Raw genomic sequence first — 57,671 nt, forward strand, 5'->3', positions numbered from 1 at the left:
AGCAGAGCAACCAGCGGACCCAGGCCACCCTGGAGATGGCCCGTGCCGCCGGCGTGGCCCTGGAGCAGATCACCCAATCCATCAACCTGATCAACGAACGCAACCTGGTGATCGCCAGCGCGTCGGAGGAGCAGGCCCAGGTCTCCCGTGAAGTGGACCGCAACCTGGTGAACATCCGCGACCTGGCTTCCCAGTCGACCACCGGTGCCAATCAGACCAGCGTCGCCAGTCAGGAACTGTCGCGCCTGGCGGTGGACCTGAATGCGATGGTGGCGCGGTTCGTGATCTGACGCACTGTTTGTAGGCGCAAGCCAGCGAACGTCGACTGGCGCTCCTACAATCCGTTCAGATAGCGCCGTAGTTGGGTCAGCAGTTTTTCGTAGAGCAGATCCACCTCCGGCGCCATGCCCCGGGCCCGCAGGCAGCCATGCACCAGGCCATGGCCGGGATGGAAATCCACGGCTACTCCCGCATTCCTCAGGCGTTCGCTGAACTCCACGCCGTCATCGCGCAAGGGATCGAACTGTGCCACGGCGATGAACGCCGGGGCCAGTCCCCGCAGATCCGTTGCCTGCAACGGCATTGCATAGGCCGGAGGCTTTGCCGAACCCGGCAGGTACAACGTGTGATAGCAGTGCACATCGCTGGCGCTGAGCAGCGGGGCGTCGGCGCATTCGGTGCGTGAGGGCAACTCGTCGTCGCCGCCCAGTCCCGGATAGATCAGGGCTTGCAGCACCGGTTGCGCTTGCCCGGCATCGCGCAGGGCCAGGCACACGGCGGCGGCGAGGTTGCCGCCGGCACTGTCGCCGGCAATCGCCATGCGTTGCGGGTCCAACTGCCGGCTCGGGGCGCTGGCCTGCACGCCGCGCCAGACCGCCAGGCAATCATCGAAGGCGGCGGGAAAGGGATGTTCCGGAGCGAGTCGATAGTCGACGGCGATGACCACGGCGTTGAGCCGGGACGCCAGTTCCGCGGTGATGAAATCGTGGGAGTCGAGGTCGCCCACCACCCAGCCGCCACCATGCAGGTAAACCACGCTGGGCCAGCCATTGGCCGGTGGTGTCGAAGTCGGACGGTATTGGCGCACGGGCACCTGTCCGACCAGTTCGTCGTTGACGCTGATGCCTGCCGGACGTGCCGGAGTGAAGGCCCGGCACATCGCGCTGTAGCCGATGCGCAGGCCATTGATCGTGCTGTCCGGAGAGTTGAAATCGAGGGTCCTGGCGACAAAGGCGCTGAGTTCGGGGGAAAGCGGGTAATCGGTCATGCGCAGTTTCAGCCATGTTCCAGAGGTCAGGAAAACCTGTGGGAGCGGTGCGGCGATCCGACAAGCACCGCTCCCACAATAATCAGCGCTATTTCAAACTGGCCTGCACGGTCGCGACACCGTCCTTGCCGTCAACACTGGTGACGCCGCTCAGCCACTTCTGCAGGTCTTCGGGGTGATCGCGCAGCCATTTCTTCGCCACGTCCTGGGGCGTCTGGCGCTCCATGATCGGCACCATCAGCTGGCTTTCCTGGGCGGCGCTGAACGTCAGGTTCTCCAGCAGCTTGTTGACGTTCGGGCAACGCTGGGCGTAGTCCGGGGCGGTGACGGTGGACACGGTGGCCGCGCCTTCGTTGGGCCCGTAGACATCCTCGCTGCCGGTCAGGTAGGCGATTTTCATATTGATGTTCATCGGGTGCGGGGTCCAGCCGACGAAGACCACGAACTCCTTGCGGTTGACCGCCCGCTGCACCGCCGCGAGCATCCCGGCTTCCCCGGATTCCACCAGGTTGAAGCCCTTGAGGCCGAAGTGGTCGGTGTCGATCATGGTCTTGATGGTGGTGTTGGCGCCGCTGCCGGGCTCGATGCCATAGATCTTGCCGCCGAGCTTGTCCTTGAACTTGGCGATGTCGGCGAAGGTCTTCAGGCCCGCGTCAGCCACGTATTGCGGCACGGCGAGGGTGGCCTGGGCGTCAGACAGGCTCGGCTGGGCCATGACCTTGACCTGGTTGGCGGCGACGAAAGGCGCGATGTTCTTGTCCATCGCCGGTTTCCAGTAGCCGAGGAAGATATCCAGGCGTTTGTCACGGATACCGGCAAAGATGATCTGCTGCACGGCGCTGGTCTGCTTGCTTTCATAGCCCAGTCCGTTGAGCAGCACGTCAGCCATGCCGCTGGTGGCGATCACGTCGGTCCAGTTGACCACGCCCATGCGCACGGTCTTGCAGGAAGCGTCTTCGGAAGCGAGCACGCCGGTGCTCAGGAGTGCGGTACCGCAGAGGAACAGACAGCTGTTGAACAGTCTTTTCATGATACGCAGATCTCGCGGCAGGTCGTTTATTGTGGAGGCCGGTGTCTTCATGCACCGTCCGGCCACGTTACGCAGCCGCCAAAGGGCGAAAGCGCACCAGGGCGACCGGCTTTTGCACTGCGGCGACGTCCGGGCTTCCCGTGCGCCATTTCAAGCGTCCGGAAGATTTGAGCAGCGCTTGCGGTAGGCGGCGGGTGTCAGCCCGTAGGCGCGCACGAACCAGCGGCCCAGATGACTCTGGTCGGCAAAGCCCAGGGCCATGGCGACGTTTGCCGGTGTCTCGCCCCGGGACAGCAGTTGCCGCGCCCGCGCCACGCGCAACTGCACCAGGTAGGCGTGGGGCGGCAGGCCGTAGGCGGCCTTGAACGCACGGGTCAGGCGGAAGCGGTCGACGCCGCAGGCTGCGGCGACTTCATCCAGGCTCAGGTCGTATTGCAGATGGGCGTGCAGGTACTCGCGGGCGATCTGCGCGACCCGCGGCAGACGCGGGTCTTCACGGTAGCGGGCGCGCCAGTGCAGATGGTCGGTGAGGCTGCCGAGCATCTGGTCCAGGGCGCTTTGCCGGACGATGCGCAATTCCCGGGTATGAATGGCCTGGAACGCGGCGCTGGTGGCCTGGGCCAGGCGCGTGTCGGTGGCCAGGGTGGTGGCAAAGCTCAGCTGGCTGCCCGCCGGGGCCTCCTCGAACAGCACGCTCAGTTCCCGTTCCAGCCACTGCGGGTCGAGATAGATCGTACGGTAGGTGAAGCCGCCTTCGGTGGGCGCGTCGCCGTCATGGATCTCGCCGGGTTCGAGCAGGAACACGTTGCCCGCCAGGCTCTGATAGCGGGTGCGACGGCAATTGAACTGCTGCACGCCTTGTTCGGTAACTCCCACCAGGTAGCTGTCGTGCCAGTGGGCATCGTAGGCATGGGTATGGCCCTGGAAACGCGCGCGCAGGGTTTCGATGCCGGTGTCCCGGTCCTGGGTCAGGTCGATCCAGTGGTTGGCGGTGCTGGACATGGGATTTCCGGAGTGGTCAGTCATGCAGAGGGTCAGTTGACGCCCGCGGCCGGGTGTCAGTCTAGAAGATCCGTGCAATGGACGGGAGGGCGCATGCGCTGCTTGATCGTGACCAGGGGCGCTGCGTTAAAGGGCGAAGTTGTGCTGGATACAGTTAGAATGAGTGGTCGAAAATAAAACTTATAAGTAAAGAAATGACCTGTTGGTCATTTAATGATGCACTTCACATATGCGTTCATATGGCTTGAAGTATTCCGGAAGTCTGCTTGCGGGAATCAGTCGTTACTGTCGGAAAAAACTTTCACGACCTGGGCCAATGTTTGTAGGTGTTTTGGTTGTTTTTGGGATTCGATCTCAAAAAAGCGCTGGACGTTTGATTTCAAATTGTGTCAGTTTCTCGCTGCCTTCAAAAAGGGCGAGTGATAGGATGATCTCGCCAAGGGATTGTCGCTATCGGACAAAAACTGTTTCACTTGCAAACAAGGAAGTGTGTTTATGTCGAAAGTCAAAACGAAAGCTATTGTTTCCACGGATGCGGCACTGGCGGACAACGGTACAAGTTTCGCCTTTAACCAGATCGATAGCTTCAGCCATCAATACGACCGTGGTGGCGACCTCACGGTCAATGGCAAACCCTCCTACTCCGTCGATCAAGCCGCCACGCAACTGCTGCGTGACGGTGCCAGTTGGCATGATCTGAACGGCAGCGGCAAGATCGAGCTGACCTATACCTTCCTGACGGCCCCGACCTCGAATTTCAGCGGTCTGGGTGTCACCGGGTTCAGTCAGTTCAGTGCGCTGCAGAAGTCGCAAGCCGTGCTCTCCATGCAATCCTGGGCGGACGTGGCCAATGTGACGTTCACGGAGGCGGCGAAGGGCGGCGACGGTCATATGACCTTCGGCAACTACAGTGGCGGACAGGAGGGGGCGGCAGCGTTTGCCTTCCTGCCGGGCACCGAACCTGGCTTCGATGGCCAGTCCTGGTACCTGACCGGCAGCGGCTACAACGTCAACAAGACGCCGGGCCTGAACAACTACGGTCGCCAGACCCTGACCCATGAGATCGGCCATACCCTCGGCCTGGCTCATCCCGGCGACTACAACGCCGGCGAAGGCAACCCGACCTACAACGACGCGTCCTATGGGCAGGACACCCGCGGTTACAGCGTCATGAGTTACTGGAGCGAAAGCAACACCAGCCAGAACTTCAGCAAAGGCGGTGTCGAGGCTTATTCCTCGGGCCCGCTGATGGACGACATCGCGGCGATCCAGAAACTCTACGGCGCCAACTACAGCACCCGTTCCGGTGATACCACCTATGGGTTCAACTCCAATGCCGGTCGCGACTACATGAGCGCCACCTCGTCTTCGGACAAGCTGGTGTTCTCGGTCTGGGACGGTGGCGGCAACGATACCCTGGACTTCTCCGGGTTCACCCAGAACCAGAAGATCAATCTTCATGCCGGTTCGTTCTCCGACGTTGGCGGCATGGTGGGCAATATCTCCATCGCCCAGGGCGTCACCATCGAGAACGCCATCGGTGGTTCGGGCAACGACCTGCTGATCGGCAATGATGTGGCCAACGAACTGCGTGGCGGTGCCGGCAACGACATCATCTATGGCGCTGGCGGGGCCGACAAGCTCTGGGGCGGTTCGGGCAACGATACCTTCGTGTACGCTGCCGTTTCCGACTCCGCGCCGAATGCCGCCGACCGGATCATGGATTTTACCAGTGGCCAGGACAAGATCGATCTGTCCGGGATCACCCATGGTTCGGGCCTGAACTTCGTCAATGCGTTCACCGGCCATTCCGGCGATGCGGTGTTGACGTATGCCTCGGGCACCAACCTGGGCACACTGGCGGTGGACTTCTCCGGGCACGGCGTAGCCGACTTCCTGGTGACCACCGTGGGTCAGGCAGCGGTCACGGATATCGTGGCTTGAGTTGATGCGGTACGGGCAGCGCCGCGGCGCTGCCCTCTGGCCCGGTAGTCCATGCCCATGATCAAGACGTTTGTCCGCAGTAGCTGTTCGACGTGGCTGATGGCCGCGTTCCTGGCGTTTTTTGGAGAAATCACCATGGCGAGAAGCCTGATCCTGACCCCTCCCGAGGCCCTTGCCGGCCAGTGGCGGATGTACCCCGAAGGCGCCAACCCGCAGGTTTGCGAGCTTGAACTCCTGCTCCAGTCGCCACGCCTGAGCGGCGATCTTGCCTGTATCGCCGGCTGGTTGGGCGAGCGTCCGGCCAACTGGGAACCGACTCCCGACGGCCTGTGGCTTTATGGTGCCGAAGGGACTGGCATCGTGCACTTCAATCGGCAGAAAGCCGACCGCTATGAAGTTCGCTTGAAGAATGGAAAGGTTCTGGTACTGGTGCGCGATATGCCCTGAGTATTCAGGTGCAAAGCGATTAAACAGCAACTTTATACCTTGTATCCGCGCACCTTTGTTAGTTGCTTTTCCGTTCAGTCTTTATGAGTCGAGAAAGAACGACTCGTGTCGATAGTGCCTCTATTTTCGAGCGGCTCGCCGGCCATCGAATAAAGGTGCGTATCCGGCTGTCCGTAACATCAAGGAAGATAGATGAAACCGCCGAAAATGATGTCCGGGACACCGTTGATTCGTGTGCTCGGCGATTATAAGAGTGTCTTGATCAGCGTCGGTTGTTTCACCGCACTGATCAACTTGCTGATGCTGGTGCCTTCCATTTACATGCTTCAGGTCTATGACCGGGTATTGACCTCGCAGAACGAAACCACCCTGGTGATGCTGACCCTGATGGTGGTGGGGTTCTTTGCCTTTATCGGGCTGTTGGAAGTGGTCCGCAGTTTTATCGTGATCCGCATCGGCAGCGCCCTGGAGCGTCGCCTGAACCTGCGGGTCTACCAGGCGGCGTTCGAACGCAACCTGTTGCGCGGCGAGGGGCAGGCCGGCCAGGCCCTTGGCGACCTGACCCATATTCGCCAGTTCCTCACCGGGCCGGCCTTGTTCGCCTTTTTCGATGCACCATGGTTTCCCATCTACCTGCTGGTGATCTTCCTGTTCAATCCCTGGCTGGGCGTCTTCGCCAGTGTCGGTGCCGTGCTCCTGATCGCCCTGGCGTACCTCAACGAGGCCATGACCAGGAAGCCCCTGAGCGAAGCCAGCGGTTATTCGCAACAGTCGAGCCGATTGGCCACCAGCCATCTGCACAATGCCGAGACCATCCAGGCCATGGGCATGCTCGCGGCCCTGCGCAAGCGCTGGTTCCAGCTGCACTCGGGATTCCTGGCGCGGCAGAACCGGGCCAGTGACACGGGGGCGGTGATCACCTCCCTGAGCAAGATGCTGCGCCTGTGCCTGCAATCGCTGGTGTTGGGCCTGGGGGCGCTGTTGGTGATCAAGGGCGAGATGACCGCCGGCATGATGATCGCCGGCTCGATCCTGATGGGACGGGTACTCAGTCCCATCGACCAGTTGATCGCGGTCTGGAAACAGTGGAGTTCGGCCAAACTCGCCTACCGGCGGCTGGACGACCTGTTGCGCGAGTTCCCCGAAACAGAAGGGCAGATGAGCCTGCCTGCGCCCCAGGGGCAGCTGGCCTTTGAACAGGTCAGCGCCGGACCGCCCGGCAAGCGTATCGCGACCCTGCACCCGATGAGTTTCAGCCTGGCGCCCGGCGAGGTGCTGGGGGTGCTCGGTTCCTCGGGCTCGGGCAAGTCGACCCTGGCCCGGGTGCTGGTGGGTGTCTGGCCGACCCTCGGCGGCACCGTGCGCCTGGATGGTGCCGATCTGCATCGCTGGGATCGCAACGACCTGGGCGCGCATATCGGTTACTTGCCCCAGGACATCGAGTTGTTCAGCGGCACCATTGCCGAAAACATCGCCCGCTTTGCCGAGGTCGACTCGCTGAAGGTGGTCGAGGCGGCGCGCCAGGCCGGTGTGCATGATTTGATCCTGCACCTGCCCCAGGGCTACGACACGTTGCTGGGGGAGGACGGCAGCGGCCTGTCCGGCGGACAGAAACAACGGGTGGCGCTGGCGCGGGCGCTGTATGGCGGCCCGCGCCTGGTGGTGCTGGATGAGCCCAACTCCAACCTCGACGTGCTCGGGGAAACCGCGTTGACCCAGGCGATTGCCCTACTCAAGGCCCGGGGCAGCACGGTGGTCCTGGTGACCCACCGTTCCACCTCCCTGACCCAGGCGGACAAGCTGCTGGTGCTCAGCGAGGGCCGCCTGCAAGCCTTTGGCAGCAGTGCCGACGTGCTCAAGGCGCTGTCGAGCGGCGCGCCACCGACACCCCAACCGACCCGCGAGACCGTGACACCGGCCGGCGTCAGCCTGAGCCGACAGTATCCCGCGCCGACGCGCAGCAGCGGCACATGAGCAAGGACAGCACGATGCAGATCAGTAGCAGCGTTGAACGACCGGAGCGTGACGCCCGGTACTTTGCCCGCCTGGGCTGGTTGCTGGCGCTGCTGGGTGCCGGCAGCTTTTTCCTCTGGGCCGCCCTGGCGCCGCTGGACGAGGGGATTGCCGTGCAAGGCACCGTGGTGGTGTCCGGTAAACGCAAGGCCGTGCAGTCCCTGGGGGGCGGGGTGGTCAGCCGGATCCTGGTCCATGAAGGGCAAGTGGTCCATCAGGGCCAAGCGCTGTTTCGTCTCGACCAGACGCAGTTGTCCGCCGACGTGCAATCCCTGCAGGCCCAGTACCGCGTGGCCTGGGCCAGCCAGGCGCGCTGGCAGAGCGAGCGTGACAACCTGCCCCGGGTGATCTTTCCGAGCGAGCTGAGCACGGACCCCGATCCCCACCTGGCGCTGGTGCTCGAAGGGCAGCGGCAATTGTTCAGCAGTCGCCGCGAAGCCTTTTCCCGCGAGCAGGCCGGTATGCGCGCCAGCATCGACGGTGCCGGCGCGCAACTGGCCGGCATGCGCCGTGCCCGCAGCGACATGCTGGAGCGCGCCGACTCCCTGCGCAGCCAGTTGGACAACCTCAAGCCCCTGGCAGAAAACGGCTATATCCCGCGCAACCGCCTGCTGGACTACCAGCGCCAGCTGTCCCAGGTGCAGCAGGACCTGGCGCAGAACAGCGGCGAAAGCGGGCGGGTGGAGCAGGGGATTGTCGAGTCGCGCCTGAAACTCTCCCAGCACGGCGAGGAGTACCAGAAGGAGGTGCGCAGCCAACTGGCCGAGGCCCAGCTCAAGAGCCTGACCCTGGAGCAGCAGTTGCGTTCGGCGGAGTTCGATCTGCAGCACAGCGAGATCAGCGCGCCGGCCGAGGGGATCGCGGTCAACCTGAGCGTGCACACCGAAGGCGCGGTGATCCGCGCCGGTGAAACCCTGCTGGAGATCGTGCCCCAGGGCGAGCGTCTGGAAGTCGAGGGACACCTGCCGGTCAACCTGGTGGACAAGGTCGGCAGCCAGCTGCCGGTGGACATCCTGTTCACCGCCTTCAACCAGAGCCGCACACCGCGGGTTCCCGGTGAAGTCAGCCTGGTGTCCGCCGACCAGTTGCTCGATGAAAAGACCGGTGTGCCGTATTACGTGCTGCGCAGTTCGGTGAGCGATAGCGCCCTGGAAAAGCTCAACGGGCTGGTGATCAAGCCGGGCATGCCCGCCGAGATGTTCGTGCGCACCGGCGAACGCTCGCTGCTCAACTACCTGTTCAAACCGCTGCTGGACCGCGCGGGTTCCGCGTTGACCGAGCAATAGGATGTTCCACCGAATGAAGAAACTGTCGATGATCGCCGCAATGCTGTCCCTGTTGGTCAGCACCGGCAGCCAGGCCATGGGGCCGTTCGAAGTCTATGAGCAGGCGCTGCGCAATGACCCGGTGTTCCTCGGCGCGCTCAAGGAGCGCGATGCCGGCCAGGAAAACCGCGCCATTGGCCGGGCCGGCCTGCTGCCGCGGATTTCCTACAACTACAACCAGGGCCGCAACGACTCGAAGGCCACTTACCTCAACGAGCGCGGCAACCTCCACGAGGACCGGCACTACACCAGTTCCGGCTCCACGCTGATGCTGCAACAACCGCTGATCGACTACGAGGCCTACGCCAATTACCGCAAGGGCGTGGCGCAGGCGTTGTTCGCCGATGAAACCTTTCGCGGCAAGAGCCAGGAACTGCTGGTGCGGGTCCTGACCTATTACACCCAGGCGTTGTTTGCCCAGGACCAGATCGAGATCGCCCAGGCCAGCAAGAAAGCCTATGAGGAACAGTTCCAGCAGAACGAGCAACTGTTCCGCCAGGGCGAGGGCACGCGCACCGATATTCTGGAGGCCGAGTCGCGTTTCGAACTGGCCACCGCCGAGGAAATCGAGGCGCGCAACGAACAGGACGCCGCCTTGCGCGAGCTCGGCGCGCTGATCGGCGTGCCGTCGGTGGCGGTTTCCGAACTGGCGCCGTTGGCCCAGGCTTTCCAGTCGTTTCCCCTGGAACCGGCCAATTTCGATACCTGGCACGCGCTCGCCCTGGCCAACAACCCGATCCTGGCCTCCCAGCGCCAGGCCCTGGAAGTGGCGCGCTATGAAGTGGAGCGCAATCGCGCCGGGCATCTGCCCAAGCTCAATGCCTACGCCAGCGTGCGCAAGAGCGAGTCCGACAGCGGCAACACCTACAACCAGCGCTACGACACCAACACCATCGGTCTGGAGGTGAACGTGCCGTTGTTCGCCGGCGGTGGGGTCTCGGCGTCGGTGCGCCAGGCCAGCGCCAATCTGGAACAGGCCGAATACGAGCTGGACGGCAAGACCCGGGAAACCCTGATCGAGCTACGCCGCCAGTTCAGTGCCTGCCTGTCGGGGGTGAGCAAGCTGCGGGCCTATCAGAAGGCCCTGAATTCGGCCGAAGCCCTGGTGGTCTCGACGAAGCAGAGCATCCTCGGCGGCGAGCGGGTCAACCTCGATGCGCTGAACGCCGAGCAGCAGCTCTACAGCACCCGGCGCGACCTGGCCCAGGCGCGCTACGACTACCTGATGGCCTGGACCAAATTGCATTACTACGCGGGGACCCTGCGCGAAACCGATCTGGCCAGGGTCGACGAGGCTTTTGTACGTCGATAATTTCAACCAGCAAGGAGGCAATACCATGGGTGTGTTTGACTATAAAAACGTAGGGACCGAGGCTTCGAAAACGCTGTATTCCGATGCGTTGGCGATCACCTTGTACTCCTACCACAACCTCGACAACGGTTTTGCCGTGGGCTACCAGCAGAACGGCTTCGGCCTCGGTCTGCCGGCCACCCTGGTCAAGGCCCTGATCGGCGGTACGGATGCCCAGGGGGTCATCCCCGGGGTGCCCTGGAACCCGGACTCGGAGAAAGCCGCGCTGGTGGCGGTGAAGGCCGCCGGCTGGACGCCCATCAGCGCCGCGCAACTGGGCTACGGCGGCAAGACCGACGCCCTCGGCACCTACTATGGCGAAAAGGCCGGCTACACCACGGCGCAGGCGGAAATCCTCGGCAAGTACGACGCCGGCGGGCACCTGACGGAGATCGGTGTGTCCTTCCGCGGTACCAGCGGACCCCGGGAAAGCGAGATCAGCGACACGATCGGCGATGCGATCAACGATTTGCTGGCGGCCATCGGGCCCAAGGATTACGCGAAGAACTACAGCGCCAATGCCTTTGAAGGCCTGCTCAAGAGCGTGGCGAGCTTTGCTGCGGCCAACGGCCTTTCCGGCAAGGACGTGCTGGTCAGTGGCCACAGCCTGGGCGGGCTGGCGGTCAACAGCGTGGCCGACCTGAGCCAGGACCATTGGGGCGGTTTCTACAAGGACGCCAACTACATTGCCTTCGCCTCGCCGACCCAGAGCGGCCCGGGTACCCAGGTGCTGAACATCGGTTATGAAAACGACCCGGTGTTCCGTGCCCTCGACGGCTCCAGCCTGACCCTGGCGACCCTGGGCGTACACGATGCGAACAAGGCTTCGGCGACCAACAACATCGTCAGTTTCAACGACCATTACGCTTCCGATGCCTGGAACCTGTTGCCGTTCTCCATCGGCAACGTCGCCACCTGGATTTCCCACCTGCCGACGGCCTACGGCGATGGCCTGAACCGCGTGCTGGGATCGCAGTTCTACGAGCTGACCAGCAAGGACTCGACCATCATCGTCGCCAACCTGTCGGATCCGGCCCGGGACAAGACCTGGGTGCAGGACCTCAATCGCAACGCCGAAACCCATACCGGCACCACCTTCATCATCGGCAGCGATGCCAGCGACCTGCTCAAGGGCGGCCGTGGCAACGATTACATCGAAGGTCGTGGCGGCAACGACACCTTCCGCGACGACGGCGGCTACAACATCATCCTGGGCGGCAAGGGCAACAACACCTTCGATCTGCAGAAGTCCTTGAGCAGCTTCGATATTGCCAATGACGGTCACGGCACCTTGTACATCCGCGATGCCGAGGGCGGGATCACCATCGCCCAGAACATCAGTACCCTGGTCAGCAAGGAGTCGAGCCTGGTGTTCTTCAGCAAGGAGGTGGCCCATGCGGTGGGCAACCAGAGCCTGTCCGAGGGGCATTACGTCAACTCACAGGTCGCCACCGACGGTGCCGATACCCTGACCGCGAAGTCCTCGGGCGAGTGGCTGCTGGGCAATGGTGGCGACGATCACCTGATCGGCTCGGCGAACGGCGGCAACCTGTTTATCGGTGGGGGCGGCAATGACCTGATGGACGCCAAGGGCGGAGGCAATACCTTCCTGTTCAACGGCTTCCACACATCCTTCGGCCAGGACCGGATCACCGGCTTCCAGGCTTCCGACAAGCTGGTGTTCATGGGTTATGCCGATACCCAGGGGCACGATATCCAGGAGCATGCCAAGGTGGTGGGGCACGATACCGTGCTGAGCTTCGGGGCGGATTCGGTGACGTTGGTGGGGGTAGGGCTGGATGTGCTGAAAGGGGCGAGCGTGGTGATCGCCTGACGGCCTTGCTGTAGGGGCAATAACGGCGGTGAATGTGTTATCGCAATCGCCAGCAAGCCGGCTCCTACAGTTCGGCGTCGAACACCGACGTCATGTACGACGAAATCCTGTAGGAGCCGGCTTGCTGGCGATTGGGTCTCAAGACCGCCAAAAGCTTCGCTGGCAAACCAGGCTCCTACAGGTTTTACGGCAGTTTCAGCAGCACATAATCGTTCTTGTCGAACTTCTGGCTGAGCACCGGCGCCAGTTCGCCGATAGTCGAGCCTTTCAGTGCCTCGTAAGTGCTCTTGTCCATCATCACCCAGGCCGGTCGCGCCACGGCCTGAAGCTGCTCCGTGGTGTCCGTGAAGAGCGGTCGCAGATCGCCCTCGGCGTTGACCATGAACTTGATCGCCCGCCCGTCCTTGCCCATCGCATGCATGACCAGTGGCGCCGGATCCTGCCGGATCAACTGCTGGGTGGCACGGGTAAAGGTACGGGTGTCGTAGGTCACACGTTCGGTCGGCTCGACGATCAGGATATAGCTGCTCCACAGCGCCAGTACCGCACAACCGGCCAGCCCGAGTGCGCGCCAGCGGGCGTTGAACAGCGCCAGCACGGCGATCGCCTGCAAGGCGCCGACCAGGTAGGGCGCGACTCCCAGGGTCGGCAGTTCCTCGGGGAAGCGCCGATGCAACATGAACATCCCGGCAACCAGCAGGCCCGGGAGGATCAACCAGAGGCCTTGCATCAGCCCGCGCAGCCAGGCGAACAGGCGGCCCTGGGCGACCTGGAACGGATAGGCCGCGACAATGGCCGCCATCGGCACCATCGGCAGGATATAGCGGGCTTTTTTCGCCTGGGGCACGGACAGTCCGAGCATCACGATCAGGCCGGCCGCGACCGCGTAGAGGGTCAGTTGCAGCGCCGGTCCGCGATGCTGGCGACCGCTTGCCAGGATGGCGACCAGCACCAGTACGGCCAACGGATAGGCCAGGGCGTAATTGCCAAAGGCACTGCTGAAGTAATACAGCGTCCCGCTGGAGCCCGCCGTGCCGTCCATGCGGCCGGTGAACTGCATGTGGATCACTTCCTGGAGAAAGGCCGGGCCGCCGTCCAGCGAGGCCAGCCACAACAACAGGCCGATGCAGGCCGCCAGCAGGAACAGGGCCTGGAAGCCGAACACGAACAGTCGGCGCCATTGCCCGCTGAGCAGGTAGAAGCTGCACAGCATGCCGGTGGGGATCACCAGGCCCATCGGCCCGCGAATGGCAAAGCCCAGCACCAGCAGCGCCAAGAGCAGCACGCTGCGCTTCGGGGCACCCTGGTATCGGGCGACATAACCCAGGTAGAACACCGTCAGCGACACGGCGGCGAGCATCTGGTCCAGGGAAACGGCGCGGGTTTCGATCAGGAAATTGTTGGTCAACAACAGCAAGGCGATGCTCAGCAGCGCCCAGCGTGGCGAATGAGGGGCCACCAGCCGGTACATCAGCACCACGATCCAGGCCGACGCCAGGGCGCTCGGCAGCCAGGCCGCGAAGGCATTGACCGTGCCAAACGGCAGCGCCAGCAGCCAGATCAGCAGGGTGGAAAAGGCCGAATAGTCCGGGTACGGCTCGCCATAGGTGGTGGGGAAGAAACTCGGACCGTGGCGCAGCATTTCCTCGGCGAACAGCACGAAGCGCGAGTCGAAGCCGATGGCGGCTTGCTGATAGACGCCGGCGATGAACAGCAGCAGGGCCAGCAGGCCCAGGCCGAGGGATTGGCGATTCAGGGTATTTCGGGATGAGGACGTCAATGTCACGGCCGTGGACCTAAATACGCGAGCAGGCTCGCTAGGAACGAAAACGCGGTCATTTGGCAATGACCGCGTCGCTTGTTTACCCGGATAGACCCGCTGTACGGGTCAGGGCATCACTCCTGGCCGTAACGGGTCACCGGCAGGTCCAGCGAGGCGCCGCGACCGATCGCAAAGTAGGTGAAACCTTTGCGCTGCATGCGATTGGCGTCGTACAGGTTGCGGCCGTCGAAGATCACCGGCGCCTTGAGGCGCTGCTTGATCAGTTCGAAGTCCGGGGCCTTGAACTGTTGCCATTCGGTGCAGACGATCAGCGCGTCGGCGCCGACCAGTGCCGATTCCGGCGTGCCCATCAGCGACAGGCCCGGCTCATCCGGGTAGATGCGCTGGGTTTCCTGCATGGCTTCCGGGTCGAACGCACGAACCTGGGCGCCGGCTGCCCACAGGGCTTCCATCAGCACGCGGCTTGGCGCGTCACGCATGTCGTCGGTGTTGGGCTTGAACGCCAGGCCCCAGAGGGCGAAGGTCTTGCCTTTCAGGTCGCCCTTGTAGAAGGCGTTGAGGCGGTCGAACAGCTTGTGCTTCTGCCGCTCGTTGATCGCCTCGACCGCTTGCAGCAGGTCGCTGGAGCAGTTGGCGGCCTGGGCGCTGTGGATCAGGGCGCGCATGTCCTTGGGGAAGCACGAGCCGCCGTAGCCGCAGCCCGGGTAGATGAAGTGGTAACCGATGCGCTGGTCGGCGCCGATGCCCATGCGCACGGCTTCGATGTCCGCGCCCAGGTGTTCGGCCAGTTCGGCGATCTGGTTGATGAAGCTGATCTTGGTCGCCAGCATGCAGTTGGCGGCGTACTTGGTCAGTTCGGCGCTGCGCAGGTCCATGAACATGATGCGGTCATGGTTGCGGTTGAACGGGGCGTAGAGGTCGCGCATCACTTCGCGGACTTCTTCGCGCTCGCAACCGATGACGATACGGTCCGGGCGACGGCAGTCTTCCACCGCCGAACCTTCCTTGAGGAATTCCGGGTTGGAGACGATATCGAATTCCAGGGTGCGGCCGACCTTGCCCAGGGCGGCTTCGATGTGCGCGCGCAGGGTGTCGCCGGTGCCGACCGGCACGGTGGATTTTTCCACCAGGATCAGCGGCTCGACGCGGTGACGAACCACGGCATCGCCCACCGAGAGGACGTACTTGAGGTCAGCCGAACCGTCTTCGTCCGACGGCGTGCCGACGGCGATGAACAGCACCTGGCCATGCTCGATCGCCAGCTTTTCGTCGCTGGTGAAGTGCAGGCGGCCGCTTTCCAGGTTGGTCTTGACCATGGTCTCCAGCCCTGGCTCGAAGATGGGGATATGGCCTTTGCGCAGCAAGTCGATCTTGTTCTGGTCGACGTCCATGCACACGACATCATGACCGACTTCGGCCAGCACAGTCGCCTGCACCAGACCGACATAACCGCTACCAATTACGCTGATTTTCATACGGAGTCCCTAGGACGGGGTATACGTGGAGAGTTGATCGTTAGCACGCCGAGAATGACCAGGGCCACTCCCAGCGATTTTGAAAGACTGAAGCTTTCATTGAAAAACGGCAGGCCGGCGGCCAACAGGTAGACCAGCGCGTAACTCACGCTGAGCAACGAGTAGGCCCGGCCCAGCGGCAGGTCGCGCAAGGCGGCCAGCCAGCACAGCATGGACAGGGCATAGGCGAGGATCGACGCGGCCACCACTCCCAATGCCAGCAACGATACGTCCTGAGTCATCAGCGCGTCCAGCCATTGGGCCGGTTCCGGCAGGCGGGTCATGCTCCAGCGCATGCCCAGCTGGGCGCCGCTGACCAGCAGGACACTGCCGGTAGCCAGGGTAAAACCGCGGGCCAGGCTCATACGTGACGCCCCAACAGGACCACACCAGCGATGATCAACGCCACGCCCAACCAATGGCGGGTGTCGATCGACTCCTTGAACAGGTAGCGCGCCACCAGGGTGATCAGGACAAAGTTCAGGCTGAGCATCGGATAGGCAATCCCGACTTCCAGCCGTTGCAGCACCAGCAGCCACACCAGCAGGCCGAAACCGAGGCTGGCCAGCGCCAGCCACAGCCAGGGCGAACGCAGTTTATGGGCGATGCCCAGGGACGGGCCGCGCCAGCTTTCGACGGCGAACTTCTGGGCGACTTGGCCCAGGCAGGTCAGCAGGCAGGCGCCCAGCAGCAACATCAAGGTCATGGTGCGGTCTTCGAGAAAATCAGGATGACCATGTTGCCTTCTTCATAGCGAACATGATCCTTGGGCAGCAGGTCGATCTCGTGCAGCTCGTCCTGATCCTTGACGCGCATCACCACGCCGACCTGGCCATCACGGCGGGCGTTGTCCATCCAGGCCTGGATCTGGCTCAGGTCCTGGACGCGCCCCGCGGCCTCGGGATAACCCAGGCCGTACTGCAATTCACCCTGGGTGTTGTAGAGGGTGATGTCGCTGCGTTTCATGCGCCAGGCCAGCGCGGAAGCGGCGCCCAGGTCATTGCTCAGGAAGTGCGTGCTCTGGCTCAGTTCTTCGGCATGGTGGGCGATGAACTGGTCCGGCATCTTGTTGTGGACGATGACGTTCGGCATGGCCGCCGGCAGCAGCAGGACCAGCATGCCCATGCCCAGCGCCGGGGTGGCCCAGAAGGTCAGCGGCTTGAATACGGGCAACAGGTTGACCAGGACCCAGCTACCGAGGAACACGCAGAGCAGGGTCAGTTGCAACGGCTCGTTATCGTAGAACGGCTGCTTGAGCTGGAAATACACCAGCGCCGCCAGCGCCACCAGGCCCAGCACCAGGTTGAGCAGGCCATTGAGACGTGGAACCTGGCCTTGCGCAAGCTTGATACGCTCCATCAGCGAATGCCCCATCAACAATGCCAGGGGCATCAGGCACGGCATGATGTAGGTCGGCAGCTTGCCGCGGCTGAGGCTGAAGAATGCCAGGGGCAGGAGCATCCAGAGCAGCAGGAACACGGTGATGCGCTGGCCCTTGGTGCGCCAGGCGTCCTTGAGGGTCACCGGCAGCAGCAGCGCCCACGGCAGGCTGGAAACCACCATCATCGGCAGGTAGAACCACCACGGACGGGTGTGCTGTGCGTCTTCGGCGGCGAAGCGGCGGATATGCTCGTGCCAGAAGAAGAAACGCCAGTAGTCCGGTTCCTGGAGGTGAACGGCCAATACCCAGGGCAGGCTGATCAGCGTGGCGACAACCACGGCCACCAGGCCATAACCCACCAGCTCGCGAAAACGCTTCTGCCAGATCATGTAGGGCAGGGCGATCAGCACCGGCAGCATCAGGGCGAGGAAGCCCTTGGTCATGAAGCCCATGCCACAGGCCAGGCCCAGGGCCACCCAGGACCACAGGCGCGCCCGCGGGCTGTTGCCGTCGATGGCGAACCACAAGGCCACGAAGCTCAGGTTGACCCAGAAGGTGAACTGCGGATCGAGGTTGGCGTAGCCGGCTTGCCCGGCGATCAGGCCAAAGCTCATGTAGAGCGCGGCGCAGGCAAATTGCTTGCGTTCGTCGTTCCACAGGCGTCCGGCAATCAGATAGACCAGCAGCACGCTCAGCCCGGTGCTCAGGGCCGAGGCGAAGCGCACTCCGAAAAAGTTTTCACCGAAGATCGCCTGGCCAATGGCGATCATCCAGTAGCCGGCGATGGGTTTTTCGAAGTAGCGCAGCTCCATGAAATGCGGCGAAGCCCAATGGCCATGGGCGAGCATTTCCTGGCCGATCTGCGCGTAGCGGGTTTCGTCCGGAATCCACATGCCATGGGTGACCAGTGGCAGCAGGTAGAACAGCAGAAAAGCGAGGAACAGCAATGGCAAAGCCCAGCGCCTGGTCATCCCTGCTGTACCCCGAGCCAGCCTTCACGGCCGCCGAGGGTGCCGCGTACCAGTTGCCCTTCAGGCAAACGGTCCAGTTGTGCCGGCAACAGGTTGACCAGGGGTTGGAACTCGATGTCGCGCGCCTTGGCCTGGGCCAAGAGCTGGCGGAACTCGTTCGCCATCAGAATCCCTTCTACTTCCGCGTGAATGGTGTAGACATTCAGGCGCGCCGGACTGAACCGGTCGAGAATGAACGCATTGAAATCTTTCGCGGCCAGATCCGCACCCACGACTTCGTCGAAAGTGGGCAGGTCCACGGGAATTTGCGGGGTACCCAGGCTGCCATCCGCCAACCGTGGCAGAAACAGACCGTGCCCGCGGCAGTCGCTGTTGTAGCGAAAGCCGAATGCTTCCTTGGCTTGCACGACACGCTCGTCCGCCCGCCAACCGGCGGTGGCCGAACATTCGACGGCTTGCCCGGTGATATCGCTCAGGCAATCGACGCCGCGACGGATCTGTTCGATCAGTTCGGCCTCGCTCCAGCGCCCGGCGTTGGCCTGCCAACCGTGGTGATCCCAGGCGTGCAGGCCGACCTCATGGCCGGCGGCCAGGGTCTGGCGCATCAGATGCCCCAGATCCCGACCGATCGGCTTGCCTGGCCAGGCAGTGCCGGCCAGCAAGATGTCCCAGCCATAAAGGCTGGCGGCCTTGGAACGCAACATTTTCAGCAGGAACTGGGGTTTGATGAGGCGCCACAAGTGGCGCCCCATGTTGTCCGGTCCGACGCTGAAGAAGAACGTCGCCTTGACCTGGGCCTCGTCGAGCAGTTCCAGCAACCGCGGTACCCCTTCACGGGTACCGCGATAGGTGTCCACATCGATGCGAAGTCCAGCCTGCATCAGCGCTTGTCCGCGATTTCGAGCATGGCTTCTTTCAGGAAGAAGTCCAGGGTGTTACCGATGGTTTCGCTCATCTCGACGGTAGGCTCCCAGTTCAGCAGGCGCTTGGCGTTTTCGACGCTTGGTTTACGGTGCGAAACGTCCTGGTAGCCAGTGCCGTAGAACGCCTTGCTCTCCACTTCGCGGAAACCGGCGAACGGAGGGAAGTTGCTGCGCAGCGGGTGAGCTTCGAACTGACGCAGCAGTTCTTCGCCCAGCTGACGGATGCTGGCTTCGTTGTTCGGGCTACCGATGTTGATGACCTGGCCGTTGCAGCAGTCGTTCTCGTTGTCGACGATACGGGCCAGGGCCTCGATGCCATCGGCGATGTCGGTGAAGCAACGCTTCTGCTCGCCGCCGTCGAACAGACGGATCGGGGTACCTTCCACCAGGTTCAGGATCAGCTGGGTGATGGCACGGGAGCTGCCGATACGAGCCGAATCCAGACGGTCCAGGCGTGGACCCATCCAGTTGAACGGACGGAACAGGGTGAAGTTCAGCTGGCCTTTGGCGCCGTAAGCCCAGATCACGCGGTCCAGCAACTGCTTGGATACCGAGTAGATCCAGCGCTGCTTGTTGATCGGGCCGACGATCAGGTTCGAGGTGTCTTCGTCGAAGTTCTCGTCCTGGCACATGCCGTAGACTTCGGAAGTCGACGGGAAGATCACGCGCTTGTTGTACTTGACGCAGTAGCGAACCAGTTTCAGGTTCTCTTCGAAGTCCAGTTCGAATACGCGCAGCGGGTTGCGGGTGTATTCGATCGGGGTGGCGATGGCCACCAGCGGCAGGACCACGTCGCACTTCTTGATGTGATATTCGATCCACTCGGAGTGGATGCTGATATCGCCTTCGACGAAGTGGAAGTTCGGGTGGCTGCGCAGGCGATCGATGGCGTCGGAGCCGATGTCCAGACCGTAGACTTCGTATTTGTCGTCACGCAGCAGGCGCTCGGACAGGTGGTTACCGATGAAGCCGTTGACGCCCAGGATCAGTACGCGGGTACGACGTGGCTTGCGGCCCGACTCGGCGCCACGCAGGAAGGAGCCGTCAACCAGGCCCAGTTCGTTGGCCAGTTGCGGGCCGCTGAGGAACAGGCCGTTGTCGTTGCGCTGACCGGCGTTGATCACCAGGGAGTCTTCACCGCAGGCGATGCGCAGCGGATCGACGCTGATCACACGGCCAGGGGCCTGACCTTCGTTGCCCTTGACGACTTCGGCGCTCCAGATGATCAGCTTGTGCTCGCCCACGGCGCAGAACGCACCCGGGTAAGGCTGGGTCACGGCGCGAACCAGGTTGAACAGCTCTTCGGCAGGCTTTTTCCAGACCAGCTTGCCGTCAGCCGGGGTGCGGCGACCGAAATAAGTGGCCTTGGATTCGTCCTGGGCGGTTTCGCTCAGCTTGCCGGCGGCCAGTTGTGGCAGCGCTTCGTTCAGCAGGGCAGCGGCGCTTTCACGCAGCTTGGTGTGCAGGCTCAGGGCAGTGTCGGCACGCTCGATGGCGACGCGGTTCTGCGCCAGGATGCCACCGGCATCGGCACGCTTGACCATGCGGTGCAGGGTCACGCCGGTCTCGGTTTCGCCGTTGACCAGCACCCAGTTGGCCGGTGCGCGACCGCGGTAGCGTGGCAGCAGGGAGCCGTGCAGGTTGAACGCGCCGTTCTTGGCGGTGGCCAGCAGCTCTTCGCTCAGTAGGTTGCGGTAGTAGAACGAGAAGATGTAGTCCGGGTTCAGCTTGGCGATGCGCTCGATCCACAGAGGGTGGTTGGCATCTTCCGGTGCATGCACCGTAATACCCTTGCGAGCACAGAGTTGGGCAACGGAACCGTAGAAGGCGTTCTCCTTCGGGTCGTCGGCATGGGTGAACACTGCGGCAATGTCATAACCTGCGGCGAGCAGGGACTCGATGCCGGTGCAACCAATATCGTGATAGGCGAAGACGACAACTTTCGGATTCATGGTGCGACCTGATTGGCGGTAGTAGTAGAAGGGGTATCACCAGCAGCGCTGGCAGGAGAAGGCTGGCTACGCAGCACTTTCTCGATGAAGAAGCGCGGACGTGCACGCACGTCACTGTACATGCGGCCCAGGTATTCGCCCAGGAGCCCCATGCCGATGAACTGGCCGCCGGTGAAGACGAACAGGATAGCAAACAGCACGAACGAACCGTCACCGGCCCAGGCGGCGCCGAACATCAGGCGCAGCACCACCAGCAGGAAGGCGAACAGGGCGCCGAGGCCGGCCATGGTGAAACCGATGATGCTCAACAGCCGCAGGGGCGTGGTGGTCATGCAGGTGACCAGGTCGAACATCAGGTTGATCAGGCGCATCGGGCTGTATTTCGAGTCGCCGTGCTCGCGCTCGGCGTGCTGCACCAGCACTTCGGTGGTGTGCCGGGCAAAGCTGTTGGCCAGGATCGGGATGAAGGTGCTGCGTTCGCGGCAGGCCAGCATCGCGTCGACGATGGTCCGGCGATAGGCACGCAACATGCAGCCGTAGTCGCTCATGGCGACGCCGGTGGAACGTTGCACGGCCATGTTGATCAGGCGCGACGGCCAGCGGCGCAGGGCCGAGTCCTGGCGATTGTTACGCACGGTACCGACCACGTCGTAACCCAGCGCGGCCTGTTCCACCAGGCGCGGGATTTCTTCCGGCGGGTTTTGCAGGTCGGCATCCAGGGTGATGACCAGATCGCCCGTGGATTGCTCGAAGCCGGCCATGATCGCGGCGTGCTGACCGTAGTTGCGGTTCAGGATCACGGCGATGACAGGGCTGCCTTCACGCTCGGCGGCTTCCTGAAGAAGGTCGGCAGAACGATCGCGGCTGCCGTCGTCGACCAGGATGATTTCGACATCCTGGGTCAGCTGCGAACAGGCGGCCTCGGTGCGGCGCAACAGTTCGGGCAGGCTCTGCTCTTCGTTATAGACCGGGATAACGATCGACACGCGCTGGATTGGATAAGGTTTCAAAGGCTTCTTTCCAGAAAGGTTTCAATGGTGCGGCGATGCTTCAAGCCAGCCGATAGCATGCCGGACTCAACGCTCAGGCACAATGAACGATGCCTTTTATGCGGGCAAGCATAGAGGCAAGACCGTGGGATGATACAGGGGTAATAAAAAACATGCGGCGATTTAAGCCTAAAAAAAACAAATGTCAAAGCTGCATAACAGCGTTATGTTCATGATTTTTATCAATTCCCTGGCACGGAGCGCGGGCTGGATTCTACGGTAAACGCCTAAATGTGAAAAGCCTATGAAGGCGAGATGAATGTCCTGTTCTTTTTGCCCGATGGACAGCCACGATTCAGGTAATCTGTGAAACAACACAAGAGACTCGTATTCCAGTGCATGGAGCAGGGCCCCGGATGAACCACTATGCACCGCGCGACTGGCTGCCCCACGAGCGCCCCAGCCTGCCGGGATCGCCGTCGACGCCGTTGCATTCCACGCCCAGGCGCTGGGCCTATGCCATGGTCGGACTGCTGGTGGCCCTGACCGGCGGGCTGGGCAACTCGCTGGTGATCGCCAACCAGCCGTACCTGCAAGGCGCGCTGGGTGCGACCACGGCGGAGATGGCCTGGCTGCCGGCGGCCTACGTCATGACCAACGTCTCGATGAACCTGTTGCTGGTGAAGTTCCGCCAGCAGTTCGGCCTGCGGGCCTTTACCGAAGTGTTCCTGGTGCTCTATGCACTGGTGACCTTCGGCCATCTGTTCGTCAATGACCTGAGTTCGGCGATTGCCGTGCGGGCGGCCCACGGCATGGTCGGGGCGGCCCTCAATTCCCTGGGGCTGTATTACATGATCCAGGCCTTCCCGGCGAAGTGGCGGCTCAAGGCCCTGGTACTGGGGCTGGGGACCTCGCAACTGGCGTTGCCCCTGGCGCGGCTGTTTTCCGAGGACCTGCTGCAGATCGCCGAGTGGCGTGGACTGTATCTGTTCGAGCTGGGACTGGCCCTGGCGGCGCTGGGCTGTGTGTGCCTGCTCAAGCTGCCGCCGGGCGATCGCTTCAAGACCTTTGAAAAACTCGACTTCCTGACCTTTGCGATCCTCGCCACCGGCGTGGCGCTGCTGTGTGCGGTGCTGTCCCTGGGGCGGATCGACTGGTGGCTGGAGGCGCCCTGGATCGGGATCGCCTCGGCGGCTTCCATCGTCCTGATCCTCGCCGGGCTTGCCATTGAACACAACCGCAGCAACCCGATGCTGATGACCCGCTGGCTAGGCAGCGGGGCGATGATCCGCCTGGGGCTGGCGGTGATCCTGATCCGCATGGTGCTGTCGGAGCAGTCCACCGGCGCGGTGGGGTTCCTCCAGGCCTTGAACATGGGCAGTGAGCAGATGCGCAGCCTCTATGCCGTGATGCTGCTGGGCAGTATCGCCGGACTGGCGGTCAGTGCCCTGACCATTCACCCCGATCATCTGCTCAAGCCGTTGGTCATCTCCCTGGCGTTGATGGCGGTCGGCTCGTCCATGGACAGTTTCTCCAACAACCTGACGCGCCCGGCCAACATGTACGCCAGCCAGTTCCTGCTGGCCTTCGGCGGAACCTTTTTCCTCGGCCCGACCATGGCCCTGGGTACCCGCAACGTGATGACCAACCCGCGCAACCTGGTGAGCTTTTCGGTGTTGTTCGGGATCTGCAACAACCTCGGCGGCCTGATCGGCTCCGCCTTGCTGGGGACGTTCCAGGTGGCGCGGGAAAAATTTCACTCCAGCAGCATCGTCGAGCACCTGACCCTGATTGACCCGCAGGTTGCCGCACGCCTGCAAAGCGGCGGCGCGGCCTATGCGGGGGTGATCTTTGACCCGTCGGCACGTACCACCCAAGGCATGCAGTCGCTGGCCGCGTCCGCCACCCGGGAGGCCAACGTCCTGGCTTATAACGACGTCTTCATGCTGATCGCGGTGATCGCGGTATTGACCATGCTGTGGATCTTCGCTCGCAGCCTGTGGTTGCTCAGCATGAACAAGAAGATTGCCCGCAACGCCCCGTCCTCCACTCCCACCAGCGGTGCCCCTTCACGATGAGCCAACCTGCGACCACGACCAATGCCATTGCCGCCACCCCCGAAGGCGTCACCCCAGCCGGCGCCTCGTCCACCGAGCCGAGGTCCCTGGGGGTGCGGATCGTCTCTTCCCTGGGTTTTGCCGCCATTGCGATCATCGGCGTGTTGATCGTGCTGTATGCCTGGCAACTGCCGCCGTTCGGCAGCGCCATCGAAAGCACCGAGAACGCCCTGGTTCGCGGACAGGTGACGCTGATCGGTCCGCAGCTCAGCGGCTACGTCTTCGAGGTGCCGGTGCAGGACTTCCAGTTCGTCAAGGCCGGTGACCTGCTGGTGCGCCTCGATGACCGTATCTATAAGCAGAGACTGGACCAGGCGCTGGCCCAGCTCGCGGTGCAGAAGGCCGCCCTGGCGAACAACCTGCAACAACGGCGCAGTGCCGAGGCGACCATCGTGCAGCGCCAGGCGGCCCTCGACAACAGCCGGGCCCAGGTGCTCAAGAGCAGCGCCGACCTCAAGCGCAACGAGGCGCTGATCGCCGATGGCTCGGTGTCCCGGCGCGAGCTGGACGTGACCCGCGCCGACCATGCCCAGACCGGCGCGGCGGAGGCCCAGGCCCGAGCGGCGCTGGATATCTCCCGCCAGGACCTGCAAACCGTGCTGGTCAACCGCGGTTCGCTGGAGGCGGCGGTGAGCAACGCCGAGGCGGCCGTGGAGCTGGCGCGGATCGACCTGTCGAATACCCGTATCACCGCTCCGCGGGATGGCCAGTTGGGTCAGATCGGGGTCCGGCTGGGGGCCTATGTGAACTCCGGCGCGCAGCTGATGGCCCTGGTGCCGGATCGGCACTGGGTGATTGCCAACATGAAGGAGACGCAGATGGCGGCGGTGCGCGAGGGGCAGGCGGCGACCTTTACCGTCGATGCGCTCAATCATCGTCGGTTCACCGGGCGGGTGCAGCGCATTGCCCCGGCGACCGGTTCGGAGTTCAGCCTGTTGCAGGCCGACAACGCCACCGGCAACTTCGTCAAGATCGCCCAGCGGGTGCCGGTGCGGATCATCGTGGACCCCGGGCAGGAAGAGCTCAATCGGCTGCGCCCGGGGATGTCGGTGGTGGTGAGTATCGATACCGCCAGCCAGGTCCAGCCCGTAGAGCCGGACTGACAGGCCAGGGCTCTCGAATCGGCGCTGGCGGCTCTCCATCATCGCCTTGCAACTGATCAGCGGTGAGGAAGGGGCGCTGCTCGGGCGCTATGGTGAATAGGCCGACCCTGCGATCCAGGTATCCATTCATGGCTGACGGTTATCTTTCATTCACCAATACCCCCTGGGGGCACTGGCTGGCCCGGACCCTGGGCCTGCCGCAACCCCTGCCGTTGCAACGCTATCGCCCGGGCCAGGCGGGCAACCTGCTCAATCCGGTGGTGCTGGCGGCAGGACCCCAGGGCCGCCTGTCAGGCGAGTTGCAACGGATTTTCGCCGCCACCGACACCGTGGCCGCCGTACCCGCCCGCATCGACGCACCCTCCACGGTCAAGGTCCGGGGGCTGGTGTTCGATGCCAGCGGCCTGGCTGACGTGCCGCAACTGGACGAGCTGTACCGCTTTTTCCACGCCAATGTCCGGCGCCTGAGCGCCCACGGCCGGGTGCTGGTCCTCGGCACGCCGCCGGAACACTGCACGGACCTGGCCCATGCGGTGGCGCAGCGTGCGCTGGAGGGTTTCGTGCGCTCCCTGGGCAAGGAGCTGCGCAGGGCGATCACCGTGCAACTGCTGTATGTCCAACCCGGTGCCGAGACGGAAATGGACAGCAGCGTGCGCTTCTTTCTGTCCCGGCGTTCGGCCTATGTCTGCGGCCAGGTGGTACGGATCGCCGAGCCGGTGGACTTTCCCGGGGACATCCTCTGGGACAAGCCACTCACCGGGCGTCGCGCCCTGGTCACCGGGGCGTGTCGAGGTATCGGCCTGGCCATCGCCCAGGTGCTGGCGGGCGAAGGCGCCCAGGTTGTCTGCCTGGATATCCCCGCCGTGGAGGCGGAGTTGCAGTTGGTGGCGGCGTCCCTGGGGGGAACCGCGCTGGCCCTGGATATCACCGCGCCCGAGGCGGCCGAGCGGCTGCTGGCATTTGCCGGCGAGCAAGGCACCTTCGACATCGTCGTGCACAACGCCGGCATCACCCAGGACAAGACCCTGGCGAAAATGACCGAAGCCGCCTGGCGCAAGGTCATGGCGGTGAACCTGGAGGCGCCGTTGCGGCTGAGCACGGCCTTGCTGGAGGGGCAGGGGATCAATCCCGGCGGACGGATTATCGGGGTGTCGTCGATTGCCGGTATCGCCGGCAACCTGGGGCAGAGCAACTATGCCACTTCCAAGGCCGGGGTGATCGGCCTGGTGCAGGGCCTGGCACCTTTGGCGGCGCGCCGGCAGGTGACGATCAACGGCGTGGCGCCGGGGTTTATCGAGACGCAGATGACCGCGAAGATTCCGCTGCTGCTCCGTGAGGCGGGACGGCGGATGAACTCGCTGGCCCAGGGCGGGCAGCCCGAAGACGTGGCGCAGGCCATTGCCTGGCTGGCGCATCCGGCCTCCGGCGGGATCAATGGGCAGGTGGTCCGCGTCTGCGGGCAAAGCCTGATGGGGGCCTGAATGATGAAGCCGGATTCCTCCATTCGCATCGTCGACCCGCCGCCTTCCGGCGTCCGCCTGCTCTGGGACGGTTTGTGCAGTTTGCGCAAGCCCCGGCTGGAGGGGCCACCACGATTGCCCGACGAGCACCTGGTCCGTCCGGCGGCGGAGCTGGCGTCCGTGGACATTGCCCGCTATGCCCGGGCCTGCGGTTTTCGCCCCGAGCACGGGGTGCCGTTGTCGTTTCCCCATACCCTGGCCTTTCCCTTGCACTTGCTGCTGCTGACCAGCCCGACCTTTCCCTGGCCGGCCAGCGGCATGGTCCATCTGGCCAATCGCATTCGCCAGTACCAGCGCCTGGAGCCCGGGCAGGCCTTGCGCCTGGAGGTGCACTGCGAGCGTTGGGTGGCACACCCCAAGGGGCAGGCGGTACTGATCGTCACTCGGGCCAAAGGCGACGGCAGCCTGGCCTGGGAAAGCGAAAGCCTGTACCTGCGCCGTGGTGTCAACGCGCCCCTGGGCGAGCCTTGGCAGGGCGTATTGGACCTCGACGAGGCGGCCCTTGTGCGCACGCAGCGCTGGTCGTTGCCGGCGGACCTGGGACGGCGTTTTGCCCGGGTGTCCGGCGACCACAATCCGATCCACACCTCCTGGCTGGGGGCGCGCCTGTTCGGTTTTCCACGGGCCATCGCCCATGGCATGTGGACCCTCGGCCGCGCGCTGGCGGCGCAGCAGCCGCCGCGGCCCCTGGAGGTCGCGCAGCTGACCTGCGAATTCAAGCTGCCGATTTTCCTGCCCGGCAGCGCCACGCTGTGGAATGTGCCGCCAACGGGCACGCGCCATGAATTCGAAGTACGCAACCTGACAGGGGACAAGCCGCATATGCGCGGACTCTTTATCGAGGGCGAACGACCATGAGTGCCTACAGCTTCAACCCGGCACCGGTGCGTCGGGTCGCGATCCTCGGCGGCAATCGGATTCCGTTTGCCCGCTCCAATACGGTCTACGTCCAGGACAGCAACCAGGACCTGCTGGTGGCTGCCTTGCAGGGCTTGATCGATCGCCACGGCCTTGAGGGCAAGCGCTTGGGGGAGTTCGCCGCGGGGGCGGTGATCAAGCATTCGCGGGATTTCAACCTGGCCCGCGAGTCGCTGCTGTCCACCACCCTGTCGCCGCAGACGCCGGCCTACGATGTGCAGCAAGCCTGCGGCACCGGTCTTGAAGCGGCATTGCTGGTGGCCAACAAGATTGCCCTGGGGCAGATTGACGTGGGGATTGCCGGCGGTGCCGATACCACCTCGGACGCGCCTGTCGCGATCAACGAATCCCTGCGCCAGATCCTGTTACGGGCCAATCGGGCCAGGAGCCTGGGCGACAGGCTGCGCAGCCTGCTCGAGGTGCGTCCGTCGATGTTCCTCAAGCCGCTGCTGCCGCGCAACGGCGAACCGCGCACCGGGCTGTCCATGGGCGAACACTGCGAGGATATGGCCAAGCGCTGGCAGATCCGGCGACTGGCCCAGGACGAGCTGGCGCTGACCAGTCACCAGCGGCTCGATGCCGCCTACCAACGCGGTTTCTTCGATGACCTGATCAGCCCTTATCGCGGGTTGAAACGTGATAACAACCTGCGTGCCGATACCAGCCTGGAGAAACTGGCCGGTCTGGGGCCGGCCTACGACAAGCACAGCGGCACCCTGACCGCCGGCAACTCGACGCCGCTGACCGATGGCGCCTCGGTGGTCCTGCTGGCGAGCGAGGCGTGGGCGCAGGCGAACAACCTGCGGGTGCTGGCCTACCTGCGTACCGGTGAAACGGCGGCGGTGAATTTCGTTGACGGCACCGAGGGGCTGCTGATGGCGCCGGCCTACGCCGTGCCGCGGATGCTGGCCCGCGAAGGCCTGACGTTGCAGGACTTTGACTTCTACGAGATCCACGAAGCCTTCGCCGCCCAGGTGCTCTGCACCCTCAAGGCCTGGGAAGACCCCGGCTATTGCCGCGAACGCCTCGGCCTGGACGCGGCGTTGGGCTCGATTGACCGCGGCAAGCTCAACGTCAATGGCGGCTCCCTGGCCTGCGGGCACCCGTTTGCCGCCACGGGTGGGCGACTGCTGGCAAGCCTGGCCAAGGCGATCGACGAGCGCGGCCAGGGTCGCGGACTGATCTCCGTCTGTGCCGCCGGCGGGCTGGGGGTGACCGCTATCGTTGAAAAATGAAACAACAAAATACGCAAGGAGCCGCCCAAGACCACTGTAGGCAAGGTACTACGCCGCGCCTGCGTGACCATTTGTCTCCTTAACAGGCGCTTTGCACGGAATTTCTTGTTATAAACACACTCCGATACGTCTCCACGGGACGGGCGCCAGAGCGTCTGTGCGGGCGTGTCGGACGTTTTTGCTGTCATTTCAGTTGCTGACTCGATAACTCGGCCTTAGACTGCCGCCCCTCGTAAATTGAGTGCCGGGTGGCGCTTGGAATGGACGGCGCCTTTCTGTGCATCCCCTCAGGTGTTCAGAACGCTCCCTAATTCGCCTTAATGCACGTATTTTCTATAGAGAAATCAATGACAAAGGAAAAGTTGCTGGCCATGCCGGCGGACGACTACATGAACGCCGAGCAACTGGCTTTCTTTACCGAGCTGTTGCAAGCGATGAAAGTCGAAACCCACGAGCGTATCGAGCAGAACCGTATTGCCATCGAGAGTCTCGATACCCCGGCTGACCCGGCTGACGCCGCTTCCGTTGAAGAAGAACGTACCTGGCTGGTGAACGCCATCGACCGCGACCAGCGCATGCTGCCGCAACTGGAACAGGCGCTGCTGCGCATCAGCGACGATTCCTTCGGCTGGTGTGACGACAGCGGCGAGCCGATCGGCCTCAAGCGCCTGCTGATCAGCCCGACCACCAAATACTGCATCGAAGCCCAGGAACGTCACGAGCAGATCGACAAGCACCAGCGCCAGGCCTGATCTGCCCCTGTAGGAGCCGGCTTGCCGGCGATCCGGAGCGACGCGGTGTTTCTGTCAATCCGCGCATCGTTCATCGCCAGTAAGCCCACCTCCACGCTTGACCCACAGCAACTATTGTTGATTCAAACGCCCTACAACTAACGGACCATAGCTAATGGCCCTATAGTGGCGTTTAATGCAAAAAAACAACTAGAAGCTCAAGTGGGTAAGCCTATGTCTGGAGAGGGAGTTCTGCCTGGGGTCGTGGCGCAAGCGGACGTGGAAGCGAAACCGGCGCTGTTCTGGCTCACGCCGTTGATACAGAGCGTGGGGTTGGCGCTGTTGCTGTCGGCCATGGCCTTCGCCGGTTGGACCCTGATCGTTTGCCTGCCGCTGGCCTTGTTGCTGGTCTGGTTGCCGCGCCTGCGGGGACGCCAGGCCCCGGCTCCAGTCGTCCAGGGTGGCGATGCCCTGTCGGCATTGACCCGCGACCTGTCCTATACCACCAGCCATAATGCCCTGTCCGCCGCCGGCGTGGCCTTTTCGGTCAAGCAGCTGGCCGGCAAGGTGCAGTCGCAGCTCAACGCCGCCGCGCAGATTGTCGCCAGTGCCGAACAGGTGATCGACACCGAGCGCACGACCTCCCAATTGAGCCAGCAGGCCCTCGGCTCGGCCAGTGAGGCGCGCGGCAGCAGTGCCGAGGGGCATGCGGTGCTGTCGGAGTCCATCGGCCGCATGCACCGGCTCAGCCGGCAGGCCAATGCCAGCCGCGAGCTGATCGAGGCCTTGAGCCTGCGCAGCGAGGAGATCCAGCGCGTGACCCTGGTGATCCAGGCGATCGCCAGCCAGACCAACCTGCTGGCCCTCAACGCCGCGATCGAGGCGGCGCGCGCCGGCGAGCATGGACGCGGCTTTGCCGTGGTGGCCGACGAGGTGCGTGGGCTGGCCGGGCGCACGGCCACGGCGACCGACGAGGTCGGGGTCATGGTGGCCGACATCCAGCAACGTACCACCCAGGTCGTGGAGCAGATCCGTCAGTTGGCCCAGGACCTGGACGGCGGTGTGGAGCAGGTCGAGCATACTGGCCGGCACCTGGAGAATATCGCCAGCCTGGCCGCCAGTGTCGAAGCGCAGGTGGGCGAGATCGCCCGTGGCGCACAGAGCAATCGTGAGCAACTGGACAGCTTGTTCACTGCCGTGGAGCAGATGCGCGGCGACCTGGCCGTCAGCGACCAGCAGACCCGGCACCTGACCGAAGCGGCGATACAGATGGAAGGGCAGGCCGAGACCATCAGCCAGCGCCTGGCCGAGGTCGGCCTGGATGACTACCACCAACGGGCCTACGACCTCGCTCGTGAGGGGGCCGGACAGATTGCCGCGCGTTTCGAGGCGGACATCGAACAGAACCGTATCGGTCTTGATGATCTGTTCGATCGCACTTACCAACTGATTGCCAATACTTCGCCGGCCAAATACCAGACGCGCTTCGATCGCTATACCGATCAGGTCCTGCCGACGATCCAGGAACCCTTACTGGCCCGCCATGAAGGCCTGGTGTTCGCCATTGCCTGTACGCCCCAGGGTTATGTGCCGACCCACAACCAGGCTTTTTGCCAGCCCCTGACCGGCGATCCGCAGCATGACACGCTGCACAACCGGACCAAGCGCAAGTTCGACGACCGTACGGGCATCCGCTGTGGCAGTCACCAACAGCCTGTGCTGCTGCAGACCTACACCCGCGATACCGGTGAGCTGATGCATGACCTGTCGGTACCGATCATGGTCAAGGGCCGCCATTGGGGTGGACTGCGCCTGGGCTACAAGCCGGAAAGCGCGCCGCACAAGGGCTGAGGCCACACGCTATTAGGGTAGGAGGCGCAGGCCCGGCGATTGCTCCGGCAGGGCATTTGCGCCAGACTGAATACTATTGAGTACTTTCTGTCCTGTAGGATACGCTCACCAGCAGTTTGATTGGCCCCAATGGCCTGACGTGTTCTAGAATCACTTCCAGTGCCAGGGGGTTGATTTCATCCTGGGCATTTTTTCAACCTGCATGTCGGAAATTACTTTTTTTCAGGAAGGCCTTCCCTCGCAAATTCAGTTGCCGGTTTCCCGTGATCGGTACAATGCGGTGTTTTCCTTCAAGCGCTGATGACGCTTCGCAGAAGTCATGGGACCTTGTATCCATTAGGCTTTCTGCGCACGGGTGGCCATTGCCAGGCCGCTCGAGCAAACATCAGGGCTTTCTATTCAGTAACCGACGGCAGTGACCGATCGTTTTGTGTTGCCTGGCACTCGCCGGGCGGCTTCATTTTTCGAGTTTGAGGGCTTTTCGTTGGCAGTCAGTAATCTGGATATGCATGCATTGTTTGTGCTGGGTGATCTTCGGGCCAAGCTGGTCAAACAGTTTCAATCACGTTTCGTCTATATCACCGAACAAACCGCCGAAGGCATCTACATTGCCGAGATCGACACCGAAACCTCCCTGGTGGTCGACGACAAGCCGCGTCTGGAGCTGAAGGTGGGCGATCACTTTCGGGCCGCGGTATTGCCCAGTCGCGAGGGCGGCAAGTTCGACATCAAGTTTCGCGAGATCAAACTGACGGTCTATGGCCTGGGCGACTATGCCTATGTCACCGTGCCGGAAGGCCATGGGATCGTGTTCAAGGAAGGGCATGCCGTGGTGATGGTGTTTGCCGCCCACGAACAGTTGCAGGGTGGCTTGAGCAAGACCCTCAAGGACGTGACCAAGAAGGCCGCCCGCTGGCGCAAGGGCGAACTGACGTTCAAGGCCAGCGAGTAATGAGTTCGACCCGGGCCGAGTTCCACCGCCAGCATCTGCCGCAGGCCAGTGCCGAGGCCCGTCGGCTGTTCGAGCGCAAGGCCGAACTGCGGGGTGCCTGGCTCAACTGGGTCGCGGCGCAGCTTTATGCCTTGGGGCCTGCCGAGTATGTCAGCATGGTCCGACGGGAGTTGCAGCAGCTTCAGGCGCAAGACGCCCGTTGATGGATTACGCACCAACCCTGGAACCTCGACTACAGTTCAGTTGACTGAAGCGTTCGGGCTTTCGGTTTTTCGCCGAGAGACGACCCCTGATCGAGGTAATTCCATGAAAGGATTGCGCGCGCTGCTCGTCAGTGCCCTGGCTGTATTCTGTGTCACCGCCATGCCCCTTCAGGTTCGGGCCGCCGCCCAGCCGATCCATTTCGCCGACCTGAACTGGGAAAGTGGCAGCCTGATTACCGACATCCTGCGTTACATCGTCGAAAAAGGTTACGGCCTGCCGACCGACATGTTGCCCGGCACCACCGTGACCCTGGAAACCGCCCTGGCCAAGAATGATATCCAGGTGATCGGCGAGGAGTGGGCCGGACGCAGTCCTGCGTGGGTCAAGGCCGAAGCGGCGGGAGAGGTCGTGGCCGTTGGCGATACCGTCAAGGGCGCCACCGAAGGGTGGTGGGTCCCCGAGTATGTGATCAAGGGTGACCCGGAGCGCGGCATCAAACCTCTGGCGCCGGAGCTGCGCGGGGTCGCGGACCTGGCTCGCTACAAGGATGTCTTCAGGGACCCCGAGGCACCGGGCAAGGGCCGCTTTCTCAACAGCCCGATCGGCTGGACCTCGGAAATCGTCAATCAACAGAAGCTCAAGGCCTATGGCCTGAACGACAGCTACGTGAACTTTCGCAGTGGCTCCGGGGCCGCGCTGGATGCGGAAATCACCTCGTCGATTCGGCGTGGCAAACCGATCCTGTTCTATTACTGGTCGCCGACGCCGTTGCTGGGCAAGTTCAAGCTGGTCCAGCTCCAGGAGCCGGCCTTTGACGCCGAGGCCTGGAAAACCCTGACCGACCCGGACAATCCCGACCCGAAACCGAGCCGTTCCCTGCCTTCGAAGTTGAGCATTGGCGTCTCGTCGCCATTCAAGGCGCGGTACCCGCAGGTGGTGACGTTTTTCGCCAAGGTCGACCTGCCGATCGACCTGTTGAACCAGGCATTGGCGAAAATGAGTGAAGAGCGCCTGCCGACACGCCAGGTGACGCAGGCGTTTCTCAAGGAACATCCGGACGTCTGGAAGGCCTGGCTGCCCGGGGATGTGGCAGCGAAGGTCGCTGCCAGTCTCAAATAGCGTGCAAGGGAGGGCTGTAGGAGCAGCGCTCCCACCCGTTTCTAGAACTCGCTGACGTCGACCCAGCGTTGTTCCCGGGCCGCCTGACGAATCGCCGTCGCCAGGCGCTCCACCTGCCAGGCTTCTTCGAAGTCCGTTCCCGTCTGGCCTTGGCCGGCCAGCGCCTCGATCAGCGCCTGGACCTCCAGGGTCTTGAGCTCGTTGTAACCCAACTGATGCCCGGCGGCGGGGCTGAAGGCCGCGTAACGGGGCTGGTCCGGTCCGGCCAGCAGGCGTTGGAAACCGCTCTGGCCGACGCGACAGAGCCGCAGTTCGTTGAGGCGCTCCTGGTCGAAGGCCAAGGTGCCCCGGGTACCACTGATTTCGAAGCTCAGGTGGTTCTTGTAGCCGTGCTTGAGCCAGCTGCTGCTGAAGGTCCCCCGGGCACCGTTGGCGAAGCGCAGCAGCGCGTGGACCTGGTCATCGACGGCAATCGGGCGGGTCTCCCGGCTGCCGGCGCTGGCGGGACGCTGTGGGTGGACGGTGCGGGTGTCGGCACAGACCGCCGTGATATCGCCGATCAGGTGCCGGGCCATGGCCAGCAGATGGCTGCCCAGGTCGGCCAGTGCGCCGCCGGCATGTTGCGCTTCGCAGCGCCAGGACCAGGGCGAGGCGGGGTCGGCCATGAAATCTTCGCTGAATTCGCCCTGGAAACCGACGATCTCGCCCAGTTCGCCGCTGCGGATCAACTCCCGAGCCAGGTCGATCGTCGGATTGTGTTGGTAGTTGTAGCCCACTCGGGTGATCACGCCGGCCTGGCGCGCCGCGTCACGCATTCGCGTGGCCTGGTCCAGGTCGACCGCCAGGGGCTTTTCGCAGTACACCGCCTTGCCCGCCGCGAGGGCAGCCATGGCCATGGGGAAATGCAGGTGATTGGGCGTGGTGATGGCCACCAGCCCAACCCGCGGATCGTCAATCAGTTGTTGCCAGTCACCGTAGGCCTGCTCGAAGCCCCAGGCCCTGGCGCAGGATTCGGCGCGGTGTGTATCGGCATCCGCCAGCGCCACCAGGCGCAGCTTCAGCGGCAGTTCGAACACCGCACTGGCATTGTGAAATGCCAGTGCGTGGGCGCGACCCATGAAGCCTGTGCCGATCAAGCCTATTCCCAACTCGTCCATCGCCGCATCCTTTGATTGTTATTTTCAGGAAGGGCTATTTATAGAATTTAAATTCAATAAATTCAACTGATGGAATTTTTATTTCGGTATCAGGACAGGAAGCCCCCGTCCACGTTCAGCGCCACCCCGGTGGTGTAGCTGGATGCATCGCTGGCCAGGTACAGCACGGCGCCGGCCATTTCGCTCGGCGCGGCAACCCGCTTGAGGGGGATCTGTTGCAGGGCGGTCTTGAGGATCGTTTCGTTACTCACCAGCGCCGAGGCGAACTTGGTGTCGGTCAGGCCCGGCAGCAGGGCGTTGCAACGAATGCCGAATTGCGCGCACTCCTTGGCGAAGACCTTGGTCATGTTGATCACGGCGGCCTTAGTCACCGAATAGATGCCTTGGAAAATACCCGGGGAGATACCGTTGATCGAGGCCACGTTGATGATGCTGCCACCGCCGTGTTCACGCATCAGCTTGCCGGCTTCCACCGACATGAAGAAGTAGCCGCGGATGTTTACATCGACGGTTTTCTGGAAGGCACTGAGGTCGGTGTCCAGCACGTTGCAGAACTGCGGGTTGGTGGCGGCGTTGTTGACCAGGATGTCCAGGCGCCCGAACTGCTCGCGGATGCCGGCGAAGACCTGGCTGATCTGTTCCATTTCTCCAATATGACAGGCGATGGCAGTGGCTTTGCCGCCCTCGGCGATGATGGCATCGGCGACGTGCTGGCAGCCTTCGAGCTTGCGGCTCGAGACAATCACATGCGCGCCTTGCTGGGCCAGCAGCTTGGCAATCGCCTCGCCGATCCCGCGGCTGGCACCGGAGACAAAGGCGATCTTGCCGTCGAGGTCGAACAACTGGGTCTTGGACATGGTTATTTTCCTTGTTGTAGGCGCGGTCAGAGGCGGGAGGCGCGGATGACTTGCAGGCTCATCTGCTCCAGCAGCTTGTTCATGTGAATGAACTGCGCGAAGCGTTTGTCCTGGGTCTGGCCGTGGAAGAAGCGGTAGTAGATCTGCTGCACGATACCGGCCAGGCGGAACAGGCCGTAGGTGTAGTAGAAATCAAAGTTGTCGATGGCGATCCCCGAGCGTTCGGCGTAGTAGTCGACGAACTGACGACGGGTCAGCATGCCGGGGGCGTGGCTCGGCTGGCGGCGCATCAATTGCACCGGTGCCGGGTCGCCGGCCTCGATCCAGTAGGCCAGGGTATTGCCCAGGTCCATCAGCGGGTTGCCGATGGTGGTCAGCTCCCAGTCGAGCACGCCGATGATCTGCATCGGGTTGTGCGGGTCGAGGATCACATTGTCGAAGCGGTAGTCGTTGTGCACGATGCTCGAGGTCGGATGGTCGGCGGGCATCTTGTCGTTGAGCCAGGCCCGCACGGCTTCCCAGCTCGGCGCGTCGGGGGTCAGGGCTTTTTCGTAACGCTCGCTCCAGCCACGGATCTGCCGCACGACGTAGCCCTCCGGCTTGCCGAGGTCGGCCAGGCCGCAGGCGTTGTAGTCGACCTGGTGCAGTTCCACCAGCCGGTCGATGAAGCTCTTGCACAGGGTTTCGGTTTGCGCGGCATCCAGGCCCAGTTCCGGTGGCAGGTCGGAGCGCAGGATGATGCCTTCGACCCGTTCCATCACATAGAACTCGGCCCCGATCACCGATTCGTCGGTGCAATGTACATAGGCCTTGGGGCAGTACGGGAAGCCGTCCTTGAGCTGGTTGAGGATGCGGAACTCGCGCCCCATGTCGTGGGCGGACTTGGCCTTGTGGCCGAACGGCGGGCGACGCAGGACGAATTCCTGTTCCGGGTAGCGGATCAGGTAGGTCAGGTTCGAGGCGCCGCCGGGAAACTGGCTGATATTCGGCAGGCCGTGCAGGCCTGGAATGTGCGCCTTGAGGTACGGATCGATCAGGCCGACATCGAGCTCTTCGCCTGCACGGATACGGGTGGACTGGTCAGTAAGCGCCATGCTTATCCCTTCTGCTTATTCTGGAGGCCAGAGATTATTGACTAATCTAATGCTCGCCCTGCCTGCCCACAAGCACCGTCCGGTCTTATAGGTCGGCGTGTTGCAGGATGATCAGCGGGCCTGATGTGTCAGCGTAGAGGGAAAGCGTTGTTTGGCCAGGGTGGGGAACGCCGGAGCCGGTTGGCTCGCGACGGAGGTCGACGATAACGCGCGAAACCCGATGCCCGCGATGCCTGGTCGGGCATCGCGAGCGATCGGGTCTCGAATATCCTGAGGCGTGAATCAGGCCGGGAACAGCTCGCTCAGCTTCATCGACAGCATCATGTCGCCTTCGACGCGCAGCTTGCCGCCCATGAACGCCTGCATGCCGTCGGTTTCGCCGCTGACGATGCCTTTCATGGTTTCGCCGTCGGTCACCAGGGTCACGTTGGCATCCGGGTTTTCACCTTCCACCAGTTCGCAGGTGCCGTCCCTGACGATCAGCGAGAAGTGCTGGCTTTCATCGATACGAAAGCCGAAGACGACGTCCAGGCCGGCGGCGGCGGCTGGGTTGAACTTGGCTTTCATTGCTTCTACGGCGTGGGCTACAGAGGTCATGCTTCGATCCTTTTATGGGTAAATACGGCGACGACCCCACAAGGGTCAGGATGGGCCGGAACTTATCGAAAGGTGATCAGCTCCGGGGCCTTCAGCAGTTGCAGGTGCGCTTGACTGTTGAAGGAAGCCAGGGCCACCTCGCGACCGCGAAACTTGAGCAGGTTGAGCGAGGTGTTGACGATCTGCCAGTTCAGCTCGAAGGCTTCCCTGGGCGGAATTCGGGTGATCAGGTGGAGCAGGGCGGTGATGGTCCCGCCGGAGGTGAACACCGCGATTTTCTCGCGATTGTCCGCCTGTTCGAGAATGCGCTGCAGCCCGCCCTCGACCCGGGCGACGAAGCCCTGCCAGCTTTCCAGCTCCGGGGTGTCATGGCGGCCGTCGAGCCAGCGCTCGATGATCAGGGCGAAGAGGCGCTGGAACTCGCCACGGTTTTGCGCGGCGTTGCGCAGGATGTGCAGTGCCTCGGGTTCTTCCGGCAGCAAGCCGGGCAACAGTGCGTGGATGATCGCGTCGGCGTCGAATTCGTTGAAGGCCGAATCGGTCTCGAGCAGAGGAACCGACAGGCCGGCGGCGCTGCACTGCTGCAGGGCGGTAAGCGCGGTATGTTGCTGGCGGCGCAGGTCGCCGGCCAGGCAGCGGTCGAAGCTCAGGCCCAGGTCGGCCAGGTGCTGGCCCAGGACTTCGGCCTGACGAATGCCGATCGGCGACAGCACGTCGTAGTCGTCCGCACCGAAGGAGGCCTGGCCATGTCGAATCAGATAGATGCTGCCCACGTCCGCGTCGTCCCGGTACGTTGAAGGTCTGGCGAGGTTATGAGGATGCCGGAAGCCTGTCAATCAAAAAACATACGCTCGTTTGAAATGTTTGTTAGAGACACAATTCAAGCCGTGCCATAACTGGTCGCAGCACCGTCCCGACGGTATGCTTGAAGTGTCGTGAGCCCCCACAGCCGGGGGTCGCCTGGTTTTGTAAGGAGTCACCGTGGAGTTTCTTGCCGAGTACGCCAGCTTTCTGGCGAAAACCGTCACCCTCGTCATTGCGATCGTCGTGGTCCTGGTGACCGCTGCCTCGCTGCGCAGCAAAGGTCGGCGCAGGTCCGCGGGGCAGCTGCAGGTCAGCAAACTCAACGACTTCTACAAGGGCCTGCGTGAGCGCCTGGAGCAGAACCTGCTGGACAAGGACCAGCTCAAGACCCTGCGCAAGCAGCAGGCCAAGAGCGAGAAAAAACACAAGAAGCAGCACGAGAGCAAGTCGCGGGTGTTCGTGCTGGATTTCGATGGCGATATCAAGGCTTCGGCCACCGAAAGCCTGCGCCACGAGATCACCGCGCTGCTCAGCCTGGCAACGCCCCGGGACGAGGTGGTGCTGCGCCTGGAAAGCGGCGGCGGCATGGTCCACAGCTACGGCCTGGCTTCGTCGCAACTGGCGCGTATCCGTCAGGCCGGCGTACCGTTGACCGTGTGCATCGACAAGGTGGCGGCCAGTGGTGGCTACATGATGGCGTGCATTGGCGACAAGATCATCAGCGCGCCCTTTGCCTTCCTCGGCTCCATCGGCGTGGTGGCGCAGTTGCCCAATGTCAACAAGTTGTTGAAGAAGCATGATATCGATTTCGAAGTGCTGACCGCCGGCGAGTACAAGCGGACCTTGACCGTCTTCGGCGAAAACACCGAGAAGGGCCGTGAGAAGTTTCAGCAGGATCTGGACATCACCCATCATTTGTTCAAGAACTTTGTCTCGCAGTATCGCCCGCAACTGGCCATCGATGAAGTCGCCACCGGCGAAGTCTGGCTGGGTGTCGCCGCCCTGGACAAACAGTTGGTGGACGAACTGAAGACCAGCGACGAATACCTCGCCGAGCGTGCCAAGCAGGCCGAGTTGTTCCACCTGCACTATGCTGAACGCAAAAGCCTGCAAGAGCGTGTCGGCCTGGCTGCCAGCAGCTCGCTGGACCGGGTGCTGCTCAATTGGTGGAGTCGTTTGACCCAGCAGCGTTTCTGGTAACGCCCTGTGCTAATGGCTTCTGTCGATGTTCACCGATGGAAGCCTTCCTGTCAGCTATAAATACGCCCCTCTCTTGCCAAGTGATCAATACGCTGGAGCCTTTAATGGATATCCAGGTTGATTGCCATGGAAGAAGCAAAAGTCATTGAGCAAGTCTCGGCACCTGCCGAGGCAGGCATTCATTTCAATACGGTCAAAGAGAAAATTCCCGCTTGGTTCTACCGGGCCGCTCCGGAAATACGCCTGTCATTTCGTGAACATCTGTTGGCGCTGGAAATATCGAGGCACGAAGTTCGACAGATCATGGCGCGTTTCCAGAATATTGATGGGTTCTGCACGCCACTTCTGGTCCAGGCGCTGGAAAGACAGATCAACGGCGACCCGAAATTGCAAAGTGCCCGGTTTGTCAGGGTCGATGCAACTTATCTGTCCAGTATCTTCGAGGACAAACTCTATACCTTCGTCCACAGCCAAACGCTGCTGGAGGCGGCCTTGCAGAACTTCGAGGCCGGCGAGACCGAGCGGGGGGCGCTGGCAGGCAAGGCCGCTGTCCAGTTTCCCGGTGGCGCTCCGGGCACCAACGTCTCGCTTGCACCGGAAGACTTTGCCTGGGCTTGTCGAACGCTGGACTTGGGGGCCTTGTATCAGGCGCATATCGACAGTGTTTTCAATCCTCCCGATCCGTCGCCGGCCAGCGGCGCTTTGTCGGTAAGGCAGCACTTTGCCGAGTATGACAAACAGACACTGGCGGTGACTGCCGACATTGCCTACATGAAGGGGGATATCGCACCGGCGACCTATGATTTACTCCTGTCGCTGGTCGAGGGCGAAACAGAATTGAGGCTCGCTGGAAAACGGGTTCATTGCAGTCGAATGAAGATGTTCGCTATCGAATTGAGCGGTTGGGTGGTCATTGGCGCGGGGCTGTCGGACACTACGGAGTTGCCCTGCGTTGCTTATATTCCGGATGATCCCCGCGATCCTTTGAAACGGTACCGCAGCTTTGTCCATTTCGAACATGATCTGACCCTGAAGCTTCGAGACCCGTCTTACCAGAAGTTCTTCAGCCGCTTTGTTCCCGAAGAACAGCGGTTGCGGTTTTTTCGTACCCTGAATGCCCACTTGCTGCTTCTGGATCGAGAATGGCCGCCCGTACCGGCGATCGCTCGATATATCCCGTTAAGCGAAGTGCCCGTCAGTGGCGACCTGTTCGAAAGTTTCCAGCAGCAACGCTACCGCCAGATCAAGGCGCACGCGCGGCAACTGGCCGTACCCACGGCCGACGTCGACGCCCGGGTGCGCCAGGCGCGTCTGGACGCTTATCGCGAGGCCGGGCTGAACCTGTTGGCGTTGGCCATTTCGTTCGTACCGGTGATCGGCGAGATCATCCTGGCGGCGGCCGTGGTGAATATGGTCGTGGAGGTCTATGACGGATTCGCGGCTTGGCAACTCGGGGACAAACGCGAGGCCCTCGGTTATCTGCTGGGTGTGGCTGAGGACATCGCCCTGTTGGCGGCCGGGGCCGTGGTGGTGAAGGGCGGCAAGGCACTGTTCAAGACTCGGTCCCCGACTTCAGTCGACGCCTTGATTCCCGTTGAAGGGCCAAGAGGCCAGCGCCGCTTGTGGAAGGCCGATCTTGCCCCCTATGAGCGTGAGATCCGTCTGCCCGAGGATCTCCAGGCCAATGAGGTGGGGCTTTATCCGTTTCAGGGCAACCTCTATCTGCCGCTGTCAGGGAAGGTGTATGCCGTGAGGTATGACAGCGCGCGCCTGCAATGGCGGATTGAGCACCCGGGAGGCGAAGCGTTTCACGCCGTGCCGCTCAGATTCAACCGCACGGGTGTCTGGCAAACGATTTACGAGCGAGTCGCGGACTGGCACGTGGAGCAATTGTTCCGACGCCTCGGCGAATCCATCGCCGGACTCAGCGAGCCGTTGCGATTGCAGATCCGTCAGTTGTGTTCCGCCCAGGAGAATGTGTTGCGCAAAGCCCTGGCGGACAATCAGCCGGCGCCCGCGCTGCTGCTCGATACGATCAAGCGCTTCAGGATCGACCAGGCCATCAGCGATTTTATCGGCGAGGTACCCAGCGCCCTATCGAGAACGGTGGAGCAGGGCGATCTGCGCTTGCGGGTGCTGACGTCGCTGCCCGACTGGCCGGAAAACCGGGTGGTCCAGGTGCTCAATGGTTTGGGTGAAGTCATGGAGGAGTACGGTCGGCGCACTTCCGAACAGTTCTCCTCGTTTCAGATCATCGAGTCACAGCTCAAGAGTGGCGACCTGCTCAAGTCGACGCTGAACATGTTGAGCGAGTCTGAGCGCCACACGCTGCTCGGTGCTGAGCTGGCGGACAATGAGGTGCGTACCCGGGTACTGAGCCAGCGCCTCAGGCAATGGGCCGCACAGCGAAGGCAATGGCTGTTCGAGGAGTTGTATACGGCGAGCGAGAAAACCCACGACGCCAGGGTCAATCGTATTCTCGGGGTGTTCCCCGGCTTGCCGGGAAGTGTTGCCCGGGAGTTGATCGCCCATGCGCGCAGCGCCGAACTCGCGCTCTTGGGCGAGCGGGTGCCGCTACGGTTCTCGGAGGAAATCCGCTGGTACCTCAAGCGGTTGCAGCTTCACCGGGTGTGCGAGAGCTGGTATTTGCTGGCCCCGCGATACGCCCAGGCCGACCGTCTCGCGCTGCATACGCTTGAGCAATTACCGGGCTGGCCGGCCAAGGGGCTGCGGATTGAGTTGCGCGAACAGCGCTTTACCAGCGAGGCACTTGAAACGGCGGGGGATCCGGATATCGCCACGCCCCGGGTGATTCTCAAGGTCGGTCGACAGTACAACGCCTTCGATCACTCGGGGGCGCTCCTGGGACGGGCGGATAATATTTTCGACGCGATGGTTCATGCCCTGCCTGAGCCTGATCGCGTTGCCCTTGGATTCAGCGGCTCGGAACGAGGCGCTTGGCTGAAAGAACAGATTGTCGGTCAGATTGCCCGAGATCCTTATACCGCCCAGGATACGCTTGGCCTGTCCCCTTTCAGTCGTTGGTTCAGGCCGCCCATGCGCCTGGCTTCGGGACGTATCGGCTACCCGATGAGCGATGATGGCAGGGTTCTGGGGTATTCCGAGCATTTGAGCGCTCGTGTGCGTGACCTGTATCCGGGATTCTCCTCGGAGGAGGTGGGTCGTTTTCTCAGTTCGCTCCATCTGCCCGAGTCTGCCTGCCTGGTGGAACTCGAGCGCCTGCGGGAGGAGTATGAAACGTTGTTCACCACGCTGGATGGATGGGTGCAACGCCAGACCTGGAGGCGTGTGCGGGGAACCTTGCAAGTCGCTTCCGTAGCGCCCGACAACAAGCAGCGGGTGGCCGATGCGATCCTGGCCTGCTGGAGAAAGCAGTCCAACCGCAATCTGCTGGGTGGGCAGTACTTCTATGAACTGGACCTGTTGGGCATGCGGGTCGGGGACTTGCCGGCGATCAGTGCCGACTTCAGTCATGTGGGCTTTCTGTTCATGAATGATATGGCCGTTGCCAGCAGCGAAGTGTCGTTTTTGTCCTGCTTCAGGCAGTTGCGCTGGTTGTCCATGGGCTTCAACCATCTGAGCAGCCTGCCGGTGGAGTTGGAGCAGATGTCCGAACTGGTCCATCTGCACTTGCCAGACAACCAGATTGTGTTGAACGCCCAGGCGTCGGGTGTATTGTCCCGCCTGACCCGACTGAAATTTCTGAACCTTTCGCATAACCCTTTGCACCAGCCCCCCGATGTCAGCCAGATGAGCGAGCTGGAGAACCTGGTGCTGCGTCATGCACAGCTGGATCGCTGGCCTGTCGGTCTGTCGGGGTTGCGCAACTTGCAGTGTGTGGACCTGCGCAACAATCGGATTTCGGTGATCCCCGAGGCGGTTTACGCAGGTCCCACCGCCATCAACCGGGTTACCCACCTCTACGACAATCCGGCGCTTTCGGCCACGGGCATGCAGCGGTTGCAGCGTTACGAGCGCGAAACCGGTATCAATTTCGGCATCGATACCCCGGGTCGGCGGCGCGCCCATGCCCTGCGTCGAACCCCGTCGCTTTGCGAGTGCGACCACTGGCTGGGGGGCGTATCGGCCGAGCAGAAGGTCCTGAAAGAACAGCAATGGCAGTTGCTGCATCGGCAGCAAGGCTCCGCGGATTTTTTCAAGCTGCTGGCGGATCTGACGGTCAGCGCCGAATATCGCGAGGCGCCCCGGGATTTGAGCCTGCGGGTCTGGCAGGTCGTGGATGCGGTCAGTCAATACAGTGAGCTGCGCGATGAGCTGTTTGTCTCGGCGTCCCATCCGCAGACCTGCTCCGATGGCGCGGAGCTGATCTTCAGCGACATGGAGGTCAGGGTCCTGGTGCATCAGGCGAGGGCAAGGGCCGCGGGCACCCCGGCCGCTACCGAACTGAATCTGCTGAAGCTGACCCGGGGATTGTGGCGCCTGGATGAGGTCGAGCGCCTGGCTCAGGTGGATATCGAGGCGCGGCTGAGGTTGCCCGGCACGCCACGGGTCGACCCGGTGGAGGTGAGGCTGGCCTACCGCATAGGCCTGACGGAGCGACTTCGCTTGCCGGGCCAACCCAAGCACATGACATTTACCGAATTGGCCCGGGTGACGGAGCAACAGCTGGACGCGGCCCATGCCAAGGTACTGGCCCGGGAACGGACCCCGGCGTATGCGCGGGCGTTGGCCGATCGCGAGTTCTGGGCCAGCTACCTGAAGGAGAATCACCCGTCGCGATTCAAGGCTATCGATGAGCAATACCAAGCCACCCTATCGGTGCTGGACTCCCAGCGTACGAGCCGTCGCGACCCCCTTTGGCATGAGTTCGTCGATATCGAACTGGAGGCACAGATGGGTGATCAACTCAGGGCTTGGCGGGAGGCCCAGGCGAGGGAGACGCTGGCGTTGACCGAAGAGGTGCTGGAGAGAATCCCGGAGGCGGAACTGGACGCTTGAAGCCCGGCCCGGGCGCTTGATGCACCCGGGCCGGACAGTTTCAGCGGCGACGGAACAGCGGCAGCGGTTCGTCGGTGGCGGCCTGGTAGGTCACCGAGAAGTCCTTGAGGCTTTCGAGGGCTTCGTACGGGTCCTTGTCCGCACGCAGGGCGTAGGCATCGAAACCGCAGCGGTGCATATAGAACAGCTGGTCGCGCAGCACGTCGCCAATCGCCCGCAGTTCGTTCTTGTAGCCATAGCGGTCACGCAACAGGCGGGCGTTGGAGTAGCTGCGACCGTCGGTGAAGGCCGGGAAGTTCAGGGCGATGACCTGGAAGTGTTGCACGTCATCGCCGATTTCCTCGGCTTCTTCATCGGCGTCCAGCCAGACGCCCAGTCCGCCGTCACGGACCTTGAGGGCATGGCCGTGGTCGCGCCACAAGGCCAACGGCACGATCAGGTCGTCGCAGTTGGAGATACCGTCGAAGGACGCGTCCTTGGGCAGCAGATGCCAGGTTTCGTCGATGACGGCATTGTTCTTAATGATTCGCTGCATAGACGCGCTCCTTGAAGGGGTCGATACCGATACGCTGGTAAGTGTCGATGAAGCGTTCGTCTTCGGTACGTTTTTCCACGTAGACGTCGATCAGTTTCTCGATCACGTCGGGCATGTCGTCCTGGGCGAAGGAAGGGCCGAGGATCTTGCCCAGGCTGGCGTCACGGCTGGCGCTGCCGCCGAGGGACACCTGGTAGAACTCTTCGCCTTTCTTGTCCACCCCGAGAATGCCGATGTGGCCCACATGGTGGTGGCCGCAGGCGTTCATGCAGCCGGAAATGTTCAGGTCCAGCTCGCCGATGTCGAACAGGTAGTCCAGGTCGTCGAAACGGCGCTGGATGGCCTCGGCGATGGGGATCGACTTGGCGTTCGCCAGGGAGCAGAAGTCACCGCCCGGGCAGCAGATGATGTCGGTCAGCAAGCCGATGTTCGGCGTGGCGAAGCCGTGCTCGCGCAGTTCACCCCAGAGGGCGAACAGTTGGCTCTGCTCCACGTCGGCGAGAATGATGTTCTGCTCGTGGGAGGTGCGCAGTTGGCCGAAGCTGTAGCGGTCGGCCAGGTCGGCGATGGCGTCGAACTGCTTGTCGGTCACGTCGCCCGGCGCTACGCCGGTGGGCTTGAGGGACAAGGTGACGGCCACATAGCCGGCTTTCTTGTGGGCCAGGGTGTTGCGGATGCGCCAGCGGGCGAAACCCGGGTGCTGCTGGTCCAGTTCAGCCAGTTCGGCGACCTGGTTGTCCAGGGTCTTGTAATCCGGATCGACGAAATGCTTGGCGACGCGATGGACTTCGGCCTCGGTGAGGGTGGTCTGGCCGCCGCGCAGATGGACCATTTCCGCTTCGACTTTCTCGGCGAAGACTTCCGGGGTCAAGGCCTTGACCAGGATCTTGATCCGCGCCTTGTACTTGTTGTCGCGACGACCGTAGCGGTTGTAGACCCGCAGGATGGCGTCGAGATAGCTCAACAGGTCCTGCCACGGCAGGAATTCGTTGATAAAGGCACCGACCACCGGGGTACGCCCCAGGCCGCCACCCACCAGGACCCGGAAACCCAGTTCGCCGGCGGCGTTATGCACGGGCTCCAGGCCGATGTCGTGGACTTCGATGGCTGCGCGGTCCGAGGTCGAGCCGTTGATGGCGATCTTGAACTTGCGCGGCAGGTAGGCGAATTCCGGGTGGAAGGTGGTCCACTGGCGGACGATCTCGCACCACGGGCGCGGGTCGACCAGCTCGTCGGCGGCGACACCGGCGAACTGGTCGGTGGTGACGTTGCGCAGGCAGTTGCCGCTGGTCTGGATCGCGTGCATCTGCACGGTGGCCAGTTCGGCGAGGATCTCGGGCACGTCTTCCAGCGCCGGCCAGTTGAACTGCACGTTCTGCCGGGTGCTGACGTGGGCGTAGCCCTTGTCGTAGTCGCGGGCGATCCGCGCCATCATTCGCGCCTGGCGCGAAGTCAGTTGGCCATAAGGCACGGCAACCCGCAGCATCGGGGCGAAACGCTGCACATACAGGCCATTTTGCAGGCGCAGAGGGCGGAACTCTTCTTCGCTCAGCTCACCTGCCAGGTAGCGTCGGGTCTGATCACGGAACTGCTTGACGCGGTCCTCGATGATCCGCTGATCGTACTCGTCGTATACGTACATATAGATCCTGTTCTCAGGCTTCATAAATACCCCGGGGGCCCAGGCACCCGGCGTATCTCAACAATTCTGCGCGCACGGCCGCGCACTCCATGATGGAGCCGGCGCACGATAGCAGTTTGCAGATATGCGTAAAAGTGATGTTTGAGTATATGCACAGAACCAAAACGACTAACGTACGTCGGCCAGCCATACCCACGTTTGTGGTGCGGGCAAATCTCTACTTAACTATCAGCGAGTTTGCAGCAATCACCGATAAAACCGACAAGAGGCGATGCGATGAGCAATCCAGTCAAAGCAAGGAAAAGCGACAGCACGGTCGATGCCTGGGCGATCCTGTTCCTGATCATCCTGGTGGTAGCCACGGCGGTGTTCTGGGTCAGCCACAAGTAAGGCGGCATCATGTAGGAGCAGCCGGTCGACGCTCGATTGCTCGCGATGAACGCCAGGGCACCGCGTTTCTCCAAGGTGCCGCGTATCATCGTTGGCGCCCATCGCGAGCAAGCTCGCTCCTACATCTACAGAGGAGGGCAACTGATCGGGCTGACGGCATTGTCATGACAACAGTTGTCGGACAATTCCGATGGTTTGCTACGAGGCGCAGGCATTTTGCCTTTATACTGCACCGCTATTTTCCGGGGCGCGGTGACATGCTGAAGACTCTCTGCAAAGGGTTGCTGATCCTGAGCCTGCCGTTCTGGGCGATGGCCCAGGCGGCGACCACGGTGGTATTTCTCAATCCTGGCTACACCACCGAGCCGTTCTGGGTCAGCTATGCCCACTTCATGCAGACGGCTGCGCACAATCTCGGCATGGGGCTTACGGTGCGCTATGGCGAACGCAACCCGCAAACCACCCTTGCCCAGGCCTATGAAGTCCTGCAGGCCACGCCTCGGCCCGATTACCTGCTGTTCGTCAATGAACAGTCCGTGGCCCCGCAAATCCTGCGGATGGCCGAGGGCACTGGGGTCAAGCTGTTTATCGTCAACAACACGCTGACACCGGCCCAGGACAAGCGCTTCGGCGCTGCGCCGGAGCTGTTGGGCAGCCTGGTGCAGAACGACGAGCAGGGCGGTTACCTGATGCTCAAGGAACTGATCCGCCAACGCTCGTTGCAGGCGCCGGGCCAGCCCATCGAGCTGCTGGCCTTTGCCGGGATGAAGCTCACTCCGGCTTCGTATTTGCGCGAGAAAGGCATGCGCCGGGCCCTGGCGGAGTCCCCGCAGGTTCACCTGCGCCAGTTGGTTTATGGCGAGTGGAGTCGCGCGCGGGCCTTCGATCAGGCCGAACAGATGATCCGGCGCTATCCGCAGGCATCGCTGGTGTGGTCCGCCAACGACGAAATGGCCCTGGGCGCCATGGCCGCCTTCGAAAAGGCCGGGCGCCGGCCGGGACAGGATGTCCTGTTCAGTGCTGTCAACAGCTCCCCGGAGATTCTCCGGGCGCGCATCGACGGGCGCCTGAGCGTGCTGGTGGCCGGGCATTTCACCCTGGGAGGCTGGGCGATGGTGTTGCTGCGTGACCATGCCGACGGGATCGACTTTACCCGTTATGGCGGCCGCGAGCGGCAGGTCCAGGCGCTGGAACTGATCGACAAGGCCCAGGCCGAGAAGCTGTTGAAGTTCGGCGCCAGAGAGGATTACCGCGTCGATTTCAAGGCGCTGAGCGCCCGCGGCAAACCGGACAGCTACCGTTATCCATTCTCCCTGAAAACCTTGCTGCCCTGAGTTCGGCAGGCTCTACCGGATTTTGCGGCGGCCTATGCGCCTTGGGGGCTTTGAAGTTTCGTACTGGGTTATCGCTGTCGGCTATCAGCGCTATTTCGAATAGAACTGAATAACTAGTATTTCTGCTAGTGGGCAATCCCGTTTGCTCAGCTCAAGATCAAGACTCTATTCATCAGAAAGAATATGGGTCATGAAGAGACAAGTCGCTTCTGTTACTTCAGTCTTGTTTTTTGTTGTGGCCTGTCTGCTTGTACAGAGTGCGTCGGCTGAAACAAAGTTGCTGTCACCCGCGCCCGACAATCAAGTGATGACGGCCGAAGCCACGGCGATTCTGGAGCAAGAAAAGTCCGTCGCCGCCGTCAAGTCCGTGCTGGTCGCTCAAGCAGATGTTTCCACGCTTACAGCGGCAACTAAGCAGATTGAACTTGAGCTTTCCCGTGACCTGACCGCTACGATCGGGGAGCTGCGCATGGAGGGAAGCGAGGCTGGACCCATCGGTGTTTGGCATGGCCGTGTACAAGAGGTGCGCAATGCCGCAGGCAATGCCAGTGCTCCGGCTGATATCGCAGGCGGCGAAGTCATCCTGGCGGTGAACGGCACAATGATCAGTGGAACCGTACGCTATGCTGCGAAACTTTTTAGAATCGTTCCATTGGGCGGGCGTGAACACGCGATTATCGAGTTGGACGAAAGCCTTATTCCTCCCGAAGGTGATCAGGAAACAGAAGGCCCACTACCTGTGTCGGTATACGATACGGTCAAGTCGGAGCGAGCCGATATACCGATTCGCATTATGCTGGTCATGTCAAAGAGTGCGCAGGCGCGGATTGCCGATCCGCAAGGGTTGGCCAGGCTTATGTTTGCCGAAGCCAATCAGGGGTTGCAAAATAGCGGCCTTGCTATTCGTTTTGAGTCGGCCGGAATATTTGCTGTCAATTATAATGAAGAAGGGGGTGTGGAGGGTTTTGAAAAGGCACTTGCGGGCATAGGTACAAACTCGGAAATTCAACATCTGCGCCGGGAGAGTTTCGCTGATACTGTGGTCATGCTGGTAACAAATAATGCACTTGCAGGGAAGGCTCATACGAGAGCTGTCAAGAGTACCGCATTTGCTGTTGTGTCTGTTGGATATGCAACGGGAAACTATACATTTGCCCACGAGGTCGGGCATAACATTGGAGCCGGCCATGAAGGCACGGGCAGCGGATATGCACATGGGTATCAACAAAAGACGGTCTCGCCTTATTGGCGCACGATCATGGCCTATGAGTGCAGTCCGCGTTGCCCCAGGGTAAACTATTTTTCTGATCCGGACAGAAGATACAATGGCTTGCCCATGGGGGTCGTAGGCAACAGCGAGAACACTCGCGTTATCAGGGAGAGAGGGCCCACCGTAGCAGCCTTTTTTCCGGAATTGCCGGGTCTACAAATGATGCTTGTCAGTCCTGGCGGAGCAAACTCTGAAATTTTTTCCGAACTGAGCGTACCCATCTTGCCAGGCCTTGAAGAGGGAGTCGTTGCTCTATCTCCAGAGGTGGGGCCCACTGAGTTAATACCCCACACGGGTCATAATCCCTCCACCAGACTTAATGTGAAATTACGCAATGCTGCGGGGCGAGATGTCAATGTTGTACTTTGGGGGCGGCGAATAAGGAGTGATAATTGCAAGTCGGAAATGAATGCCCTCGCGGGGTGCACGCTTTTCCCCCTGGTTTTTCGGCTCGAGTACTATCCCTATGGTGAAAATGAAGCATTACCTGCGGGCTATTACAATGGCGTTCTCAAGCTGGAAGCGCGAAGACCCAATTCTGATTGGAAAATGCCAATCAATATCGCGATTTCGGTTCGGAAATAGATCAGGGTTGTAGGTTGCGGGCGTGTTTCTACACGCCCGCGAAGTGCAGCACCAGCTTGACGATACCGTACAGCGTCAGCCCGAAGACCGCGGTGAACAGTACCCCGATCATCACGAAGTGGCTCGGCTTGCCATGGGTAAAGTCGCGGGCACGGTTCTTCCCGCTTTGTACGCCAAAGGCCGCCGCCATCACGCTGTGGAGCATTTGCCAGAAGGTCGGCGGCTTGTTGTCGATCGGGTCGTCCATGGGAGGCCTCCACACACAAGGTTGTGTGTGGAAAGCATAGACAATTCCCCTGGCGCGTGGTCCTGGATCAGTTGTCGTAACCCAGGTTCGGCGCCAGCCAGCGTTCACTGACGCTCAGCTCCTGGCCCTTGCGCGCGGTATAGCTTTGCACCTGGTCCTTGTCGATCTTGCCCACGGCGAAGTACTGCGCCTGCGGATGGGCGAAATACCAGCCGCTGACCGCCGCCGCCGGGAACATGGCGTAGTGCTCGGTGAGGAACACGCCGCTCTGGCCGGCCTTGCCTTCGCTGGCCGCCGGGTCGAGCAGGGCGAACAGGGTGCCTTTCTCGGTGTGGTCGGGGCAGGCCGGATAGCCGGGGGCCGGGCGAATGCCGCTGTACTGCTCCTTGATCAGCGCCTCGTTGTCCAACTGCTCGTCCTTGGCATAGCCCCAGTAGTTTTTCCGCACCTGCTGGTGCAGCCACTCGGCGCAGGCCTCGGCCAGGCGGTCGGCCAGGGCCTTGACCATGATCGAGTTGTAGTCGTCGCCCTTGTCCTGGTAGGCCTTGGCGACTTCCTCGGCGCCGATCCCGGCGGTGGTGATAAAGCCCCCCACGTAGTCGGTGATGCCGCTGTCTTTCGGCGCGACGAAGTCGGCCAGGGAGAAGTTCGGCTTGCCGTCGGTCTTGATGATCTGTTGGCGCAGGTGATGCAGCCTGGCCAGCGGTTTGCCGTCGTCGCCGTAGACTTCCAGGTCATCGTCGCGCACCTGGTTGGCCGGCCAGAAGCCGAAGACCGCACGGGCACTGATCAGCTTCTCGTCGATCAGCTTGTTGAGCATTTCCCGGGCATCGGCATAGAGCGCGGTGGCGGCTTCACCGACCACCTCATCCTCGAGGATGCGCGGGAACTTGCCGGCCAGATCCCAGGAGATGAAGAACGGCGTCCAGTCGATGTATTCGGCCAGAACCTTGAGGTCGATGTTGTCCAGCACCCGAGCGCCGGTGAAGGTCGGTTTGACCGGCTGGTAGCTGCTCCAGTCGAACTGCGGCTTCTTGGCAATCGACGCGGCGTAGCTCAAGCGTTCGGTACGAGCGCTGCGGTTGGCGGTGCGCTCGCGGACTTCGACATATTCCTCGCGGGTCTTCTCGACGAAACCGGCCTTGAGTTCCTTGGACAGCAACTGGGTCGCCACGCCCACGGCGCGGGAGGCGTCGGTGACGTAGACCACCGCATCGTTGCTGTAGCGCGGTTCGATCTTCACCGCGGTGTGCGCCTTGGAGGTGGTCGCGCCGCCGATCATCAACGGCAGGTGGAAATCCTGGCGCTGCATTTCCCGGGCGACATGGACCATTTCATCCAGCGACGGGGTGATCAACCCGGACAGGCCGATGATGTCGCACTTCTGCTCCTTGGCCACCTGCAGGATCTTCTCCGCCGGGACCATCACGCCGAGGTCGACGATATCGTAGCCGTTGCAACCCAGTACCACGCCGACGATGTTCTTGCCGATGTCGTGGACATCGCCCTTGACCGTGGCCATCAGGATCTTGCCCTTGGCCTCCGGCTTGTCGCCTTTCTCCAGCTCGATGAACGGAATCAGGTGGGCCACCGCCTGTTTCATCACCCGGGCGGACTTCACCACCTGGGGCAGGAACATTTTCCCGGCGCCGAACAGGTCGCCGACGATGTTCATGCCGGACATCAGCGGGCCTTCGATCACTTCGATCGGGCGGGCGAACGACTGGCGCGACTCTTCGGTGTCTTCGACGATGTGGGTGGTGATGCCCTTGACCAGTGCATGTTCCAGGCGCTTGTTGACGTCCCAGCTACGCCACTCCTCGGTTTCGGCTTCCTTGACGCTGCCGTCGCCCTTGTACTGGTCGGCGATGGCGAGGAGGGCGTCGGTGCCTTCCGGGGTGCGGTTGAGGATCACGTCCTCGACGGCGTTGCGCAGTTCCAGCGGAATCTGGTCGTAGATCTCCAGCTGGCCGGCGTTGACAATACCCATGGTCAGGCCGGCGCGGATCGCGTACAGCAGGAACACCGAGTGGATCGCCTCGCGCACCGGGTTGTTGCCACGGAACGAGAAGGACACGTTGGACACGCCACCGCTGCTCAGCGCATAGGGCAGCTCGTCACGGATATAGGCGCAGGCGTTGATGAAGTCGACGGCGTAGTTGTTGTGTTCCTCGATGCCGGTGGCGACGGCGAAGATGTTCGGGTCGAAGATGATGTCTTCCGGCGGGAAGCCGACTTCGTTCACCAGGATGTCGTAGGAGCGCTTGCAGATTTCCTTCTTGCGCGCTTCGGTGTCGGCCTGGCCGGCCTCGTCGAAGGCCATCACCACTACGGCGGCGCCATAGCGCTTGCACAGCTTGGCGTGATGAATGAACTGCTCGACGCCTTCCTTCATGCTGATGGAGTTGACGATGCCCTTGCCCTGGATGCACTTGAGGCCGGCTTCGATCACGTCCCACTTGGAGGAGTCGATCATGATCGGGACACGGGAGATGTCCGGCTCGCCGGCGATCAGGTTGAGGAAGGTGACCATGGCCTTCTTCGAGTCGAGCATGCCCTCGTCCATGTTGATGTCGATCACCTGGGCACCGGCTTCCACCTGCTGCAGGGCGACTTCAAGGGCTTCGGTGTAATTGTCCTCGCGGATCAGCCGGGCGAACTTGGCGGAGCCAGTGATGTTGGTCCGTTCGCCGACGTTGACGAACAGCGACTGGCGGTCGATGGTGAAGGGCTCCAGGCCCGACAGGCGGCAAGCCTTGGGGATGTCCGGAATGGCACGCGGCGCATAGCCGGCGACCGCCTTGGCGATGGCCTGGATGTGCGCTGGCGTGGTCCCGCAGCAACCGCCGACGATATTCAGGAAGCCGCTCTGGGCAAACTCTTCGACTACCTTGGCCATGTCTTCCGGCAGTTCGTCGTATTCGCCGAATTCGTTCGGCAAGCCGGCGTTGGGGTGCGCGGAAACGCGGGTGCTGGCCTTGTCCGAAAGCTCTTCCAGGTACGGACGCAGTTCGCTGGCGCCCAGGGCGCAGTTCAAACCGACCGAGATCGGCTTGGCATGGGCCACGGAGTTCCAGAAGGCTTCGGTGGTCTGGCCCGACAGGGTGCGGCCGGAGGCATCGGTGATAGTGCCGGAGATCATGATCGGCAGTTCGAAACCCAGCTCTTCATACACGCCTTGCACGGCGAAGATCGCCGCCTTGGCGTTGAGGGTGTCGAAAATGGTCTCGATCAGGATCAGGTCGGCGCCGCCTTCGATCAGGCCCTTGGTGGCCTCGGTGTAGTTCTCCACCAGTTCATCGAAGGTCACGTTGCGGTAACCGGGGTTGTTCACGTCCGGGGACAGCGAGCAGGTACGGCTGGTCGGGCCGAGCACGCCGGCGACGAAGCGCGGCTTGTCCGGGGTCTCCAGGGTTTTCGCGTCGGCCACCTTGCGCGCCAGGCGGGCGCCTTCCACGTTGAGTTCGTAGACCAGCGCTTCCATGCCATAGTCGGCCTGGGACACCTGGGTGGCGTTGAAGGTGTTGGTTTCCAGGATGTCCGCGCCGGCATCCAGGTAAGCCTTCTCGATGGCGCCGATCACATCCGGACGGGTGATGACCAGCAGGTCGTTGTTACCCTTTACGTCGCTGGGCCAGTCGGCGAAGCGTTTGCCGCGATAGTCCTGCTCCTCGAGCTTGTAGCTCTGGATCATGGTGCCCATGCCGCCGTCGAGAATCAGGATGCGCTCCTTGAGAGCTTGCTGGAGGGCGTGGAGGCGAGCACTGCGATCGGACATGGAAACTACCTGGAAGGCGAATACAGAAGAGCCGCGATCATAGCAAACCTGTACGCTTTTAGAGCATGACGGCGATTTGCATGAATATCGCTCATGTTGGCGGGCCGGTTACGCGGTAGAATTGCGGCGTTTTTCTTTAAGGACCAGGGATATGTCGCGCAGAGTCATAAGCTTTTTCCTCTTGATATGGGCTGGCGGTGTCGCCCAGGCGCAAGGTCCGGCGCCGGCGATTTCCTACACCCGCGATATCCAGCCGATTTTCACCGAGAAATGCGTGGCCTGCCACGCCTGTTATGACTCGGCGTGCCAGCTCAACCTGGGCAGCGCGGAAGGGGCCACCCGGGGGGCTTCGAAAGCCCTGGTCTACGACGGTGCGCGCAGCGAGGTGTCGAGCCCGACCCGCTTGTTCGTCGATGCCCAGGGGCCGGCGGCCTGGCGGGACAAGGGCTTCTACTCGGTGCTCGATGCCCAGGGCAGCCAGGCCGCGCTGATGGCGCGGATGCTGGAGCTGGGGCATCGGACCCCGCTGCAACCCAACGCCAAGTTGCCCGAGGAGATTACGCTGGGCCTGGAGCGCGAGAACATGTGCCCGCTGCCGGGGGAGTTTGCCGCCTATGCCGGCGCCCATCCGAAAGAGGGCATGCCGCTGGCCGTGACCGGCCTGACCGATCAGCAGTACCAGACCCTGCAACGCTGGCTCGCCGCTGGAGCGCCCGTCGATGAGCGCGGCCTCCTGCCCAGCGCCCGGGAGGCGGTGCAGATCACCGCGTGGGAAAACCTGCTCAATGCGCCGGGAGCCCGGGAAAGCCTGGTCGCGCGCTGGCTCTTCGAGCACTGGTTCCTGGCCCATATCTACTTTGCCGGCGGCGAGCCGGGGCATTTCTTCCAGTGGGTGCGTTCGCGTACGCCCAGCGGGCGACCCATCGACCTGATTGCCACCCGACGTCCCAACGACGATCCGGGTACCCAGGTCTACTACCGGCTGATGCCGGTAGCGGGGGTCATCGTCTACAAGACCCATATCACCTATGGCCTGAGCGCGGCGAAAATGGCGCGGATCAAGACCCTGTTCTACAGCGGCAACTGGCAGGTCACGGCCTTGCCGGGCTACGGCCCGCAGCGTCGGGCCAACCCCTTCGAGACCTTCGAGGCGATCCCGGCGGCGGCGCGCTACCAGTTCATGCTCGACAACGCCGAGTACTTCGTCGACACCTTTATCCGTGGGCCGGTCTGTCGTGGGCAGATTGCTACCGACGTGATTCGTGACCACTTCTGGGCATTGTTCCAGGCCCCGGAGCATGATCTCTACATCACCGACCCGAGTTATCGCGGGGCTGCGACGCCGTTGCTGGCGATGCCCGGACAGAACGACGACGTCGGCAGCGTGTTGAGCCTGTGGCTGGCTTATCGCGACAAGCGCAACGAGTATGAAGCCTTGCGCCGGGATGCCTACGCGAATGTTCGGGCGCCGAGCTGGTCGACCTTGTGGGCCGGCAACGACAATGCGTTGCTGAGCATTTTCCGCCATTTCGACAGCGCCACGGTCAGCAAGGGCCTGATCGGCGAGGTGCCGCAAACCATGTGGCTGTTTGACTACCCGCTGCTGGAGCGTACCTATTACCAACTGGCGGTGAACTTCGATGTGTTCGGCAATGTGTCGCACCAGGCCCAGACGCGACTGTATTTCGACCTGATCCGCAACGGTGCCGAGCAGAACTTCCTGCGCCTGATGCCGGCGAATTCCCGTGACGCCTACCTCGACGATTGGTACCAGAACGGCGGCCAGCTGAAGATGTGGCTGGACTACGAGCGCATCGACGACAGCAAGCCGAGCGCCCTGAAACTCGATGAAAAGGATCCCAAGCGCGACTTCGCCCGGCAGTTGCTGCTGCGCTACGGCGATCTCAACGCCCATCCGGACCCGATCAACCGCTGTGAGGGCGCGTACTGTTCACGTCCGAATATCGATCCCGGGTTGCAAGAGGCCGAGCAGTCCCTCAGTCGACTGACCTCGCGCCCGGCTGCCGGGCTCAAGGTCATCGACCAGTTGCCGGAAGCGACGATGCTGCGCATCGAAAGCCGCAGCGGCAAGCGCGAGATCTATAGCCTGTTGCGCAATCGCGCCCACAGCAACGTGGCGTTCATGCTCGGCGAGGAGTCTCGCTATCAGCCGGGGTTGGACAGCGTGATCATTTACCCGGGCGTCCTCACCAGCTATCCGAACTTCATGTTCAATGTGCCGGCCGATCAGGTGCCGGCGTTCGTCGATGCCATGGAGCAGGCCAAGGACGCCGCCGGGTTCGAGCAGATTGTCCAGCGCTGGGGGATTCGCCGCAGCCATCCGCAGTTCTGGCAGTATTTCCATGACCTGACCACCTACCTGCAGGAAACCGATCCGGTGAATGCCGGGGTGCTGGACATGAACCGCTACGAGAACCTTTGAGGAGGACGCGTTGACTGGATCGTGGGTTCGAGCCAGTGGCGGCGCTGCTTTCCCGACAAAAATACTGGGACTTTGTCCGGCGGCCCGATTGGCGTAAACTGGCGCCAATCTGTGAGGAGATTCCATGAGCGCCATAACCATTACCGATGCCGCCCACGATTACCTGGCTGACCTGCTGTCCAAGCAGAACACCCCGGGGATCGGCATCCGCATCTTCATTACCCAGCCGGGTACCCAGTACGCCGAAACCTGCATTGCCTACTGCAAGCCGGGTGAAGAAAAGCCTGAAGACACCGCGCTGGGGCTCAAGAGCTTCACCGCGTGGATCGATGCCTTCAGCGAAGCCTTCCTCGACGATGCGGTAGTCGATTACGCCACCGACCGCATGGGCGGCCAGTTGACCATCAAGGCCCCCAACGCCAAGGTGCCGATGGTCAACGCCGACAGCCCGATCAACGAGCGCATCAACTACTACCTGCAAACCGAGATCAACCCGGGGCTGGCCAGCCACGGCGGCCAGGTCACCCTGATCGATGTGGTCGAGGACGGTATTGCCGTGTTGCAGTTCGGCGGTGGTTGCCAGGGCTGCGGCCAGGCCGACGTGACCCTGAAGGAAGGCATCGAGCGCACCTTGCTCGAGCGGATTCCCGAGCTCAAGGGCGTGCGTGACGTCACCGACCATACGCAAAAAGAAAACGCCTACTACTGAGTTCGGTAGCAGGGCGTTCACTGCGCTTGGATGGATAAAAAAACGGTGCCCGTGAGCACCGTTTTTTATGCCTTGTACTCAAGGCTGAAGGCGACCCTTGTAGGAGCCGGCTTGCTGGCGATGGCGGCCGGATAGTCGATACATGACTTACGGGCCTCATCGCCAGCAAGCCGGCTCCTACAGGTCGGTGTTTCAGCGCAGGCCATCGTCCTGCTCCTGCGGGAGAGTGTCCAGATAATCACGCAGACGCTCCTGCAGATAGGGCACGCCCAATGGGTGTTCCAGGTATTCGGCAATCGGCATCATCCGCCAGTATTGGCCTTCGTCGCCAAATCGAATCGCCTCGATTTCCGCACGCTTGAGTTGTCCTACCAGAAACCACGAGTGGGTATTGGGCTGGGTGACACTGGGGTAGCGCCGTACCCATTCGATGCGCTCGGCCTCGATGCGCAGGGAAAACTCCTCGTCCAGCTCCCTGAGGGCGCATTCGGTCGGGGTTTCGTCACCTTCGCGACCGCCGCCGGCAAAGTCCCAATACCCGGGATAGGGGATGCTGTCCTTCAAGTCACGCAG

43 protein-coding genes and 1 pseudogene (1 of these 44 running past the window's edge) are annotated in these 57,671 nt (G+C 62.2%); 23 read left to right on the forward strand and 21 right to left on the reverse strand.

Annotated features, from left to right (window positions below; all coding sequences use genetic code 11):
- Positions 1 to 290, forward strand: a pseudogene (locus UCMB321_RS14000) (methyl-accepting chemotaxis protein); the annotation flags it as partial.
- Positions 291 to 334: 44 nt separating this feature from the next.
- On the opposite strand, the gene UCMB321_RS14005 reads toward UCMB321_RS14000, so the two are convergent.
- From UCMB321_RS14005 to UCMB321_RS14015, 3 genes are all read right to left on the reverse strand, one after another.
- On the reverse strand, positions 335 to 1,267 hold the full coding sequence (locus tag UCMB321_RS14005) for an alpha/beta hydrolase (RefSeq protein ID WP_040067705.1): 933 nt from the start codon (positions 1,265 to 1,267) through the stop codon (positions 335 to 337).
- A gap of 88 nt (positions 1,268 to 1,355) precedes the next feature.
- Positions 1,356 to 2,297: a choline ABC transporter substrate-binding protein gene (locus UCMB321_RS14010; RefSeq protein WP_040068000.1), complete on the reverse strand. Its 942-nt coding sequence runs from the start codon at positions 2,295 to 2,297 to the stop codon at positions 1,356 to 1,358.
- Between the two features lie 150 nt (positions 2,298 to 2,447).
- Positions 2,448 to 3,299, reverse strand: coding sequence for an AraC family transcriptional regulator (locus tag UCMB321_RS14015; protein WP_040067706.1), 852 nt, complete (start codon positions 3,297 to 3,299; stop codon positions 2,448 to 2,450).
- Positions 3,300 to 3,794: 495 nt separating this feature from the next.
- Between UCMB321_RS14015 and UCMB321_RS14020 the strand changes: the two genes are divergently transcribed.
- The 6 genes from UCMB321_RS14020 (at position 3,795) to UCMB321_RS14045 (ending at position 12,213) form a co-directional block, all read left to right on the forward strand.
- Positions 3,795 to 5,243, forward strand: a complete 1,449-nt coding sequence (locus UCMB321_RS14020; RefSeq protein WP_040067707.1) for a serralysin family metalloprotease — start codon at positions 3,795 to 3,797, stop codon at positions 5,241 to 5,243.
- 57 nt (positions 5,244 to 5,300) lie between these two features.
- Positions 5,301 to 5,690 carry a protease inhibitor Inh/omp19 family protein gene (locus UCMB321_RS14025; RefSeq protein WP_245220796.1) on the forward strand — a complete coding sequence of 130 codons (390 nt, stop codon included), beginning with the start codon at positions 5,301 to 5,303 and terminating at the stop codon, positions 5,688 to 5,690.
- Between the two features lie 192 nt (positions 5,691 to 5,882).
- A complete protein-coding gene (locus UCMB321_RS14030; protein ID WP_040067710.1) occupies positions 5,883 to 7,664 on the forward strand; it encodes a type I secretion system permease/ATPase in 1,782 nt (593 codons plus the stop codon).
- Entirely contained in the window at positions 7,661 to 8,989 is a 1,329-nt protein-coding gene (locus tag UCMB321_RS14035; protein WP_040067712.1) for an HlyD family type I secretion periplasmic adaptor subunit, read from the forward strand. The genes UCMB321_RS14030 and UCMB321_RS14035 overlap by 4 nt, the downstream gene beginning before the upstream one ends.
- 1 nt (position 8,990) lies before the next feature.
- On the forward strand, positions 8,991 to 10,340 hold the full coding sequence (locus UCMB321_RS14040) for a TolC family outer membrane protein (protein WP_040067714.1): 1,350 nt from the start codon (positions 8,991 to 8,993) through the stop codon (positions 10,338 to 10,340).
- 25 nt (positions 10,341 to 10,365) lie between these two features.
- Positions 10,366 to 12,213: a polyurethane esterase gene (locus tag UCMB321_RS14045; protein ID WP_040067716.1), complete on the forward strand. Its 1,848-nt coding sequence runs from the start codon at positions 10,366 to 10,368 to the stop codon at positions 12,211 to 12,213.
- A gap of 184 nt (positions 12,214 to 12,397) precedes the next feature.
- Here the strand turns inward: UCMB321_RS14045 and UCMB321_RS14050 are convergent, their stop codons facing one another.
- The 8 genes from UCMB321_RS14050 to arnC form a co-directional block, all read right to left on the reverse strand.
- Complete coding sequence (locus UCMB321_RS14050; protein ID WP_040067718.1) at positions 12,398 to 13,993, reverse strand: ArnT family glycosyltransferase; 1,596 nt, start codon at positions 13,991 to 13,993, stop codon at positions 12,398 to 12,400.
- Between the two features lie 116 nt (positions 13,994 to 14,109).
- A complete protein-coding gene (locus tag UCMB321_RS14055; RefSeq protein WP_040067720.1) occupies positions 14,110 to 15,471 on the reverse strand; it encodes a UDP-glucose dehydrogenase family protein in 1,362 nt (453 codons plus the stop codon).
- Entirely contained in the window at positions 15,468 to 15,875 is a 408-nt protein-coding gene (gene arnF, locus UCMB321_RS14060) for a 4-amino-4-deoxy-L-arabinose-phosphoundecaprenol flippase subunit ArnF (protein WP_040067721.1), read from the reverse strand. Before arnF ends, UCMB321_RS14055 begins: the two co-directional genes overlap by 4 nt.
- Complete coding sequence (gene arnE / locus UCMB321_RS14065; RefSeq protein ID WP_040067722.1) at positions 15,872 to 16,216, reverse strand: 4-amino-4-deoxy-L-arabinose-phosphoundecaprenol flippase subunit ArnE; 345 nt, start codon at positions 16,214 to 16,216, stop codon at positions 15,872 to 15,874. The genes arnF and arnE overlap by 4 nt, the downstream gene beginning before the upstream one ends.
- Positions 16,213 to 17,862 carry a lipid IV(A) 4-amino-4-deoxy-L-arabinosyltransferase gene (gene arnT, locus UCMB321_RS14070; protein ID WP_040067724.1) on the reverse strand — a complete coding sequence of 550 codons (1,650 nt, stop codon included), beginning with the start codon at positions 17,860 to 17,862 and terminating at the stop codon, positions 16,213 to 16,215. The genes arnE and arnT overlap by 4 nt, the downstream gene beginning before the upstream one ends.
- Positions 17,859 to 18,743: a 4-deoxy-4-formamido-L-arabinose-phosphoundecaprenol deformylase gene (gene arnD, locus UCMB321_RS14075; protein ID WP_040067725.1), complete on the reverse strand. Its 885-nt coding sequence runs from the start codon at positions 18,741 to 18,743 to the stop codon at positions 17,859 to 17,861. Before arnD ends, arnT begins: the two co-directional genes overlap by 4 nt.
- On the reverse strand, positions 18,743 to 20,737 hold the full coding sequence (gene arnA, locus UCMB321_RS14080) for a bifunctional UDP-4-amino-4-deoxy-L-arabinose formyltransferase/UDP-glucuronic acid oxidase ArnA (protein ID WP_040067727.1): 1,995 nt from the start codon (positions 20,735 to 20,737) through the stop codon (positions 18,743 to 18,745). The genes arnD and arnA overlap by 1 nt, the downstream gene beginning before the upstream one ends.
- Positions 20,734 to 21,747 (reverse strand): undecaprenyl-phosphate 4-deoxy-4-formamido-L-arabinose transferase, encoded by a 1,014-nt coding sequence (arnC, locus tag UCMB321_RS14085; RefSeq protein ID WP_040067730.1) that lies wholly within the window; start codon positions 21,745 to 21,747, stop codon positions 20,734 to 20,736. The genes arnA and arnC overlap by 4 nt, the downstream gene beginning before the upstream one ends.
- 395 nt (positions 21,748 to 22,142) lie before the next feature.
- Between arnC and UCMB321_RS14090 the strand changes: the two genes are divergently transcribed.
- From UCMB321_RS14090 to UCMB321_RS14135, 10 genes are all read left to right on the forward strand, one after another.
- Positions 22,143 to 23,804 (forward strand): MFS transporter, encoded by a 1,662-nt coding sequence (locus UCMB321_RS14090; RefSeq protein WP_040067733.1) that lies wholly within the window; start codon positions 22,143 to 22,145, stop codon positions 23,802 to 23,804.
- Positions 23,801 to 24,946: an HlyD family secretion protein gene (locus UCMB321_RS14095; protein ID WP_040067735.1), complete on the forward strand. Its 1,146-nt coding sequence runs from the start codon at positions 23,801 to 23,803 to the stop codon at positions 24,944 to 24,946. The genes UCMB321_RS14090 and UCMB321_RS14095 overlap by 4 nt, the downstream gene beginning before the upstream one ends.
- Positions 24,947 to 25,074: 128 nt before the next feature.
- Positions 25,075 to 26,427 carry a 3-oxoacyl-ACP reductase gene (locus UCMB321_RS14100; protein WP_040067738.1) on the forward strand — a complete coding sequence of 451 codons (1,353 nt, stop codon included), beginning with the start codon at positions 25,075 to 25,077 and terminating at the stop codon, positions 26,425 to 26,427.
- A gap of 3 nt (positions 26,428 to 26,430) precedes the next feature.
- Positions 26,431 to 27,324, forward strand: coding sequence for a MaoC family dehydratase (locus tag UCMB321_RS14105; protein ID WP_040068005.1), 894 nt, complete (start codon positions 26,431 to 26,433; stop codon positions 27,322 to 27,324).
- The gene (locus UCMB321_RS14110; protein ID WP_040067741.1) at positions 27,321 to 28,619 is read left to right on the forward strand and encodes an acetyl-CoA C-acetyltransferase; all 1,299 of its coding nucleotides are present in this window, start codon (positions 27,321 to 27,323) and stop codon (positions 28,617 to 28,619) included. The genes UCMB321_RS14105 and UCMB321_RS14110 overlap by 4 nt, the downstream gene beginning before the upstream one ends.
- Before the next feature lie 347 nt (positions 28,620 to 28,966).
- Positions 28,967 to 29,371: a TraR/DksA family transcriptional regulator gene (locus tag UCMB321_RS14115; protein WP_040067743.1), complete on the forward strand. Its 405-nt coding sequence runs from the start codon at positions 28,967 to 28,969 to the stop codon at positions 29,369 to 29,371.
- A gap of 213 nt (positions 29,372 to 29,584) precedes the next feature.
- Positions 29,585 to 31,201 carry a methyl-accepting chemotaxis protein gene (locus tag UCMB321_RS14120; protein ID WP_040067745.1) on the forward strand — a complete coding sequence of 539 codons (1,617 nt, stop codon included), beginning with the start codon at positions 29,585 to 29,587 and terminating at the stop codon, positions 31,199 to 31,201.
- A gap of 484 nt (positions 31,202 to 31,685) precedes the next feature.
- Positions 31,686 to 32,153 (forward strand): hypothetical protein, encoded by a 468-nt coding sequence (locus UCMB321_RS14125; protein WP_084615036.1) that lies wholly within the window; start codon positions 31,686 to 31,688, stop codon positions 32,151 to 32,153.
- Positions 32,153 to 32,356 (forward strand): hypothetical protein, encoded by a 204-nt coding sequence (locus UCMB321_RS14130; RefSeq protein ID WP_040067750.1) that lies wholly within the window; start codon positions 32,153 to 32,155, stop codon positions 32,354 to 32,356. The genes UCMB321_RS14125 and UCMB321_RS14130 overlap by 1 nt, the downstream gene beginning before the upstream one ends.
- Before the next feature lie 103 nt (positions 32,357 to 32,459).
- Positions 32,460 to 33,476, forward strand: a complete 1,017-nt coding sequence (locus UCMB321_RS14135; RefSeq protein WP_040067752.1) for an ABC transporter substrate-binding protein — start codon at positions 32,460 to 32,462, stop codon at positions 33,474 to 33,476.
- Positions 33,477 to 33,517: 41 nt separating this feature from the next.
- Here the strand turns inward: UCMB321_RS14135 and UCMB321_RS14140 are convergent, their stop codons facing one another.
- The 5 genes from UCMB321_RS14140 to UCMB321_RS14160 form a co-directional block, all read right to left on the reverse strand.
- Complete coding sequence (locus tag UCMB321_RS14140) at positions 33,518 to 34,633, reverse strand: Gfo/Idh/MocA family protein (protein ID WP_040067754.1); 1,116 nt, start codon at positions 34,631 to 34,633, stop codon at positions 33,518 to 33,520.
- Positions 34,634 to 34,722: 89 nt separating this feature from the next.
- Positions 34,723 to 35,490 carry an SDR family oxidoreductase gene (locus tag UCMB321_RS14145; protein ID WP_040067756.1) on the reverse strand — a complete coding sequence of 256 codons (768 nt, stop codon included), beginning with the start codon at positions 35,488 to 35,490 and terminating at the stop codon, positions 34,723 to 34,725.
- A gap of 26 nt (positions 35,491 to 35,516) precedes the next feature.
- Complete coding sequence (locus UCMB321_RS14150) at positions 35,517 to 36,584, reverse strand: phosphotransferase family protein (RefSeq protein ID WP_040067757.1); 1,068 nt, start codon at positions 36,582 to 36,584, stop codon at positions 35,517 to 35,519.
- A gap of 282 nt (positions 36,585 to 36,866) precedes the next feature.
- Positions 36,867 to 37,181 (reverse strand): SCP2 sterol-binding domain-containing protein, encoded by a 315-nt coding sequence (locus tag UCMB321_RS14155; protein WP_040067760.1) that lies wholly within the window; start codon positions 37,179 to 37,181, stop codon positions 36,867 to 36,869.
- A gap of 62 nt (positions 37,182 to 37,243) precedes the next feature.
- Positions 37,244 to 37,954 (reverse strand): histidine phosphatase family protein, encoded by a 711-nt coding sequence (locus tag UCMB321_RS14160; protein WP_040067762.1) that lies wholly within the window; start codon positions 37,952 to 37,954, stop codon positions 37,244 to 37,246.
- A 208-nt stretch (positions 37,955 to 38,162) separates the two neighbouring features.
- Here UCMB321_RS14160 and sohB point away from each other — a divergent pair, with 208 nt between their 5' ends.
- Together sohB and UCMB321_RS14170 are read left to right on the forward strand one after the other, a co-directional pair.
- Entirely contained in the window at positions 38,163 to 39,185 is a 1,023-nt protein-coding gene (gene sohB / locus UCMB321_RS14165) for a protease SohB (protein WP_040067764.1), read from the forward strand.
- A gap of 126 nt (positions 39,186 to 39,311) precedes the next feature.
- Positions 39,312 to 44,165, forward strand: a complete 4,854-nt coding sequence (locus tag UCMB321_RS14170) for an NEL-type E3 ubiquitin ligase domain-containing protein (RefSeq protein ID WP_040067766.1) — start codon at positions 39,312 to 39,314, stop codon at positions 44,163 to 44,165.
- A 40-nt stretch (positions 44,166 to 44,205) separates the two neighbouring features.
- On the opposite strand, the gene UCMB321_RS14175 is transcribed toward UCMB321_RS14170, so the two are convergent.
- A complete protein-coding gene (locus tag UCMB321_RS14175; protein WP_040067769.1) occupies positions 44,206 to 44,700 on the reverse strand; it encodes a DUF934 domain-containing protein in 495 nt (164 codons plus the stop codon).
- A complete protein-coding gene (locus UCMB321_RS14180; protein ID WP_040067770.1) occupies positions 44,684 to 46,342 on the reverse strand; it encodes a nitrite/sulfite reductase in 1,659 nt (552 codons plus the stop codon). Before UCMB321_RS14180 ends, UCMB321_RS14175 begins: the two co-directional genes overlap by 17 nt.
- Before the next feature lie 647 nt (positions 46,343 to 46,989).
- On the opposite strand from UCMB321_RS14180, the gene UCMB321_RS14185 reads away from it, so the two are divergent.
- Positions 46,990 to 48,066 (forward strand): ABC transporter substrate-binding protein, encoded by a 1,077-nt coding sequence (locus UCMB321_RS14185; protein WP_040067772.1) that lies wholly within the window; start codon positions 46,990 to 46,992, stop codon positions 48,064 to 48,066.
- A 190-nt stretch (positions 48,067 to 48,256) separates the two neighbouring features.
- Positions 48,257 to 49,921, forward strand: a complete 1,665-nt coding sequence (locus UCMB321_RS14190; protein WP_040067775.1) for a M12 family metallo-peptidase — start codon at positions 48,257 to 48,259, stop codon at positions 49,919 to 49,921.
- A gap of 28 nt (positions 49,922 to 49,949) precedes the next feature.
- Here the strand turns inward: UCMB321_RS14190 and UCMB321_RS14195 are convergent, their stop codons facing one another.
- Both UCMB321_RS14195 and metH read right to left on the reverse strand, forming a co-directional pair.
- Positions 49,950 to 50,168 carry a DUF2970 domain-containing protein gene (locus UCMB321_RS14195; protein WP_040067777.1) on the reverse strand — a complete coding sequence of 73 codons (219 nt, stop codon included), beginning with the start codon at positions 50,166 to 50,168 and terminating at the stop codon, positions 49,950 to 49,952.
- Positions 50,169 to 50,235: 67 nt separating this feature from the next.
- Entirely contained in the window at positions 50,236 to 53,946 is a 3,711-nt protein-coding gene (gene metH / locus UCMB321_RS14200) for a methionine synthase (RefSeq protein ID WP_040067779.1), read from the reverse strand.
- A 151-nt stretch (positions 53,947 to 54,097) separates the two neighbouring features.
- On the opposite strand from metH, the gene UCMB321_RS14205 reads away from it, so the two are divergent.
- The gene (locus tag UCMB321_RS14205) at positions 54,098 to 56,389 is read left to right on the forward strand and encodes a fatty acid cis/trans isomerase (RefSeq protein ID WP_040067780.1); all 2,292 of its coding nucleotides are present in this window, start codon (positions 54,098 to 54,100) and stop codon (positions 56,387 to 56,389) included.
- A 124-nt stretch (positions 56,390 to 56,513) separates the two neighbouring features.
- Positions 56,514 to 57,098: a Fe-S biogenesis protein NfuA gene (gene nfuA, locus UCMB321_RS14210; protein ID WP_040067782.1), complete on the forward strand. Its 585-nt coding sequence runs from the start codon at positions 56,514 to 56,516 to the stop codon at positions 57,096 to 57,098.
- A 192-nt stretch (positions 57,099 to 57,290) separates the two neighbouring features.
- On the opposite strand, the gene UCMB321_RS14215 is transcribed toward nfuA, so the two are convergent.
- Positions 57,291 to 57,671: the 3' portion of an NUDIX hydrolase gene (locus UCMB321_RS14215; RefSeq protein WP_040067785.1), read on the reverse strand. It continues 66 nt past the right edge of the window; the window shows 381 of its 447 coding nt (coding positions 67-447); its start codon lies beyond the right edge, outside the window; its stop codon occupies positions 57,291 to 57,293.

The sequence above is a fragment of the Pseudomonas batumici genome (genome assembly GCF_000820515.1).
GTDB lineage: Bacteria > Pseudomonadota > Gammaproteobacteria > Pseudomonadales > Pseudomonadaceae > Aquipseudomonas > Aquipseudomonas batumici.

Bases quoted from the DNA above. Each gene is read 5' to 3' on its own strand.
- UCMB321_RS14005 (WP_040067705.1), bottom strand. From the start codon at position 1,267: ATGACCGATTACCCGCTTTCCCCCGAACTCAGCGCCTTTGTCGCCAGG.
- UCMB321_RS14010 (WP_040068000.1), bottom strand. From the start codon at position 2,297: ATGAAAAGACTGTTCAACAGCTGTCTGTTCCTCTGCGGTACCGCACTC.
- UCMB321_RS14015 (WP_040067706.1), bottom strand. From the start codon at position 3,299: ATGTCCAGCACCGCCAACCACTGGATCGACCTGACCCAGGACCGGGAC.
- UCMB321_RS14020 (WP_040067707.1), top strand. From the start codon at position 3,795: ATGTCGAAAGTCAAAACGAAAGCTATTGTTTCCACGGATGCGGCACTG.
- UCMB321_RS14025 (WP_245220796.1), top strand. From the start codon at position 5,301: ATGATCAAGACGTTTGTCCGCAGTAGCTGTTCGACGTGGCTGATGGCC.
- UCMB321_RS14030 (WP_040067710.1), top strand. From the start codon at position 5,883: ATGAAACCGCCGAAAATGATGTCCGGGACACCGTTGATTCGTGTGCTC.
- UCMB321_RS14035 (WP_040067712.1), top strand. From the start codon at position 7,661: ATGAGCAAGGACAGCACGATGCAGATCAGTAGCAGCGTTGAACGACCG.
- UCMB321_RS14040 (WP_040067714.1), top strand. From the start codon at position 8,991: ATGTTCCACCGAATGAAGAAACTGTCGATGATCGCCGCAATGCTGTCC.
- UCMB321_RS14045 (WP_040067716.1), top strand. From the start codon at position 10,366: ATGGGTGTGTTTGACTATAAAAACGTAGGGACCGAGGCTTCGAAAACG.
- UCMB321_RS14055 (WP_040067720.1), bottom strand. From the start codon at position 15,471: ATGAAAATCAGCGTAATTGGTAGCGGTTATGTCGGTCTGGTGCAGGCG.
- arnF (WP_040067721.1), bottom strand. From the start codon at position 15,875: ATGAGCCTGGCCCGCGGTTTTACCCTGGCTACCGGCAGTGTCCTGCTG.
- arnE (WP_040067722.1), bottom strand. From the start codon at position 16,216: ATGACCTTGATGTTGCTGCTGGGCGCCTGCCTGCTGACCTGCCTGGGC.
- arnT (WP_040067724.1), bottom strand. From the start codon at position 17,862: ATGACCAGGCGCTGGGCTTTGCCATTGCTGTTCCTCGCTTTTCTGCTG.
- arnD (WP_040067725.1), bottom strand. From the start codon at position 18,743: ATGCAGGCTGGACTTCGCATCGATGTGGACACCTATCGCGGTACCCGT.
- arnA (WP_040067727.1), bottom strand. From the start codon at position 20,737: ATGAATCCGAAAGTTGTCGTCTTCGCCTATCACGATATTGGTTGCACC.
- UCMB321_RS14090 (WP_040067733.1), top strand. From the start codon at position 22,143: ATGAACCACTATGCACCGCGCGACTGGCTGCCCCACGAGCGCCCCAGC.
- UCMB321_RS14095 (WP_040067735.1), top strand. From the start codon at position 23,801: ATGAGCCAACCTGCGACCACGACCAATGCCATTGCCGCCACCCCCGAA.
- UCMB321_RS14100 (WP_040067738.1), top strand. From the start codon at position 25,075: ATGGCTGACGGTTATCTTTCATTCACCAATACCCCCTGGGGGCACTGG.
- UCMB321_RS14105 (WP_040068005.1), top strand. From the start codon at position 26,431: ATGAAGCCGGATTCCTCCATTCGCATCGTCGACCCGCCGCCTTCCGGC.
- UCMB321_RS14110 (WP_040067741.1), top strand. From the start codon at position 27,321: ATGAGTGCCTACAGCTTCAACCCGGCACCGGTGCGTCGGGTCGCGATC.
- UCMB321_RS14115 (WP_040067743.1), top strand. From the start codon at position 28,967: ATGACAAAGGAAAAGTTGCTGGCCATGCCGGCGGACGACTACATGAAC.
- UCMB321_RS14120 (WP_040067745.1), top strand. From the start codon at position 29,585: ATGTCTGGAGAGGGAGTTCTGCCTGGGGTCGTGGCGCAAGCGGACGTG.
- UCMB321_RS14130 (WP_040067750.1), top strand. From the start codon at position 32,153: ATGAGTTCGACCCGGGCCGAGTTCCACCGCCAGCATCTGCCGCAGGCC.
- UCMB321_RS14135 (WP_040067752.1), top strand. From the start codon at position 32,460: ATGAAAGGATTGCGCGCGCTGCTCGTCAGTGCCCTGGCTGTATTCTGT.
- UCMB321_RS14140 (WP_040067754.1), bottom strand. From the start codon at position 34,633: ATGGACGAGTTGGGAATAGGCTTGATCGGCACAGGCTTCATGGGTCGC.
- UCMB321_RS14145 (WP_040067756.1), bottom strand. From the start codon at position 35,490: ATGTCCAAGACCCAGTTGTTCGACCTCGACGGCAAGATCGCCTTTGTC.
- UCMB321_RS14150 (WP_040067757.1), bottom strand. From the start codon at position 36,584: ATGGCGCTTACTGACCAGTCCACCCGTATCCGTGCAGGCGAAGAGCTC.
- UCMB321_RS14155 (WP_040067760.1), bottom strand. From the start codon at position 37,181: ATGACCTCTGTAGCCCACGCCGTAGAAGCAATGAAAGCCAAGTTCAAC.
- UCMB321_RS14170 (WP_040067766.1), top strand. From the start codon at position 39,312: ATGGAAGAAGCAAAAGTCATTGAGCAAGTCTCGGCACCTGCCGAGGCA.
- UCMB321_RS14175 (WP_040067769.1), bottom strand. From the start codon at position 44,700: ATGCAGCGAATCATTAAGAACAATGCCGTCATCGACGAAACCTGGCAT.
- UCMB321_RS14180 (WP_040067770.1), bottom strand. From the start codon at position 46,342: ATGTACGTATACGACGAGTACGATCAGCGGATCATCGAGGACCGCGTC.
- UCMB321_RS14185 (WP_040067772.1), top strand. From the start codon at position 46,990: ATGCTGAAGACTCTCTGCAAAGGGTTGCTGATCCTGAGCCTGCCGTTC.
- UCMB321_RS14190 (WP_040067775.1), top strand. From the start codon at position 48,257: ATGAAGAGACAAGTCGCTTCTGTTACTTCAGTCTTGTTTTTTGTTGTG.
- UCMB321_RS14195 (WP_040067777.1), bottom strand. From the start codon at position 50,168: ATGGACGACCCGATCGACAACAAGCCGCCGACCTTCTGGCAAATGCTC.
- metH (WP_040067779.1), bottom strand. From the start codon at position 53,946: ATGTCCGATCGCAGTGCTCGCCTCCACGCCCTCCAGCAAGCTCTCAAG.
- UCMB321_RS14205 (WP_040067780.1), top strand. From the start codon at position 54,098: ATGTCGCGCAGAGTCATAAGCTTTTTCCTCTTGATATGGGCTGGCGGT.
- nfuA (WP_040067782.1), top strand. From the start codon at position 56,514: ATGAGCGCCATAACCATTACCGATGCCGCCCACGATTACCTGGCTGAC.